Origin of the sequence: Streptococcus mitis (genome assembly GCF_946188695.1) — a bacterium.
GTDB classification, from domain to species: domain Bacteria; phylum Bacillota; class Bacilli; order Lactobacillales; family Streptococcaceae; genus Streptococcus; species Streptococcus mitis_DF.
On sequence record NZ_CAMHWI010000006.1, the window covers coordinates 1 to 57671 of the forward strand.

General features: G+C 39.1%; 52 protein-coding genes, 2 tRNA genes and 2 pseudogenes. 40 read left to right on the forward strand and 16 right to left on the reverse strand.

Going from position 1 to position 57671, the window contains the following annotated elements:
* Positions 1-297 precede the first annotated feature (297 nt).
* Positions 298-1215 (forward strand): bifunctional riboflavin kinase/FAD synthetase, encoded by a 918-nt coding sequence (locus N8L33_RS03835; protein ID WP_000587439.1) that lies wholly within the window; start codon positions 298-300, stop codon positions 1213-1215.
* A gap of 87 nt (positions 1216-1302) precedes the next feature.
* Here the strand turns inward: N8L33_RS03835 and N8L33_RS03840 are convergent, their stop codons facing one another.
* Positions 1303-2151, reverse strand: coding sequence for a YitT family protein (locus N8L33_RS03840; RefSeq protein ID WP_000592063.1), 849 nt, complete (start codon positions 2149-2151; stop codon positions 1303-1305).
* Between the two features lie 141 nt (positions 2152-2292).
* Between N8L33_RS03840 and N8L33_RS03845 the strand changes: the two genes are divergently transcribed.
* From N8L33_RS03845 to N8L33_RS03875, 7 genes are all read left to right on the forward strand, one after another.
* Positions 2293-3132: a DegV family protein gene (locus N8L33_RS03845; RefSeq protein WP_061088054.1), complete on the forward strand. Its 840-nt coding sequence runs from the start codon at positions 2293-2295 to the stop codon at positions 3130-3132.
* 107 nt (positions 3133-3239) lie between these two features.
* Positions 3240-3515 (forward strand): HU family DNA-binding protein, encoded by a 276-nt coding sequence (locus N8L33_RS03850; RefSeq protein ID WP_001284642.1) that lies wholly within the window; start codon positions 3240-3242, stop codon positions 3513-3515.
* A 547-nt stretch (positions 3516-4062) separates the two neighbouring features.
* Positions 4063-5238, forward strand: a complete 1176-nt coding sequence (mutY, locus tag N8L33_RS03855; RefSeq protein WP_101785038.1) for an A/G-specific adenine glycosylase — start codon at positions 4063-4065, stop codon at positions 5236-5238.
* Positions 5239-5293: 55 nt separating this feature from the next.
* A complete protein-coding gene (gene yycF / locus N8L33_RS03860; RefSeq protein ID WP_101785036.1) occupies positions 5294-6001 on the forward strand; it encodes a response regulator YycF in 708 nt (235 codons plus the stop codon).
* A complete protein-coding gene (vicK, locus tag N8L33_RS03865) occupies positions 5994-7343 on the forward strand; it encodes a cell wall metabolism sensor histidine kinase VicK (protein ID WP_033676971.1) in 1350 nt (449 codons plus the stop codon). Before yycF ends, vicK begins: the two co-directional genes overlap by 8 nt.
* Position 7344: 1 nt before the next feature.
* Positions 7345-8154, forward strand: coding sequence for an MBL fold metallo-hydrolase (locus N8L33_RS03870; RefSeq protein ID WP_000004962.1), 810 nt, complete (start codon positions 7345-7347; stop codon positions 8152-8154).
* Between the two features lie 81 nt (positions 8155-8235).
* On the forward strand, positions 8236-9009 hold the full coding sequence (locus N8L33_RS03875; protein WP_261029298.1) for a potassium channel family protein: 774 nt from the start codon (positions 8236-8238) through the stop codon (positions 9007-9009).
* A 109-nt stretch (positions 9010-9118) separates the two neighbouring features.
* Here the strand turns inward: N8L33_RS03875 and N8L33_RS03880 are convergent, their stop codons facing one another.
* Positions 9119-9418: a YbaB/EbfC family nucleoid-associated protein gene (locus N8L33_RS03880; RefSeq protein ID WP_261029297.1), complete on the reverse strand. Its 300-nt coding sequence runs from the start codon at positions 9416-9418 to the stop codon at positions 9119-9121.
* A gap of 186 nt (positions 9419-9604) precedes the next feature.
* Between N8L33_RS03880 and N8L33_RS03885 the strand changes: the two are divergent.
* Positions 9605-10049, forward strand: a pseudogene (locus N8L33_RS03885) (imelysin family protein); the annotation flags it as partial.
* A gap of 153 nt (positions 10050-10202) precedes the next feature.
* Here the strand turns inward: N8L33_RS03885 and N8L33_RS03890 are convergent.
* The 4 genes from N8L33_RS03890 to N8L33_RS03905 form a co-directional block, all read right to left on the reverse strand.
* Positions 10203-10562, reverse strand: coding sequence for a type II toxin-antitoxin system RelE/ParE family toxin (locus N8L33_RS03890; RefSeq protein ID WP_261058507.1), 360 nt, complete (start codon positions 10560-10562; stop codon positions 10203-10205).
* A complete protein-coding gene (relB, locus tag N8L33_RS03895) occupies positions 10552-10836 on the reverse strand; it encodes a type II toxin-antitoxin system RelB/ParD family antitoxin (protein WP_218774794.1) in 285 nt (94 codons plus the stop codon). Before relB ends, N8L33_RS03890 begins: the two co-directional genes overlap by 11 nt.
* 190 nt (positions 10837-11026) lie before the next feature.
* Complete coding sequence (locus N8L33_RS03900) at positions 11027-11269, reverse strand: type B 50S ribosomal protein L31 (RefSeq protein ID WP_000710764.1); 243 nt, start codon at positions 11267-11269, stop codon at positions 11027-11029.
* Between the two features lie 95 nt (positions 11270-11364).
* A complete protein-coding gene (locus N8L33_RS03905; protein ID WP_261058508.1) occupies positions 11365-12300 on the reverse strand; it encodes a DHH family phosphoesterase in 936 nt (311 codons plus the stop codon).
* A 103-nt stretch (positions 12301-12403) separates the two neighbouring features.
* On the opposite strand from N8L33_RS03905, the gene N8L33_RS03910 reads away from it, so the two are divergent.
* The 10 genes from N8L33_RS03910 (at position 12404) to N8L33_RS03955 (ending at position 18211) form a co-directional block, all read left to right on the forward strand.
* A complete protein-coding gene (locus N8L33_RS03910; protein ID WP_001162128.1) occupies positions 12404-12847 on the forward strand; it encodes a flavodoxin in 444 nt (147 codons plus the stop codon).
* 115 nt (positions 12848-12962) lie between these two features.
* Positions 12963-13229 carry a chorismate mutase gene (locus N8L33_RS03915; protein ID WP_261058509.1) on the forward strand — a complete coding sequence of 89 codons (267 nt, stop codon included), beginning with the start codon at positions 12963-12965 and terminating at the stop codon, positions 13227-13229.
* On the forward strand, positions 13226-13600 hold the full coding sequence (gene crcB, locus N8L33_RS03920) for a fluoride efflux transporter CrcB (RefSeq protein ID WP_261058511.1): 375 nt from the start codon (positions 13226-13228) through the stop codon (positions 13598-13600). Before N8L33_RS03915 ends, crcB (N8L33_RS03920) begins: the two co-directional genes overlap by 4 nt.
* On the forward strand, positions 13594-13923 hold the full coding sequence (gene crcB / locus N8L33_RS03925) for a fluoride efflux transporter CrcB (protein WP_033676994.1): 330 nt from the start codon (positions 13594-13596) through the stop codon (positions 13921-13923). The genes crcB (N8L33_RS03920) and crcB (N8L33_RS03925) overlap by 7 nt, the downstream gene beginning before the upstream one ends.
* Positions 13924-14041: 118 nt before the next feature.
* A complete protein-coding gene (rplS, locus tag N8L33_RS03930; protein ID WP_001068669.1) occupies positions 14042-14389 on the forward strand; it encodes a 50S ribosomal protein L19 in 348 nt (115 codons plus the stop codon).
* A 42-nt stretch (positions 14390-14431) separates the two neighbouring features.
* Positions 14432-14503 (forward strand) — tRNA-Arg (locus N8L33_RS03935).
* Positions 14504-14779: 276 nt separating this feature from the next.
* Positions 14780-14959 carry a type II toxin-antitoxin system RelB/DinJ family antitoxin gene (locus N8L33_RS03940; RefSeq protein ID WP_261058514.1) on the forward strand — a complete coding sequence of 60 codons (180 nt, stop codon included), beginning with the start codon at positions 14780-14782 and terminating at the stop codon, positions 14957-14959.
* Positions 14960-15646: 687 nt separating this feature from the next.
* Positions 15647-16633 carry an ABC transporter ATP-binding protein gene (locus N8L33_RS03945; RefSeq protein ID WP_084863178.1) on the forward strand — a complete coding sequence of 329 codons (987 nt, stop codon included), beginning with the start codon at positions 15647-15649 and terminating at the stop codon, positions 16631-16633.
* The gene (locus N8L33_RS03950; RefSeq protein WP_003013825.1) at positions 16630-17424 is read left to right on the forward strand and encodes an ABC transporter permease; all 795 of its coding nucleotides are present in this window, start codon (positions 16630-16632) and stop codon (positions 17422-17424) included. The genes N8L33_RS03945 and N8L33_RS03950 overlap by 4 nt, the downstream gene beginning before the upstream one ends.
* A 1-nt stretch (position 17425) precedes the next feature.
* Positions 17426-18211 carry an ABC transporter permease gene (locus tag N8L33_RS03955; protein ID WP_003013947.1) on the forward strand — a complete coding sequence of 262 codons (786 nt, stop codon included), beginning with the start codon at positions 17426-17428 and terminating at the stop codon, positions 18209-18211.
* 196 nt (positions 18212-18407) lie between these two features.
* Here N8L33_RS03955 and yidA read toward each other — a convergent pair whose 3' ends face one another.
* Both yidA and N8L33_RS03965 read right to left on the reverse strand, forming a co-directional pair.
* Positions 18408-19214, reverse strand: coding sequence for a sugar-phosphatase (gene yidA, locus N8L33_RS03960; RefSeq protein ID WP_261058517.1), 807 nt, complete (start codon positions 19212-19214; stop codon positions 18408-18410).
* 12 nt (positions 19215-19226) lie between these two features.
* On the reverse strand, positions 19227-20531 hold the full coding sequence (locus N8L33_RS03965) for an HD domain-containing protein (RefSeq protein WP_261058518.1): 1305 nt from the start codon (positions 20529-20531) through the stop codon (positions 19227-19229).
* 71 nt (positions 20532-20602) lie between these two features.
* Between N8L33_RS03965 and N8L33_RS03970 the strand changes: the two genes are divergently transcribed.
* The 3 genes from N8L33_RS03970 (at position 20603) to ffh (ending at position 22986) form a co-directional block, all read left to right on the forward strand.
* A complete protein-coding gene (locus N8L33_RS03970; RefSeq protein WP_261058519.1) occupies positions 20603-20980 on the forward strand; it encodes a YwiB family protein in 378 nt (125 codons plus the stop codon).
* A gap of 90 nt (positions 20981-21070) precedes the next feature.
* On the forward strand, positions 21071-21403 hold the full coding sequence (locus tag N8L33_RS03975; RefSeq protein ID WP_261058520.1) for a putative DNA-binding protein: 333 nt from the start codon (positions 21071-21073) through the stop codon (positions 21401-21403).
* Between the two features lie 11 nt (positions 21404-21414).
* A complete protein-coding gene (gene ffh / locus N8L33_RS03980) occupies positions 21415-22986 on the forward strand; it encodes a signal recognition particle protein (protein ID WP_261058522.1) in 1572 nt (523 codons plus the stop codon).
* 95 nt (positions 22987-23081) lie between these two features.
* Here ffh and N8L33_RS03985 read toward each other — a convergent pair.
* The 4 genes and pseudogenes from N8L33_RS03985 to N8L33_RS04000 form a co-directional block, all read right to left on the reverse strand.
* Positions 23082-23324: pseudogene (locus N8L33_RS03985) on the reverse strand (solute carrier family 23 protein); the annotation flags it as partial.
* Positions 23325-23376: 52 nt separating this feature from the next.
* Positions 23377-24615, reverse strand: coding sequence for an NAD(P)H-dependent oxidoreductase (locus N8L33_RS03990; RefSeq protein WP_261058523.1), 1239 nt, complete (start codon positions 24613-24615; stop codon positions 23377-23379).
* Positions 24616-24633: 18 nt separating this feature from the next.
* Positions 24634-25239: an NADPH-dependent FMN reductase gene (locus tag N8L33_RS03995; RefSeq protein ID WP_020900666.1), complete on the reverse strand. Its 606-nt coding sequence runs from the start codon at positions 25237-25239 to the stop codon at positions 24634-24636.
* A 59-nt stretch (positions 25240-25298) separates the two neighbouring features.
* Positions 25299-26222, reverse strand: coding sequence for an FAD:protein FMN transferase (locus N8L33_RS04000; protein WP_261058524.1), 924 nt, complete (start codon positions 26220-26222; stop codon positions 25299-25301).
* A gap of 306 nt (positions 26223-26528) precedes the next feature.
* Here N8L33_RS04000 and nox point away from each other — a divergent pair, with 306 nt between their 5' ends.
* The 4 genes from nox to N8L33_RS04020 all read left to right on the forward strand — a co-directional run bounded on the left by nox (position 26529) and on the right by N8L33_RS04020 (position 31752).
* The gene (gene nox, locus N8L33_RS04005) at positions 26529-27908 is read left to right on the forward strand and encodes a H2O-forming NADH oxidase (protein WP_261058526.1); all 1380 of its coding nucleotides are present in this window, start codon (positions 26529-26531) and stop codon (positions 27906-27908) included.
* Positions 27909-28059: 151 nt separating this feature from the next.
* Positions 28060-28935 (forward strand): pyridoxal 5'-phosphate synthase lyase subunit PdxS, encoded by an 876-nt coding sequence (pdxS, locus tag N8L33_RS04010; RefSeq protein WP_125416663.1) that lies wholly within the window; start codon positions 28060-28062, stop codon positions 28933-28935.
* The gene (gene pdxT, locus N8L33_RS04015; protein WP_261058528.1) at positions 28936-29523 is read left to right on the forward strand and encodes a pyridoxal 5'-phosphate synthase glutaminase subunit PdxT; all 588 of its coding nucleotides are present in this window, start codon (positions 28936-28938) and stop codon (positions 29521-29523) included. It abuts the gene before it with no gap.
* An 894-nt stretch (positions 29524-30417) separates the two neighbouring features.
* Entirely contained in the window at positions 30418-31752 is a 1335-nt protein-coding gene (locus tag N8L33_RS04020) for an Nramp family divalent metal transporter (RefSeq protein ID WP_084891632.1), read from the forward strand.
* Between the two features lie 78 nt (positions 31753-31830).
* Here N8L33_RS04020 and N8L33_RS04025 read toward each other — a convergent pair.
* A tRNA-Ser gene (locus N8L33_RS04025) sits at positions 31831-31918 on the reverse strand.
* 161 nt (positions 31919-32079) lie between these two features.
* Between N8L33_RS04025 and N8L33_RS04030 the strand changes: the two genes are divergently transcribed.
* The 4 genes from N8L33_RS04030 (at position 32080) to N8L33_RS04045 (ending at position 38069) form a co-directional block, all read left to right on the forward strand.
* On the forward strand, positions 32080-32820 hold the full coding sequence (locus N8L33_RS04030; RefSeq protein WP_115253499.1) for a DeoR/GlpR family DNA-binding transcription regulator: 741 nt from the start codon (positions 32080-32082) through the stop codon (positions 32818-32820).
* The gene (gene pfkB, locus N8L33_RS04035) at positions 32817-33728 is read left to right on the forward strand and encodes a 1-phosphofructokinase (protein ID WP_261058531.1); all 912 of its coding nucleotides are present in this window, start codon (positions 32817-32819) and stop codon (positions 33726-33728) included. The genes N8L33_RS04030 and pfkB overlap by 4 nt, the downstream gene beginning before the upstream one ends.
* Positions 33725-35677 carry a fructose-specific PTS transporter subunit EIIC gene (locus tag N8L33_RS04040; protein WP_261058533.1) on the forward strand — a complete coding sequence of 651 codons (1953 nt, stop codon included), beginning with the start codon at positions 33725-33727 and terminating at the stop codon, positions 35675-35677. Before pfkB ends, N8L33_RS04040 begins: the two co-directional genes overlap by 4 nt.
* Positions 35678-35765: 88 nt before the next feature.
* Complete coding sequence (locus tag N8L33_RS04045; protein ID WP_314725980.1) at positions 35766-38069, forward strand: DNA translocase FtsK; 2304 nt, start codon at positions 35766-35768, stop codon at positions 38067-38069.
* Positions 38070-38502: 433 nt separating this feature from the next.
* Here the strand turns inward: N8L33_RS04045 and N8L33_RS04050 are convergent, their stop codons facing one another.
* Positions 38503-38973: an arginine repressor gene (locus tag N8L33_RS04050; protein WP_033677026.1), complete on the reverse strand. Its 471-nt coding sequence runs from the start codon at positions 38971-38973 to the stop codon at positions 38503-38505.
* 18 nt (positions 38974-38991) lie between these two features.
* A complete protein-coding gene (locus tag N8L33_RS04055) occupies positions 38992-41265 on the reverse strand; it encodes a Xaa-Pro dipeptidyl-peptidase (protein WP_261058535.1) in 2274 nt (757 codons plus the stop codon).
* Positions 41266-41644: 379 nt separating this feature from the next.
* Here N8L33_RS04055 and N8L33_RS04060 point away from each other — a divergent pair, with 379 nt between their 5' ends.
* From N8L33_RS04060 to pyk, 3 genes are all read left to right on the forward strand, one after another.
* Positions 41645-44746: a DNA polymerase III subunit alpha gene (locus N8L33_RS04060; protein ID WP_261058537.1), complete on the forward strand. Its 3102-nt coding sequence runs from the start codon at positions 41645-41647 to the stop codon at positions 44744-44746.
* A gap of 81 nt (positions 44747-44827) precedes the next feature.
* The gene (gene pfkA / locus N8L33_RS04065) at positions 44828-45835 is read left to right on the forward strand and encodes a 6-phosphofructokinase (RefSeq protein WP_000820862.1); all 1008 of its coding nucleotides are present in this window, start codon (positions 44828-44830) and stop codon (positions 45833-45835) included.
* Between the two features lie 58 nt (positions 45836-45893).
* Entirely contained in the window at positions 45894-47399 is a 1506-nt protein-coding gene (gene pyk, locus N8L33_RS04070; RefSeq protein ID WP_261012427.1) for a pyruvate kinase, read from the forward strand.
* 392 nt (positions 47400-47791) lie between these two features.
* Here pyk and N8L33_RS04075 read toward each other — a convergent pair whose 3' ends face one another.
* Positions 47792-48778: an L-lactate dehydrogenase gene (locus N8L33_RS04075; protein ID WP_000204728.1), complete on the reverse strand. Its 987-nt coding sequence runs from the start codon at positions 48776-48778 to the stop codon at positions 47792-47794.
* 194 nt (positions 48779-48972) lie between these two features.
* Here N8L33_RS04075 and gyrA point away from each other — a divergent pair, with 194 nt between their 5' ends.
* The 7 genes from gyrA to udk all read left to right on the forward strand — a co-directional run bounded on the left by gyrA (position 48973) and on the right by udk (position 57555).
* On the forward strand, positions 48973-51441 hold the full coding sequence (gyrA, locus tag N8L33_RS04080; protein WP_261058539.1) for a DNA gyrase subunit A: 2469 nt from the start codon (positions 48973-48975) through the stop codon (positions 51439-51441).
* Positions 51441-52184 carry a sortase SrtA gene (srtA, locus tag N8L33_RS04085; protein WP_023942619.1) on the forward strand — a complete coding sequence of 248 codons (744 nt, stop codon included), beginning with the start codon at positions 51441-51443 and terminating at the stop codon, positions 52182-52184. The genes gyrA and srtA overlap by 1 nt, the downstream gene beginning before the upstream one ends.
* Before the next feature lie 139 nt (positions 52185-52323).
* Entirely contained in the window at positions 52324-53121 is a 798-nt protein-coding gene (locus tag N8L33_RS04090) for a formate/nitrite transporter family protein (RefSeq protein WP_000254781.1), read from the forward strand.
* Positions 53122-53268: 147 nt separating this feature from the next.
* A complete protein-coding gene (locus tag N8L33_RS04095; protein ID WP_060805569.1) occupies positions 53269-54549 on the forward strand; it encodes an O-acetylhomoserine aminocarboxypropyltransferase/cysteine synthase family protein in 1281 nt (426 codons plus the stop codon).
* Positions 54550-54644: 95 nt separating this feature from the next.
* Complete coding sequence (locus tag N8L33_RS04100) at positions 54645-55919, forward strand: DUF2130 domain-containing protein (protein ID WP_060805568.1); 1275 nt, start codon at positions 54645-54647, stop codon at positions 55917-55919.
* A gap of 9 nt (positions 55920-55928) precedes the next feature.
* The gene (gene truB / locus N8L33_RS04105; protein WP_261058541.1) at positions 55929-56807 is read left to right on the forward strand and encodes a tRNA pseudouridine(55) synthase TruB; all 879 of its coding nucleotides are present in this window, start codon (positions 55929-55931) and stop codon (positions 56805-56807) included.
* Positions 56808-56916: 109 nt separating this feature from the next.
* Positions 56917-57555, forward strand: a complete 639-nt coding sequence (udk, locus tag N8L33_RS04110) for a uridine kinase (protein WP_078352222.1) — start codon at positions 56917-56919, stop codon at positions 57553-57555.
* The last annotated feature ends 116 nt before the right edge of the window (positions 57556-57671 follow it).

Genomic DNA, 57671 nt, shown 5'->3' on the forward strand with positions numbered 1-57671 from the left:
TGGGACTTTTTTTCTACACAAAAATAGGCTCCATAAGATTCATAGGGGATTTACCCACTACAAATATTATAGAGCCTCAGTTCTTCACTCAAGGATGATGATGAATTGTGATACGATAAGAATAAATTGGGAATGGCTTATGATGTTAATCGTTCACCTTTTTTGTAATTCTAGTATATCAGAGTCAATATATATTTGCATGCTACTCCTTTTGCAAAAATGGCTATTTCAGGTGAAAAAAACGACATTTCAGATTTTCTGTTCCAGAAATAGCTATCGCTATGATATAATTATTTTATGATTATTACTATTCCTATAAAAAACCAAAAAGATATTGGTACACCATCTGATTCAGTCGTTGTTCTCGGCTATTTTGATGGTATACACAAGGGGCATCAAGAATTATTTCGTGTTGCCAATAAGGCTGCGAGAAAGGATTTATTGCCTATCGTCGTTATGACCTTTAATGAATCTCCAAAGATCGCTTTAGAGCCTTATCATCCTGATCTGTTTTTACATATTTTGAACCCTGCTGAACGTGAGAGGAAATTAAAGCGTGAAGGCGTAGAAGAATTATATCTCCTTGATTTTAGTAGTCAATTCGCTAGTCTCACGGCAGAAGAATTTTTTGCAACTTATATCAAGGCTATGAATGCCAAAATTATTGTTGCAGGTTTTGATTATACATTTGGTTCTGACCAAAAAACGGCAGAAGACTTAAAGGATTACTTTGATGGAGAAGTCATTATCGTTCCACCTGTAGAAGATGAGAAAGGAAAGATTAGTTCAACTCGTATCCGTCAAGCTATTTTAGATGGAAATGTGAAAGAAGCAGGAGAACTTTTGGGAGCACCGCTTCCATCAAGAGGTATGGTGGTTCATGGCAATGCTCGTGGTCGTACGATTGGTTATCCAACAGCTAATTTGGTGCTTTTAGATCGTACTTATATGCCAGCAGATGGCGTTTATGTCGTTGATGTTGAGATTCAAAGACAGAAGTATCGTGCTATGGCTAGTGTCGGGAAAAATGTGACCTTTGATGGAGAAGAAGCACGTTTTGAAGTCAATATTTTTGATTTTAATCAAGATATTTATGGAGAAACCGTCATGGTTTATTGGCTTGATCGCATTCGAGATATGACCAAATTTGACTCAGTCGACCAATTAGTGGATCAGTTAAAGGCTGATGAAGAAGTAGCTCGGAATTGGTCTTAAGAGTTTGAGTAATTAAAAAAGAGGTTGTCTGTAACCCAAAAGATAGATGAATAAGTCTAACTTTTGAGGTTACTACACTACCTCTTTTTATTCTTTTTCAAAGGTGAATCCTTCTCCAAGGATTTCATGGGCTTCTGTAATGGTTATAAAGGCTTGAGGATCGATTCGATGAATCATTTCCTTCATTTTCACAATCTCATTTCTACCGACAATACAGTAAATGATTTTCAAATTTTCTTTACTATAGTAGCCTTGACCAGAAATAAAAGTAACTCCTCTTCCTAGGTCATCATTAATCGCTTTAGCAAGTTGGTCAGGACGTTTTGTGATAATCATAAAGCCTTTACCAGCATAGCCACCTTCGCCAATCAAATCAATGACACGAGAAACGATAAAATCAAATAAGAGTGTGTAGGAAACCAATCTCAAATCTTTGAAGATTAGGAGAATAAGCATGAGAATACAAAAATCTAAGATAAAGAGCAGTTTCCCCATGGATATATGAGTGTATTTATTGAGAATACGAGCTAAAATATCAGTTCCGCCCGTCGTACCTCCAGCATTAAAGATAATTCCAAGACCAATTCCCAATAGAATTCCCGCTATAAGTGCAGTAATCAGTAAATCACCTTGAAGATCAATATGAAGGGGAATACGCTCAAAAAAAGCTAACCAGGCGGACAAGGCTAAGGTTCCTAGCAAACTAGAATAGAGGGATTTTGCTCCAAATATTTTCCAAGCTAGGATGAAAAGGGGAATGTTAATCAGCAAGTTCATGAGCGAAACAGGGATTTTAAAAAGATAAAAGGTGATGAGGGTAATACCTGTCGCCCCTCCTTCAAAGAGATGATGGGGAACTACAAAATAAGTCAGGCCAAAAGCATAAATAGCAGCACCTAGTAAAATGGTTAAAATGGGGTAAATTTTTTTAATCATAGGACACCTCTTTTCTTATAAGTTGATTATATCAAATTTTTACGGAAAATTTGATTGACTCCATTAGGATTTTTAATCTTTTTTTGATATAATTAAAAGTAAGAAAACCAATCTGAATCCTAAAATAGAAAGATTGATACTATGACAAAAATTAAGATTGTAACCGATTCATCTGTTACTATTGAACCAGAACTAGTAAAACAATTAGATATTACAATTGTTCCATTATCTGTAATGATTGATAATGTTGTTTATTCTGATGCGGATTTGAAAGAAGAAGGTAAATTTCTTCAGTTGATGCAAGCAAGTAAGAATCTTCCTAAAACAAGTCAACCACCTGTAGGTGTCTTCGCTGAAGTTTTTGAGGACCTATGCAAAGATGGTAGCCAGATTCTTGCTATTCATATGTCCCATGCTCTTTCGGGGACTGTAGAAGCAGCACGCCAAGGTGCCAGCCTATCTACTGCCGACGTGACAGTTATCGATAGTTCCTTTACTGACCAAGCCTTGAAATTCCAAGTTGTTGAGGCTGCGAAATTAGCACAAGAAGGCAAAGATATGGCGGAAATTTTATCTCACGTTGAAGAGGTAAAAAACCATACGGAGCTCTATATTGGTGTTTCAACTTTGGAAAATCTTGTTAAAGGTGGACGAATTGGCCGTGTAACTGGATTGTTGAGCTCACTTCTCAATATCCGTGTTGTCATGCAAATGAAAGACCATGAATTGCAGCCAATTGTTAAAGGTCGTGGAGCTAAAACCTTTAAAAAATGGTTAGATGAGTTGACAACGTCTCTCTCTGAACGTTCTGTAGCAGAGATTGGAATTTCATATTCTGGTAATGCTGACTGGGCAAAAGAGATGAAAGAAAGTTTACAAGCCTATGTTGAAAAACCAATTTCTGTTTTAGAAACCGGTTCTATTATTCAGACTCATACAGGTGAGAATGCGTGGGCTATTTTGGTACGTTACCATTCCTAAAAAAATAAAGAAAATGCGAATAAACAGTGTTTTTAACTTGACCTATAAGGGATTTTAGGATATGATTATATTTGTTAATTAGAAATTAATTTGGAGGAATCATTAACATGGCAAACAAACAAGATTTGATCGCTAAAGTAGCAGAAGCTACAGAATTGACTAAGAAAGACTCAGCAGCAGCAGTTGAAGCTGTATTTTCAGCAGTAGCTGACTACCTTGCAGCTGGTGAAAAAGTTCAATTGATCGGTTTTGGTAACTTTGAAGTTCGTGAGCGTGCTGCACGTAAAGGTCGCAACCCACAAACTGGTAAAGAAATCACAATTGCAGCTTCTAAAGTTCCAGCATTCAAAGCTGGTAAAGCTCTTAAAGACGCTGTTAAATAATTAGTCTTTAAAAAGCCTGTCATATCAAGCATTTGAGCTTGTGTGACAGGCTTTTTTGTTTGTTTTGGGGCATTTTTGGGGCAAAACACTATTTTTCCCTTTGTTACTTGTTTTAGGATGATATCAATCTGCGTTTTCATTGTTTTATAAGAGAGATGAGTCTTTATTGTTTATCCGTAGGATGATCGACTATTTTAAATAATACTGTATTTCTAGCTTATACTCTTTTAAAATCTCTTCAAACCACGTCAGCTTCACCTTAGATTATATATGTGACTGACTTCGTTAGTCTTATCTACAATCTCAAAGCAGTGCTTTGAGCAACCTGTGGCTAGCTTCCTAGTTTTCTCTTTGATTTTCATTGAGTATTATTTGTCTCAAAATCAAACCATGAAGATGGATAATTGCATTCTATGATATTATATCGATTTTCAGCTGAAGTCATATTAAAAATATTTAAGTAGAAAGAAAAGTCATATACTGTCTATTGAAAATATTATAAATCAGATACAAAGACAGGTGAAACCTTCTGTGTTATACTAGAGATATGTTAGATTTGAAAGAATATGGTATCGTCATGTGGCCGGAGGAGAAGATCCTTTCTTTTCGTGAGAAACTCCTCAACTGGTATGATGGAAACAAGCGAGATTTACCGTGGCGTAGAAGTAAAAATCCTTATCATATCTGGGTGTCTGAAATTATGCTCCAGCAGACCAGGGTGGATACGGTTATTCCTTACTATGAACGGTTCTTGGACTGGTTTCCAACAGTGGAAAGTTTGGCGAATGCGTCTGAAGAGCGTTTGTTAAAGGCTTGGGAGGGACTGGGATATTATTCTCGAGTTCGTAATATGCAGGCTGCAGCCCAGCAGATTATGACTGACTTTGGTGGTCAATTTCCAAACACCTATGAAGGAATTTCCAGTTTGAAAGGAATTGGCCCTTACACGGCCGGAGCCATATCCAGTATTGCTTTTAACTTGCCTGAGCCAGCTGTAGATGGTAATGTTATGCGTGTTTTGGCCCGCCTGTTCGAAGTCAACCATGATATTGGGATTCCAAGTAATCGCAAAATTTTTCAGGCAATGATGGAAATCCTGATTGACCCAGAAAGGCCTGGTGACTTTAATCAAGCCTTGATGGACTTGGGCTCAGATATTGAGGCGCCTGTAAATCCAAGACCAGAAGAAAGCCCAGTTAAGGACTTCAGTGCGGCATATCAGAATGGCACAATGGACTGTTATCCAATTAAGGCTCCCAAGAAAAAGCCTGTCCCAATTTATCTTAAAGCCTTGGTGGTCAAAAATACTCAAGGACAATTTTTACTTGAAAAAAATGAGAGTGAAAAGTTGTTGGCAGGATTTTGGCATTTTCCCTTGATAGAAGTAGATGAGTTTTTGCAAGAGGAGCAGTTTGACCTCTTTCATCAGGTTGCAGAAGAAAGTGTAAACTTTGGCCCCAGTCCAGAAGAGAGTTTCCAGCAGGACTATGACCTAGAAGTTGATTGGCTTGATGTTTGTTTTGAGACTGTCAAGCATGTCTTTAGCCATCGAAAGTGGCATGTTCAAATTGTAGCAGGTCAGGTGAGTGACTTTCATGATTTTTCAGATAGGGAAGTTCGCTGGCTTTCACCAGAAGAGTTCAAGGATGTTCCACTTGCCAAACCCCAACAAAAAATCTGGCAGGCTTATGCACAAGCCAACTTAGACAGTAGCAAAGACTAGCTATTGTGTCTTCTTGCTATTTTTTTGGTATAATAGTAGAGAAAAAGGTGAACATATGAAAAAAATATTAATTGTAGATGATGAAAAACCAATCTCAGATATTATCAAGTTTAATATGACCAAGGAAGGTTACGAAGTTGTAACTGCTTTTAACGGTCGTGAAGCGCTAGAGCAATTTGAAGCAGAGCAGCCAGATATTATTATTTTGGATTTGATGCTTCCAGAAATTGATGGTTTAGAAGTTGCGAAGACTATTCGCAAGACTAGTAGTGTGCCTATTATCATGCTGTCAGCTAAAGACAGTGAATTTGATAAGGTTATCGGTTTGGAGCTTGGAGCGGATGACTATGTGACAAAACCCTTCTCAAATCGTGAGTTGCAGGCGCGTGTTAAAGCTCTTCTTCGTCGCACGGACTTGGTTTCTGTAGATAATCAAGAATCAGATGAAAATAAAACTCAACCCTTGCAAATTGGGGACTTGGAGATTGTTCCAGATGCCTATGTTGCTAAGAAATACGGTGAAGAACTAGATTTAACCCACCGTGAATTTGAACTCTTGTACCATTTGGCTTCTCATATCGGTCAAGTGATTACACGTGAACACTTGCTTGAAACGGTCTGGGGTTACGATTATTTCGGAGATGTTCGGACTGTTGATGTAACTATCAGACGTTTGCGTGAGAAGATTGAAGACACACCAAGTCGTCCTGAGTATATCCTAACACGTCGCGGTGTTGGTTATTATATGAGAAATAATGATTAAACTAATTAAAGATACAGTTTTAACCAGTGATTTTATCTTTATCCTCATTCTACTTGGCTTTATTTTAGTGGTGACCTTGCTCTTACTAGAAAATCGTCGGGATAATATTCGGTTGAAGCAAATCAATCAAAAGGTAAAAGACCTGATTGCAGGAGATTATTCTCAGGTATTGGATATGCAGGGAAGCTCTGAAATCACCAATATTACTAATAATCTCAATGATTTATCAGAAGTAATTCGTTTAACCCAAGAAAATCTGGAACAAGAGAGTAAACGATTACATAGTATCCTATCTTACATGACCGACGGAGTCCTTGCGACCAATCGTCGTGGTAAGATTACTATGATTAATGACATGGCTAAGAAACAGTTAGGTGTTCAGAAAGAAGATGTTCTTAACAAGAGTATTCTGGAATTGCTTAAGATTGAAGATGAGTATGAACTTCGTGATTTGATTACCCAAATTCCTGAGCTCATCATTGATTCTCAGGATGCTAATGGTGAGTATCTAAGCCTCCGTGTTCGCTTTGCCTTGATTCGTCGAGAGTCTGGCTTTATTTCGGGTCTGGTTGCTGTTTTGCATGATACGACGGAGCAGGAGAAGGAAGAACGCGAACGGAGGCTCTTTGTTTCCAACGTTAGTCATGAGCTACGTACTCCTCTAACTAGTGTGAAATCTTATCTTGAAGCCTTGGATGAGGGGGCTTTGTGTGAAACTGTAGCACCAGACTTTATCAAGGTATCTCTAGACGAAACCAATCGTATGATGCGCATGGTAACTGACCTCCTTCATCTCTCTCGGATTGATAATGAGACCAGTCATCTGGATGTGGAACTGATTAACTTTACTGCCTTTATTACTTTTATCCTCAACCGTTTTGATCAGATAAGAGGGCAGGATGAAGAGAAGAAATACGAACTGGTGAGAGATTACCCAATTACCTCGGTATGGATTGAAATTGATACAGACAAGATGACACAGGTGATTGATAATATTCTCAACAATGCTATTAAGTATTCGCCAGATGGTGGGAAAATTACAGTGACCATGAAGACGACTGATGATCAGATGATTTTGTCTATCTCTGACCAAGGTTTGGGTATTCCTAAGCAGGATTTACCACGTATTTTTGACCGTTTTTATCGTGTGGATCGTGCTAGAAGTCGTGCCCAGGGTGGAACAGGTCTGGGACTGTCTATTGCCAAGGAAATTATCAAACAACATAAGGGCTTTATTTGGGCCAAGAGTGAATACGGTAAGGGATCAACTTTCACAATTGTGCTCCCTTATGATAAGGATGCAGTGAAAGAAGAAGTATGGGAGGATGAAGTAGAAGACTAGAATGAGTGAAACAGGCTTTAAATACAGTATTTTAGCGTCGGGTTCCAGTGGGAATTCCTTTTATCTGGAAACTCCAAAAAAGAAACTTTTAGTGGATGCAGGCTTATCGGGCAAAAAAATCACTAGTCTACTTGCTGAAATTAATCGCAAACCAGAAGACTTGGATGCCATCTTGATTACGCATGAGCATTCAGACCATATTCATGGAGTGGGTGTTTTGGCTCGCAAGTATGGTATGGATCTTTATGCCAATGAAAAGACCTGGCAGGCTATGGAAAATAGCAAGTATCTTGGTAAGGTGGATTCTTCGCAAAAGCATATCTTTGAGATGGGCAAAACCAAAACCTTTGGAGATATCGACATAGAGAGTTTTGGTGTTAGCCATGATGCAGTCGCACCGCAATTCTATCGCTTTATGAAGGATGATAAGAGTTTTGTCCTTTTGACAGATACAGGCTATGTTAGTGACCGTATGGCAGGGATTGTCGAAAATGCGGACGGCTATCTTATCGAGTCCAACCATGATGTAGAGATTTTGCGAGCAGGTTCTTACGCTTGGCGACTCAAACAACGAATCCTATCGGATCTGGGTCACCTTTCTAACGAAGATGGTGCCGAAGCTATGATTCGTACCTTGGGAAATCGCACTAAGAAAATCTATCTTGGTCACTTGTCTAAGGAAAACAATATCAAGGAGCTGGCTCACATGACCATGGTCAACCAGCTAGCACAAGCTGATCTGGGAGTTGGAGTAGACTTTAAGGTTTATGATACCTCACCAGATACCGCAACACCATTGACAGAGATATAAAAAAGAAGGCGAGTGCCTTCTTTTATATATTGTAGAGATTTGGTGTGGTATAATGTTTACAAATGATATGGGAGAAATGATGTGAAAAGAAAATGGTTATTCAAGGATTATTATGACACAACGATTATCATACTTGCGTTGATATCCGTTGTTCTTGTCTTGCTTGGATTTGCTGAGATGATTGATTTAGACAGTCCTCCATACAGTATTATTGACTTACAACTTTGGTTTGTGTTTGTGGTAGATTATGGTTGGCGGTTCTTTTCAAGTAAAGCAAAATGGAGGTTTATACTTGAAAATATCTTTGATTTATTGGCTATTCTCCCTTTAAATGCTATTTTTACAGTATTTCGGTTAGGGCGTATCTTTCGCTTAGCAAGGCTGACAAAATTACTGAAACTGACTCGTTTACTTAGAATAATTGGACTTACAGGTAAATTAGAAAGAAAAATTAGTAGATTTTTACGGACAAATGGCCTGATTTATATCTTATATGTTAATATCTTTATCGTTCTAGTAGGAAGTTCAATTTTATCTGTTGTTGAAGAAAAATCTTTTTCAGAGAGTCTTTGGTGGGCTCTTGTTACTGTAACGACAGTTGGTTATGGGGATATTGTTCCGACTTCGTTCTTTGGTAAATGGTTAGCTGTTTTATTAATGCTTGTCGGTATTGGAACAATAGGAATGTTAACAAGTGCCTTGACGAACTTTTTTGTAAAAGATAATCCAGATGAGCAGATAAAACTTGATAAACTCCAAGACGAATTATCGAGCCAAAGAATATTAATAAAGAAACAATCTGAAAAGATAGAAGAACTACATCGAATGATAAAAGACTTAGTTGAAAAAATATAATAAAGGTGAGACAAAACTTGATTCGAGGAGAAATCAAGTAAGTCTTGACACAATAAAACGCATAATATCAAGGTCTGGCACCTTACATTATGCGTTTTTGTGATTTTTATTAGAATGGCAATTTCCCTGCGAAAGCACCTAATTTTTTCTTAGTCGTTTCATCGATTTGTTCAAGAGCTGAGTTGATGGCTTGAACAGTCATATCAGAAAGGGTTTCGAGGTCTTCTGGGTCAACGACAGTTGGATTGAAGTCAATGCTGATAACTTTCTTATCTCCAGTTAAGGTCGCTTGAACAAGATCTTGAGCAGATTTGCCAACAAATTGCATAGCAGCAAGTTCAGCTTGGCTTTGTTCCATTTGTTTTTGAAGTTTTTGTGCTTGGCGCATCATGTTTTGCATGTTCATCATGTTGATTTACAGTTTCCTTTTACAATTATTTTCTTTCTTATTTTATCAATTTTGAGGTTAAAAGTCTATTGTTAGTATAAATCCCCCAACATTAAATTTTCTGAAAATCTATTAAAAAATGAGTGGAAACGTGGTATAATGAGACGTAAAATTAATTCAGGTTTCCTGAACCGATAGGAGTAAACAATGAAAAAACTAGGTTTTGTCCTTTTATCTTCAGCCTTGCTATTGACAAGCTTGTGCTGTTAGGTTTGAAAAATCAGCAGATACAACCGATTCGTCCAAGGTGACAGCCTTGTCTGAAGACAAGCAAAAAATGCTTGATAAGGCCACTGCTGACTATAAGACTTTTGTTCAAGAGCAAATCGATAAACTCTTGACAGATACGGAAGGCTTTGTCAAACTTTTGAAAGAAGGTAAGTTAGAAGAAGCCAAGAAGGTCTATTCATTGATTCGTATGTCTTAGGAGCGTTCAGAACCAATCGCTGAGAGTTTTGGTGAGTCAGATGTCAAGATTGACTTCCGTTTGGCAGACTATATGGACGAAAACAAGACCGAGAAAGGTTGGTCAGGTTTCCATCGTATCGAGCGTATCCTTTGGGAAGACAATACAACAAAAGGATCTGAAAATCTAGATAAGGAAGAGTAAATCTGCTCTAATAAAAAAACTTTGTTCTCTAGAAACCATCGTTTGGCTAGCTAGAGTGCAAAGTTTTTTTATTTTCTAGTTAAAATGAAGACTGTATTCTTTATAATCACAAGGCTATTAAGGGAGCAGTGGACATTAAAATGATGATTTTGAGTTTTTGTTATTTTTGCTTTGTAGCAAGGTAACATAGTCACTTTTGGTGTGGAATAAGTGGGAAAGAAAAACAGTTCTGTGAGTTTGGTCGATAAAGTAAAGCAAGATATACTGACCGATAATTTTTCCTCGCGTAGGGTACTTACTGTTGATTTTTAGTCCGATTTTTTCATCTGCATCAAAGCCAGCTTCAGGAAAGGTTTCTAAACTTTTTAAGCCGTCTAAAATTTTGGCCACAGTATTTTTAGCAGACTGGGGTGATAAAAGAACAGTGCTGATATAGTTATGGATACTATCAATTGCCTGACTCACTTCAGTAGATAGAATCACTTTATAAGCCATATCGTAGCCTCATATCATCTAGGGAAGTTCCTTGTCCGGATTCATATTCTCTTAAGGCGCGTTCAGATTGGGCTTGTAGCTCTTGAATCAATCGTTCACGGTGTAAATCTTCTGCAGTTTTTATTGGCAAATCCTGTTCGAGAACAATCTGCTCGATAAAAAGACTAATAGCATCAGTCATGGTCATTCCTTTTTCCCTGATGATAGCTCTAGCTTGTTCCATTGATGACTCATTGATTTTAAAATTGTACTGCTTAGTAAGTGATGTAGTCATGGTATATCTCCGATCTATACTATATATAGCTAGTATATATCTTTTATATTTTTGAGGCAAGAAAAAACTTTGTAGTCTAGAAAGTATCGCGTGGCTAGCTAGAGTGCAAAGTTTTTTTGAGTTTGGAACATGAAAACAGCGGTTGATTTCAAGAAACAAAAAAGAACAGTCGAAACTGTTCTTTTTATCATTATTTGAGACCGTATTTTTTGTTGAAACGATCCACGCGTCCATCTGCTTGAGTGAACTTTTGACGTCCAGTGTAGAATGGGTGTGAGTCTGATGAAATTTCCACACGGATCAATGGGTAAGTTTCACCTTCGAACTCAACTGTTTCGTTAGAGCGTTTTGTTGAACCGCTAAGGAATTGGTAACCAGTAGTTGTGTCCATGAAGACAACTGGGCGATATTCTGGATGGATATCTTTTTTCATTTTGCAATATTTCCTTTCTGCCATGGTCTCTTTGCGAGCCATAGATTGTTACCATACTAGTCTATCAGATTCTGAAAAGTTTGGCAAGTATTTTATCAGTTTTTAAGCAAGTTTTTTAACTTTTGGTAGATGATTTCGTTTTCTTCTAGGCTATAGGAATTAGCACCACTTGCTAGAGGATGGCCTCCACCATCATGCTCTTTGGCAATTTCATTGATAGGATGGATTTTACTGCGTAAGCGAACACGGTAGTGACCATCAGCCTGTTCTACAAAAATTCCCCAGAGACTCACACTGTCAATACGTCCAGGTGCACCGACAATGGCTGCAGTTTCAGCATCGGTAACATTGAATCGTTTTAAGATTTCCTGACTCAGGATAACGCGAGCAGCACCATTTTCATCCACTTCCAGATGGTCGTAGATGTAGCCTTGAAGTTTAGCAATTTTGTAGCTCATAGTGTCCATTTTTCGAGTGAGAGCCGCAAAATCAAAGTTATGTTCTCTCAAATAAGCAGCAAGGCGGAGGGTCCGTGCAGTCGTAGAAGGGTAGAGGAAACGACCTGTATCACCAACGATTCCTGCAAAGAGCAACTCAGCAGCGCGATCTGACAAGGCCAGCTGGGTTGTTTCTGCAAATAGGGTAATCATCTCGCTAGCGCTACTTGAACTAGTATCGACCCAAGACAGGTCACCGTATACATCATCATTTGGATGGTGGTCAATCTTAATGAGAAAATCACCTTGACTATAGCGCTTATCATCAATACGAGCAGTATTCGCCGTATCACAGACGATGACAAGGGCACCTTGGTAGGCACTATCTTCAACAAGATCCATCTCAGCCATCCAAGTAAGAGTTGGTTCATCAAAACCAACGGCTTTGATAGTTTTTTCTGGGAAATGATGTTTGAGAAGAGCTTTCAATCCCACCTGACTTCCCAAGGCATCAGGGTCTGGTTTCATATGACGATGAATGATAATCGTGTCGTATTCTTTAATTTTTTCTAAAATTTGATGGCAAATGTCCATAAATAACCTCAATTCTTTCTCATTTCATTGTAGCACAAGAATTTTTATTTTTAAAATGAAAAAGATGTGATATAATGGAGAAAGATAAATTGAGGAGGACGATATGGCATTAGCAAAAATTGTATTTGCCAGTATGACCGGTAATACCGAAGAAATTGCAGATATTGTAGCAGACAAATTACGTGACTTGGGCTTGGATGTCGATGTTGATGAATGTACAACTGTTGACGCTTCAGACTTCTTGGAAGCAGACATCGCTATCGTTGCGACTTATACTTACGGTGATGGAGAATTGCCAGATGAGATGATGGACTTCTACGAAGACCTAGCAGATCTCAACTTGAATGGTAAAATCTACGGAGTGGTTGGTTCAGGTGACACCTTCTACGATGAATTTTGTAAGGCTGTTGATGACTTTGATCGTGTTTTTGTTTCGACAGGAGCAGAAAAAGGCTCAGAATGCGTCAAAGTTGATCTCTCTGCTGAGGAAGAAGACATTGAACGCTTGGAACAATTCGCAGAAGAATTGGCTGCTAAAGTAGGATAAGCATAAAAGTGCGCTGATCTAATCAATCAGTGCATTTTTCTTATCGAGAGTTGGGATTTTACTAGCCTATTTGGTGCCTTTTTGATACAATAATTCAAATAAAGGAGGAGACTGTATGGATTTAGATATTATTCGTCAAGAAATTGATCAAATCGACGACCAAATTGTTAAATTTCTAGAAGAACGAATGCATTTGGTTGAGGGGGTAGTTGCTTATAAGAAAGCATCAGGTAAACCGATTTTAGATACCAAGAGAGAATCAATTATCTTTGAAAAGGTTAGAAGTCGTGTAGGAGATAAGCGCTATCAGGAGACTATTGTAGCGACTTTTTCGGACATACTCAAACGTTCGCGTGATTATCAGGATCAAAACATCAAATGAAAAAAGAACAATTTTATCCGCTAGGAATTTTTCTAGCTGCCATGGTGGGCGGACTTGTGCGCTATCGAGTTTCCACTTGGTTACCAGCCAGTCCAGACTTTCCTTGGGGCACTCTCTTTGTAAACTATCTGGGAATTTTCTGCCTGGTTTATCTTGTCAAGGGATATCTGGTCTATAAAGGAACCAGTAAAGGCGTTATTTTAGCACTGGGGACGGGCTTTTGTGGCGGTTTAACAACCTTTTCCAGTCTCATGCTTGATGCTGTGAAACTGCTGGATACAGAGCGTTATCTTAGTTTAGTTATGTATTTGCTTTTGAGCATCGGTGGAGGCCTACTCTTGGCTTATTTTCTAGGGAGGAAGAAATGGTAATCGTCTATCTTGCAATTGCTTGTGGTTTCGGAGCTTTAGTGCGCTATTTCTTTTCCCGCTATAATCAATCTTCTAAATTGCCACTTGGAACGCTTATAGCAAATCTTTTAGGGTGTTTTTTGATTGGATTATTCTACAATCATGTAGAGTCTAAGGAAGTCTATGCTATTTTAGTGACGGGTTTTTGTGGAGGTTTAACAACTTTTTCTACCTTGAATGATGAACTTCAAAGACTGTTAAGCGATAAGAAGGTTTTTTACGTTTACCTGACTTTGACCTACCTAGGTGGTTTGGTTGCGATTTTTTTAGGAATTCTGCTATAAATTTCTTTACTTTTTTGTGGAAATTTGGTAAACTGTATCTTGTGTGTAATGGACGCACAAAAATACAGTTTATCCGCTGAGGAAGATTCCTCAAGATTGACAAAGATAGGAGAATAAAATGAATCCATTAATCCAAAGCTTGACTGAAGGTCAACTTCGTACAGATATCCCATCATTCCGTCCTGGTGACACTGTTCGTGTACACGCGAAAGTTGTCGAAGGTAACCGTGAACGTATCCAGATTTTTGAAGGTGTTGTTATCGCACGTAAAGGTGCTGGCATCTCAGAAAACTACACAGTTCGTAAAATCTCTAACGGTGTAGGTGTTGAGCGTATCTTCCCAATCCACACTCCACGTGTTGAAAAGATCGAAGTTGTTCGTTACGGTAAAGTACGTCGTGCGAAATTGTACTACTTGCGTGCTCTTCAAGGTAAAGCAGCTCGTATCAAAGAAATCCGTCGTTAATTCGACTAAAAAACTCTGCTTTTTCAGCAGAGTTTTTATCTAGCTCCCTTAGTTCAATGGATATAACAACTCCCTCCTAAGGAGTAGTTGCAGGTTCGATTCCTGCAGGGGGCATTTTAAGAAGCGTAAAGAAACATAAAGGATATTCAAAGTCTTTATTTATAGGCAATCATCACAATTTAGTTTTTTAAAATAGTATAGTATATTTTGTTTTTTTGACCAAACGTTGACCAAAATTTGACCAAAAATTTGTTTTGATTTTTATGAATATAGAATAAAGTAGATCAGGAAGCTGGTCTATTTTATTTTGTATTTAATATGTATAAAAATTTGAATTTGTCTGTCTGGAAGTGATACAATAGACATACAGAATAAAAAGGAGAAAATACTATGCCACAAATTGCTGTTAGAGTTGATGATGATTTAAAAAAAGAAGCAACTGCAATTTTTAATGAATTAGGTTTAGATATGACAACTGCTGTAAAGTTATTTTTGAAGCAATGTGTTTTAACTAGAAGTATTCCTTTTGAAGTGAAACTAGGTATTGAAGATGATGTAAAAGAGGATTGAAGCTATGGTTTTATATTCTGATAAGGCTGTTGCTGTTTTGGAAAAAAGTAAGAAGATATAATTTACCTTTATATGCTGAAACTGGTGAAATTTTAACAAAAAAGGAGAATATTTAAAATAACTTAGTATTTTTGGAATTTTTGACCAAAGTGTGACCAAAATTTGACTAAATATTTGTTTTGATTTTGATGATTATGAGGTTAAGTAGATCATAGGAGTAAGTCTTTATAGGTATAAGTTATTTATGCTCGCTATGTTAGTTAAATAATTAATTTTTGACTGATTTATCTCTGTTTAATGTAAATTAGTTATGAGGAATATTGTCTTATTTATATACGAATATATAAAATAATGATACAATAATATTATATAGAAAATTGTAGATATTAGACTGACTATAAAAAATGGAGGTAATTTATGAATAGCAAGGAATGGATTATGGAATTTGAATCTTTAAATGTATGATTACTATAACCGTTATAAAATCAATAAGAAACGTTGTGGTCGGAATTTTTGATATCTTCTAAGAGTAGTCAGAGGATTATTGATTTAATAACAGAAGTACACGAAGACATATATTTAACATCTATTATTTTACCCATCCCGAAGATTTTAGCTCAATCTTTAGCATTTTGGTAAAGTATGGAAAAAGTACAAGTAAATATATTTTATCGAAAGGAGAGATATATGAGTGAAATAGTTATTAATGCTCAGAATTTATCTAAAAATTTTTATAATTTTGATTCAAGACTCCCATTTATCAAGAGATTTTTGAAACGTAATCAAATAACGATTCGAGCTGTTCAAGATATTAGTTTTACGATTAAGAGAGGGAGTATAGTTGGCTTTATTGGGAGTAATGGAGCTGGTAAATCCACAACGATTAAAATGTTGACTGGGACTCTTTATCCTAGTTCCGGAAAATTAGAAGTGAATGGAGAAATTCCATTTAAAAGAAGTATAAATTTTAGAAAAAAAATTTCAATAGTAGTAGGAAATAAATTACAGTTATTTCAAGATGTTTCGGCTATGGATTATTTTCAATTGATTGGTACTTTATATGAGGTAGAACCGGCGATTTTACAAGAACGAATTCAGGAATTAAGCAATTTGTTGAATGTAAAAGATCAGCTTTACCAGCAGGTCCGGACCCTCTCTCTTGGACAAAAAATGAAAATGGAGTTTATCGCGGCATCTTTAACAAGTCCGGAAATATTATTTTTAGACGAGCCTACTATAGGGTTAGATATACAGTCTAAAAAAGATATCAGAACATTTTTAAAGAAAATGAATGAAGAATGTCATACTACTATTATTTTAACGAGTCATGATATGGATGATATTTCGTCTGTTTGTGACGAATTAATCGTCATTGACAAAGGAAAAATTATTTTGCAGGAGTCAATGGATGTTATTTTATCTAAATTTTCTGATTTTAAATATTTAAAGATAAAAATGACATTAGATTTTGTACCAGAGTTATGCTCTGTTAAAGGAGTAGTAGTCATTTCTCAAACAAAATCGGAATGTATACTAAAAATACCTAGAGATTTTGTCTTTGAGACATTAGAATCAATCAATAAGCTTGTAGATATAGAAGATTTTGAAATATCAAATCTTTCTTTAGAAGAAATTATTTTACAAAACTATTTTACAAAAAAGGAGCACAATTGAAAAAAGAAATGTCTATTATTCTGATATCATTTCGATCTATTTTGAACTATAAATCAAGTGTACTATTGTTAATGTTACAGGCAAGTATACAAATTATGATATCAGTATTTTTATGGACGTATATATATCAGAGTAACCAGATAAATATAGCAGGATATGATTTTACCTCAATGGTTCAATACTATTTGGGGACTATAATTTTTTCATATTTTGTTTTTTATCCAGTTGATTGGGAAATCAATGACGATGTTCATTCAGGAAATTTTTTTAGCATATTAATAAAACCTGTTACTTTTTATAAGTATTATTTTTGTAAAATGCTTGGAGATAGGCTTGCTCATTTATTATTTATCATCATTCCTGTCATTTTATTCTCCAGTGTTTATTACAAGAATGAGTTATTAACCATTGAAATTCTTATTTTAGGAAGTATTGCAATTATTCTATCTATGGTTCTATGGTTTTTAATATCATGTTGTGTAGGTATGCTTTCTTTTTGGTTAGAAAATATATTTTTTGTCCTTACTGTTAAAGAAATAGTAATTCAGTTTTTATCAGGAATATTATTGCCTTTAAGTTTTTTTTCAAATAATTTTCGTCTGTTTTTAGATGTATTACCTTTTAAATACTTAGTATATGAACCGCTTCAGATGTTTAGTAATGATACATATAAATTAATAGACTATTTGAGAATTATTTGTATTCAATTGATTTGGTGCATCATTTTTTATATTATATCAAGATTCATATTGAGAAAAGGAGTGGAGCACTTCTCAAATGTGGGAGGATAAAATGTTTAGAATAAAAGTAATTTTTAGACTACTTCATTTTGGTTTTAAATCTGATATGAATTTTCATTTTGACTTCTTTTGTGGTCTATTTTCGTCGATACTGTGGATTGGTTTACCTATTGTATTTTTTAGATTGATTTTCTTAAACATAGACTCTTTTAATGGTTGGGACTATTATCAAATTTTATTTTTGGTAGGTTCCTACACTATTGTAGATGGAGTTATGATGGGATTGTTAATTAGAAGTATGGGAATTTTAGAATCAGATATTTTGAGTGGTAACTTGGATCAAATTTTATTGAGGCCGTTTGATACTCAGTTGTTCTATATTTTTAGATCATTTAATTTAGTTCAATTCGTGAATACTTTTTTTGGTCTTGCGATCATTTTTATAAGTTATGGAAATTTAAATGTACATTTAAATTCATTAAAAATATTATTTTATATCCTTTCTTTAATGTGTGGTTGTATTATATATTATTCAATTTGGTTTCTAATAACGATTAGTTCATTTTGGTTCCCAACTAAATTTTCAAAAGTAGATGTATTTTTGAATTATATTGGAATTTCTAAGTATCCATATAATATTTTTACAGGTATTAACAGATTGATCACTATGTTATTTGTTCCCAATTTATTAATTGCCAATCCTGCAGTATTAATATTTTTAGGGAAAGATACATTGAACCTATTTTTCTATCAAATAGTTTTTACAGTTTTTTTGATTATTATCAGTCGTACAATTTTTAGAAAAGGATTGAAAAAATATGAAAGTGCAGGAAGATAAACAATGTTGTTCAGTTATATGTTTGACTAAAGGAAGTGATTCGCTGTACTTTCGGATATGAGCTTGGAGGTAGAATTACCAGAGTGATAAAGTCTCCATTTGATATAACAGCCATTCAATTTATTGATTAACTCTTATTGTGATATGTTCATACTAAAAACCGCTCAACTGAGCGGTTTTCATCTATTCTTTCCTTTTACAATACCCATGTGCGGATGGCATGGGCAACACCAGATTCATCATTAGATTTAGTGATGTATTTGGCGATTTTTTTGATTTCTGGATTTCCATTTTCCATGACAACTGGGTTACCAATGACTTCCAGCATAGCACGGTCATTTTCTTCGTCACCGATAGCCATGGTTTGATCTTTGGTCAATCCTAGTTTTTCAGCTAAGTGAGTGATAGCTGAACCTTTGTCCACATTCTTTTTAAGGAGTTCGAGGTAGAAAGGAGCAGATTTGTTGATAGAGTAGCGTTTGTAAAATTCGGCTGGTATCTTTTCAATCGCAGCATCGAGGATTTCTGGTTCATCAATGAACATACATTTGACAATTTCCTTGTCAGCCATTTCTTCAGGTGTACGGTAGAAGATAGGCATGCTGACGAGGGTTGATTCGTGCACCGTGTATTTTCCGATATTGCGATTTGCAGTATAGATACCGTCCTTGGTAATGGCATGCATGTGGACACCGAGCTTGCGACTGAGGAATTCCATATCCAGATAATCCTCATAGGTTAAGGATTCGCTGATAATCTCATGTCCAGTAGCAGTTTCTTGGACAAGGGCACCGTTGAAGGTCACCACATAGTCACCCTCGTCTCTCAACTGCAAGTCGTCCAGAAGTTTGGCAACACCTGCGATAGGGCGGCCAGTTGCAATGACGACTTTGACACCAGCTTCTTTGGCATCTTGGATGGCAGAAAAGACTTCAGGAGTGATCTCCTTTTGGCTGTTGACTAGGGTTCCGTCGATATCGACGGCGATTAGTTTAATACTCATAAATTTCCTCTTTTAGTTTTTATTTGGGGTAAAATGATCGTTCTCAATCAAGTGTAAAAATTGCTGGGTGATACTTGCGAAGATACTGTTTTGGTCCAACATTTCTTTTGGAAAATAGAAACGATTATCTCCGTGGCGACTACCTGCAAGGGATTGGACGATAGGAGACAGGCTAGAGAGTTCTGCCAGTTCTCCATTTTTTTGTAAAATCTCAATCTGTGTCCGTGGGTTTTCAGATTCGGGACGATAGATATCATAAGGGAGGTCAAAGTTCTTATGAATGGCAGTATAGTAGTCGGGATCAAAGCCGATGTCCTCAACCAATTTTCTCATGCTGGCGAGTTGGTTTTGGTCTTCTTGTGAAAAGGTAATGGATTTAAAGACCTTGCGGTTAACAAATCGCTGGGATAGGTCAGCTAATATCTTGTCAGGACTGGTCATCCAGAGCTGGAAGTAGGTATTCATCACACCATCATCCAGAGCCAGATAGTCAGATAAGGTCACATTTTTTTCAAAGAAAGGTAGGAGGTGTGGGGAAGTTCGTGCAAAGAAGTCTTTGTCTTCAGGATAGAGTTCCTTGGCGCGTTTGAGGAGATTCTGTAGGAGGACTTCCATGGCCCGTGTTGCTGGGTGGAAATAAACCTGCATATACATCTGGTAGCGACTGAGGACGTAGTCTTCGATGGCATGCATGCCATTTCGCTGAAAGGCAATCCCATTTTCGATAGGACGAATGACTCGGAGAATGCGAGTCAGGTCAAATTCCCCATAAGATGCTCCTGTAAAATAGGAGTCGCGCAAGAGATAGTCCATGCGGTCTGCATCTATTTGACTGGAAATGAGCTGCACGACCTGCTTGTTAGGATAGGTGTGGTCGATGACACTGGCAACCTTTTCTGGAAAATCTGGCGCTACTTGTAGCAGGACTTGGTGGATCTCCGTCTCAGGGCTTTGAATAATCTCCTGAGTGATGGCTTCATGATCGGTATCAAAGAGATGTTCAAAAGTATGGGAGTAGGCACCATGTCCAAGGTCATGGAGGAGAGCAGCGGTCATGGTTAAGAGGGACTCGGCAGGATTCCATTCCTCAGGATATTTTTCTTCAAAAATCTCCGTGATACGTCGAGCAATCTCATAGACTCCAAGACAGTGAGAGAAGCGGCTGTGCTCCCCACCGTGGAAGGTATAACTGGAAGTTCCCAGTTGCTTGATGCGACGTAAGCGTTGAAATTCTTTTGTATTAATCAAGTCATAGATGATTTGATTATTGACATGGATGTAGTTGTGAACTGGGTCACGGAATACTTTTTCGTTCATATGACCATTATAGCAAAATCCTGCTCTTTTTGGTAAAATAGTAGGACAAGAGAGAAGAAAGAGGACCTGATGTGAAGATTCGGATGCGAAATACGATTCAGTTTGATGAGCAGTTGGAAGTGATTGACCAGCTCTATGACGTTGAAGTGCATGAAAAGGGAGATTATCGCTATTTGCTTTTCTACAATGAGGAAAAAGAAAAAGTAGTCATTAAATTTCATGGTCAAGAACTGGTGATGACCCGTTTTTCCAATCCTAAGACCATTATGCGCTTTCTAAAGGATAGTGATAGTTTAGCCTATATCCCCACACCTATGGGCATGCAGGAGTTTATCATCCAAACGAGCCATTATCAAGTTGATGGACAAAGGATTCATTTAGACTATCAACTACAAAATCAAGAGGGACAAACCTTTGCAAGCTATCAATTGGAAATTACTTGGGGCTAGTCTCTTGCCTTTTTCAAATTTAGCTTGCTATCTTCTCGGATTGGCTTTCTAGTGTGGTAGATTAGGCTATTTTTTGGTATAATAAAAGTTATGGAAATCGAAAAAACCAATCGTATGAATGCGCTCTTTGAATTTTATGCAGCGCTTTTGACAGATAAGCAAATGAATTATATCGAGCTCTACTACGCTGATGATTATAGTCTTGCTGAGATTGCCGAGGAATTTGGTGTCAGTCGTCAGGCTGTCTATGACAATATCAAGCGGACAGAAAAGATTCTGGAAGATTATGAGATGAAATTGCACATGTACTCGGACTACATTGTCCGCAGTCAGATTTTTGACCAGATTTTGGAGCACTATCCCAAGGATGACTTTCTGCAAGAGCAGATAGAAATTTTAACAAGCATTGATAATAGAGAATAAGAGGAAGAAACATGGCATTTGAAAGTTTAACAGAACGTTTGCAGAACGTCTTTAAAAATCTACGTAAAAAAGGAAAAATCTCTGAATCTGATGTCCAAGAGGCAACCAAAGAAATTCGCTTGGCCTTGCTTGAGGCCGACGTTGCCTTGCCTGTTGTAAAGGACTTTATCAAGAAAGTTCGTGAGCGTGCAGTCGGGCATGAGGTCATTGATACCCTTAATCCTGCGCAACAAATTATTAAAATCGTTGATGAAGAATTGACAGCTGTTTTAGGTTCTGATACGACTGAGATTATCAAGTCTCCTAAGATTCCAACCATCATCATGATGGTCGGTTTGCAGGGGGCTGGTAAAACAACCTTTGCTGGTAAATTGGCCAACAAACTCAAGAAGGAAGAAAATGCCCGTCCTTTGATGATTGCGGCGGATATTTATCGTCCTGCTGCTATTGATCAGCTTAAGACCTTGGGACAACAGATTGATGTGCCTGTCTTCGCTCTTGGGACAGAGGTTCCAGCTGTGGAGATTGTTCGTCAAGGTTTGGAACAAGCCCAAGCTAATCATAATGACTATGTCTTGATTGATACGGCAGGTCGTTTGCAGATTGATGAGCTTCTGATGAATGAGCTTCGTGACGTGAAAGCACTAGCTCAACCAAATGAAATTCTGCTCGTCGTTGATGCCATGATTGGTCAAGAAGCGGCCAATGTTGCGCGTGAGTTTAATGCTCAGTTGGAAGTGACTGGGGTCATCCTTACCAAGATTGATGGCGATACTCGTGGTGGTGCGGCCCTATCTGTTCGTCACATTACTGGAAAACCAATCAAGTTCACTGGTACAGGTGAAAAGATTACGGACATTGAAACCTTCCACCCAGACCGTATGTCTAGTCGTATCCTTGGCATGGGGGATATGCTCACTCTGATTGAGAAAGCTTCTCAAGAATACGATGAGCAAAAAGCCCTTGAAATGGCTGAGAAGATGCGTGAAAACACCTTTGATTTCAATGATTTCATTGATCAGTTGGATCAGGTGCAAAATATGGGGCCGATGGAAGACTTGCTCAAGATGATTCCAGGTATGGCCAACAATCCAGCACTTCAAAACATGAAGGTAGATGAACGCCAGATTGCTCGCAAACGTGCCATTGTTTCTTCTATGACGCCTGAAGAGCGTGAAAATCCAGATTTGTTAAATCCAAGCCGTCGCCGTCGTATCGCTGCTGGTTCTGGAAATACCTTTGTCGAAGTTAATAAATTCATTAAAGACTTTAACCAGGCTAAACAACTCATGCAGGGTGTCATGTCTGGGGATATGAACAAAATGATGAAGCAAATGGGAATCAATCCAAACAACCTTCCTAAAAATATGCCAAATATGGGAGGAATGGATATGTCTGCCCTTGAAGGAATGATGGGACAAGGCGGTATGCCTGACCTGTCAGCTCTCGGAGGAGCAGGAATGCCAGATATGAGTCAGATGTTTGGTGGCGGACTCAAAGGTAAAATTGGTGAATTTGCTATGAAACAGTCCATGAAACGCATGGCTAACAAAATGAAAAAAGCGAAGAAGAAACGTAAGTAAGACAAAGGAAGGCCGCAGGGCTTTCCTTTTTTAGAAAGAAGAAAAATGAGCACTTCCGTAATTGGAAATGCTCGTTTTTTGATGTGTTTAGACGTTTAGTCTTTATTTTCGTATGGCAAGATCAAGTTCAAGATGATTCCTGTCATGGCTGATAGGGCAGTACCTGAAAGGGTAACTGGACCAAGTTTAAGGATAGCTCCTCCAAGTCCAAGTACCAACATAACACTTGCGATGATTAGGTTACGCATCTGGCTAAAGTCAACACGTTCTTTGATCAAGACTTTCAAACCGTTGCTTGCGATAATACCATAGAGAAGGATAGACATACCACCAAATACAGTTGATAAAGAGTCACTTAAAAAGGAACCAAAATGGTTCCTAAAACTATTATTAGTTACTTGCTCCAGATGTAGCGTCTGCGCCACCACCGTGGCCTCCAGCATCACCTGCATCAGAAGCTCCAGATGTAGCATCTGCTCCACCATGTCCTCCAGCAGGAGCTGCAGCATTTCCACCAACTAGACGTTGACCAGTTGTATTGAGGTACCAGTCAAGCCATGGTTGGAAATTAAAGATAATCTCATTGATTCCAGCATATGAACCATCTGGATAGTACATTGCTTGGTAATTATGGGTATTAATAACGCCTTCTGGTGTTCCTGGTACAATTGTACGGACATATTCTTGGTCCCCATTACGCAATACGCCGACAACCCATTCAACGTTTTTCATTCGAGAATCTGGCAATGAACCGTGTACAGTTCCTAAACGGTTTCCTGATTGAGCACGTACACGTTTACCAAACATTGTATTTGGATCTTGGTGTGCGTTATTAAAGTACAAGAATTGGTTATTATCGTCTGCAAATGTCAATTCAAATGGCATTGCTTTCAAGAACATGTCAATTTGGTTAACTGTCAAGATACCGTGGTCTAATTTAACGTAAGTATCTCCTGAAACAGCTCCAACAAGTTCAGCTGCTTTTTCTACCCATTCAGGATCATCAGGGTCAACACCTTGAATGGTAGTTGCAATTGAATTTGTACAATATAAATCTTCTGGTTCAATTGGTTTTGGTTTTTTCAATTTTGAAACGACTCCCACATATTTTACAAAGTTGTCCAAGCATGTTTCAAGGAAATTAATAGTTCCTTCATTTGTGATATTACCCTCATCGTCGAAAGCTTCCTTGGCTTTACCAAGGAGGAATTCGTTTCCTGGAAGCGTATAGGCATTAACACCTGGAGCGTCAAGAATCTTACGAAGGTGAACTTGGGCACGAGAAGTACCTTGGTCGTAGTAAGAAGCTCCCACAATCATGACTGGTTTGTTTTCAAATGGATGAACTTCGTATGAAAGCCATTCAAGAACAGATTTAAGAGAAGCTGAGATTGTGTGGTTGTGCTCAGGAGTTGCGATAATGACACCATCAGCACGAGTAATTCTGTTATACAAGAGACGCAATTGGAAACTTTCATCCCATTTTTCGTCTTGGTTAAACATTGGAACTTCGTCAATTTCGAGGACTTCTAATTCAAATTTGAGTTTGAAGTGACGACGGATAAATTCCAAGAGTTTACGGTTATATGATTGATCGTAGTTTGATCCTACAAGTCCAACAAATTTCATTCTTTTTGGTCTCCTATCTTACAAATTTTCCCAGTCAAATTCTTCAGCATCTTTGCGAAGCAGGGCTTGTGCGTTGCGCAATTTTTCTGTAATTTTTACAAAGATACGGAAGTCGTCAAAAGTGGCATCCAGTTTTTTAATAACATCAAGATCTACTAGATCTCCACTTGGATTAAAGGCTTGAAGAGAGTGTGAAAGCAAGAATTCATCAGGAAGGACACTTGCTTTGATTTCTGGTGCGTTTAAGATTTGACGAAGTTGTAATTGGGCGCGTGATGAACCAAGTGTACCGTAAGAAGCACCTGTAATCATGATTGGTTTGTTCAATAGTGGGTAAATACCATAAGACAACCAAGCAAGAGCGCTCATCAAAACAGCTGGGATAGAGTGGTCATACTCAGGAGTACCGATAATAACGCCATCTGCCTCTTCGATTTTAGCAGCAATTTCCAGAATTTCAGCAGGTACTTGCTTGTCAGCTGGTTTGTTGAAGACAGGAATGTCCTTGATTTCAACAAGTTCAATTTCAGCTTTGTCAGCAAAGTGTTTTTGCATGTATTGAAGCAATTGACGGTTTGTAGAACGTTTTGAATTTGTTCCAACAATAGCAATAAGTTTTAACATGAGATTTCCTTTCTCTTTTTACATAATACGATTTTAAAACTCCATTGAAACAGTTGTTTCTATAGAGTAGGAATTCCTGAAGAACAACTTAGGTGACCTTCCTTATCAATCAGAATCGCTTCGATTCCCTCCAAACTTTCGACTTGCCAGAGGATAGAAGCAGGTCTTTCTCCAAAGAGTCGAGTTGTCCAGATTTCGCCATCGACTGACTTATCAGAGATGATTGTCAGACTAGCGAGTTCTGTTTCAACAGGATATCCTGTCTGACTGTCAAAAATGTGATGGTAATCTTTTCCATCGACTGTCAGGTGACGTTCATAAATGCCTGAAGTCACGACAGATTGATTGACAACGGGAATGGTCATTAAGTGATTTCCCCGAGGATTGGTTGGGTCTTGAATCCCGATTTGCCAAGGTTGATTTTCTCTTGCCTGATTTTTTCCAATGGTCAGGATATTTCCTCCCAGATTTATCAAGGCAGAACTCACTCCCTCTTCTCTCAGAAATTGGGCAACCTTATCCGCACTATAACCCTTGGCTAAACAACCTAAATCAATCTTCATTCCTTTCTGTTTTAGAAACACAGTCGAAGTAGAAGAATCTAACTCGATAAAATGAGGATTGATTAAAGGGAGAACCTCTTCAATTTCTCGAGGTTGGGCAACTTTGGCATCTGAAAAACCGATACGCCAGGTTTGAATCAAGGGACCAATACTGATGTTGAGATGACTAGAGGGCGCTAGGCTATGCTCTAAACCAAGTGAAATCAGTTCAAACAGGTCTGGATGAACCTTGACGGGAGCTATTCCGGCTTGATGATTGATTTCCATCAACTCAGATTCTTGACTATTGGCATTGAAGCGGTATTCTAGCTCTCTAAGTAAATCAAAGGATTTTTGGAGCAAGCTATCTGCTCGCTCATCCACTAATGAAATCGTGATAGTGGTTCCCATTAGGCGTTCAGAATGTGAACTAAGAGGCAAGCTACCAACTCCTTTCTCTTATGAAAAGAAGGTTGAAATATAGTAAATTTATGAAAAATGAACCCCTTACATTTTCTTTCCATGATACTAGCATACCATAAAGTCAGCGTTTTCACAAATAAAATTTGTAAAGATGTCAAGAAATATGCTCAGTAAATGAAGAAAATTTGCAAGAATCCGTGTTAAGATACAGATTATTTACAATTTTTTACAAAAAAATAGGAAAAATCAGCCAAACTCTTGTAAACGCTAACAGTAAATGTTATACTAGTAGGGTAAATTTAGAATGAAGGTAGGAAATTTTTTATGAGTAAGATCGTTGTAGTCGGTGCTAACCACGCTGGTACAGCATGTATTAATACTATGTTGGATAATTTTGGGAATGAGAACGAAATCGTTGTATTTGACCAAAACTCTAACATCTCTTTCCTAGGATGTGGAATGGCTCTTTGGATTGGTGAACAAATTGACGGTGCTGAAGGCTTGTTCTATTCTGATAAAGAAAAATTGGAAGCTAAAGGTGCTAAGGTGTACATGAACTCACCAGTTCTTTCAATTGACTATGATAACAAAGTAGTTACAGCAGAAGTTGAAGGAAAAGAGCACAAAGAATCATACGAGAAATTGATTTTCGCTACAGGTTCTACACCAATCTTGCCACCAATCGAAGGTGTTGAAATTGTTAAAGGAAACCGCGAATTTAAAGCAACTCTTGAAAACGTACAATTCGTTAAATTGTACCAAAACGCTGAAGAAGTGATTCATAAATTGGCTGATAAGAGCCAACACCTTGACCGTATCGCCGTTGTTGGTGGTGGTTACATTGGTGTTGAACTTGCTGAAGCCTTTGAACGTCTTGGAAAAGAAGTTGTCCTTGTTGATATCGTTGATACTGTCTTGAACGGTTACTATGACAAAGACTTCACTCAAATGATGGCGAAGAACTTGGAAGATCACAATATCCGTTTGGCTCTTGGTCAAACTGTTAAAGCAATCGAAGGTGACGGTAAAGTTGAACGCTTGATTACTGACAAAGAAAGTTTCGACGTGGATATGGTTGTTCTTGCTGTTGGTTTCCGTCCAAATACAGCTCTTGCTGAGGGTAAGATTGAACTCTTCCGCAATGGTGCCTTCCTTGTAGATAAAAAACAAGAAACATCTATCCCAGGAGTTTATGCTGTAGGTGACTGTGCAACTGTTTATGACAATGCTCGTAAAGATACTAGCTACATCGCTCTTGCTTCAAACGCTGTACGTACTGGTATTGTTGGTGCCTACAATGCTTGTGGCCATGAATTGGAAGGAATCGGTGTGCAAGGATCAAACGGTATTTCAATCTACGGTCTTCACATGGTTTCAACTGGTTTGACACTTGAAAAAGCAAAAGCTGCAGGTTACAATGCAACTGAAACAGGCTTTAACGATCTTCAAAAACCAGAATTCATGAAACATGACAACCATGAAGTAGCAATTAAGATTGTCTTTGATAAAGATAGCCGTGAGATTCTTGGTGCCCAAATGGTTTCACACGATTCTGCAATCAGCATGGGAATCCACATGTTCTCACTTGCTATCCAAGAGCATGTGACAATCGATAAATTGGCATTGACAGACCTATTCTTCTTGCCACACTTTAACAAACCATACAACTACATCACAATGGCTGCACTTACAGCTGAAAAATAAAAATGATGAACTATCTGGCCTTAAGTTAAGGTCAGATAGTTTTTTAGCCAATCTGTACCCATACAATTATATTTTTTTTATCTTGTGATTCATTCTAATCTAACTTAAAATGAAATGGTAGCTACCAATATAAATAATGAGGATAAAATAAATGACTGAAAATCGTTATGAACTAAATAAAAACTTGGCACAGATGCTCAAAGGTGGGGTTATCATGGACGTTCAGAACCCTGAACAAGCCCGTATTGCAGAGGCTGCTGGTGCGGCTGCTGTTATGGCTTTGGAGCGGATTCCAGCTGATATTCGTGCAGCTGGTGGTGTTTCCCGTATGAGTGATCCAAAGATGATTAAGGAAATCCAAGAAGCAGTTAGTATTCCAGTAATGGCCAAGGTCAGAATCGGGCATTTTGTTGAGGCTCAGATTTTAGAGGCTATTGAGATTGACTATATCGATGAGAGTGAAGTTTTATCTCCAGCAGACGACCGTTTCCATGTGGATAAGAAAGAATTCCAAGTTCCTTTTGTCTGTGGGGCTAAGGATTTGGGTGAAGCCTTGCGTCGTATCGCTGAAGGTGCTTCTATGATTCGTACCAAAGGAGAACCGGGTACAGGAGATATTGTCCAAGCTGTTCGTCATATGCGTATGATGAATCAGGAAATTCGCCGTATTCAAAACTTACGTGAAGACGAACTTTATGTTGCTGCTAAGGACTTGCAAGTCCCTGTAGAATTGGTCCAATATGTTCATGAACATGGGAAATTGCCAGTTGTAAACTTTGCGGCTGGAGGTGTTGCAACGCCAGCTGATGCTGCGTTGATGATGCAATTAGGGGCAGAGGGTGTCTTTGTTGGTTCAGGTATTTTCAAGTCAGGAGATCCTGTTAAACGAGCGAGTGCTATTGTTAAGGCTGTGACTAACTTCCGTAATCCTCAAGTCTTAGCTCAAATCTCTGAAGATTTAGGAGAAGCCATGGTTGGTATCAATGAAAATGAAATTCAAATTCTCATGGCAGAGCGAGGAAAATAGATGAAAATCGGAATATTGGCCTTGCAAGGTGCCTTTGCAGAACATGCAAAAGTGCTAGATCAATTAGGTGTTGAGAGTGTTGAAATCAGAAATCTAGATGATTTTCAGAAACATCAGAGTGACTTGTCAGGTTTGATTTTACCTGGAGGAGAGTCTACAACCATGGGCAAACTCTTACGCGACCAAAACATGCTGATTCCCATTCGAGAAGCCATTCTATCTGGCTTACCAGCCTTTGGAACCTGTGCAGGCTTAATTTTACTGGCTAAGGAAATCACTTCTCAGGAAGAAAGTCATCTAGGAACTATGGATATGGTGGTTGAGCGCAATGCTTATGGGCGCCAACTAGGGAGTTTCTACACGGAAGCAGAATGTAAGGGAGTCGGTCAGATTCCAATGACCTTTATCCGTGGTCCAATTATCAGCAGTGTTGGAGAAGATGTAGAAATTCTAGCAAGAGTTGATAATCAAATCGTTGCAGCTCAAGAAAAAAATATGCTGGTAACTTCTTTTCATCCAGAATTGACTGATGATGTGCGCTTACATCAGTATTTTATTAATATGTGTAACGAGAAGATAGTGGAATAAAAAGTGATAAATCAAGTTTTGATTCGCTCTTTCCAAAGAATCATTGTTTAAGTCATCTGACAGTATTCTGTGATTTTAGATTTATTTACGATAAATTAGAAAAGAATGATTGTTTTGACTTAGCGCATACAGCTTATATGCTGAATATGGTGTTCAAGTATCTTTTATTGAAAGCACTTTAGAGGATGGAGTTAAAATACTATTCTATACTCCTTAATACTCTTAGAAAATCTCTTCAAACCACGTCAGCTTCCATCTGCAACCTCAAAGCTGTACTTTGAGCAACCTGCGGTTAGCTTCCTATTTTTCTCTTTGATTTTCGTTGAGTATAAAAATGATGTATAGGACTGGTCAAAAAGATCACTTCAAAAATAGCAAAAAACGAGTATCTCTACAGATGGAGATACTCGTTCTATTATGTGTGAAGCTATGAGTCTGTCTTGCTCCATAGGATGCGCGTAGAAGTTTATACCAAAAAAATTCCAAAAGCGACACAATAAAGGAGATTAAGACAATTTTAAATTTTTTTTGAGATGTAGGTAATGAGTTAAAATCAATGGCGGTTAAACAGGGTGAAAAGGATCAAGCAAAAAGTCTTTAAAATCAAAAAAACGCATAATATCAGGTGTTTTACAACGTTTTTTATTTTATTCTTTGGTATTCTTTTGCAAAAAAAGAATACAACATTTTGTTGTATCCTAAATATTAAATCAAGTCCTGAATTTTCTTAAGTTTTTATCATATTTTCTGTTATAATTAAGGTGCCTTAAGAAAAATAATGAAAAAACTAAATGTTTTTCATATAGTTTTCATTGTTTTAATAGTTTAAAGTCAATCTTATTTTTCTCTAATAGAAAATAATGAAAAAGTAGGTTTAGAAAGAGGTAAGTATCTATGTCTTCTCATAAAAAAGTGTCACTCTCTGAGATTAATCAATCTATCGATACTCCAAATAACAATCATTTCTGGCAAAATTTAAAGGCCTTCTTGGGTCCAGGTGCCCTTGTCGCAGTTGGTTATATGGATCCAGGAAACTGGATAACCAGTGTGGTTGGAGGTGCATCCTATAAGTACAGTCTCTTATTTGTCATCTTGATTTCATCACTCATTGCTATGCAACTTCAGCAGATGGCAGGAAAGCTTGGAATTGTAACTCAAATGGACTTGGCTCAAGCAACGGGTCATCATTCACCCAAATGGCTTCGTTATAGCTTATGGGTGATTTTGGAGTTGGCCTTGATGGCGACAGACCTGGCAGAAGTTCTAGGTTCAGCGATTGCTCTCAATCTTCTTTTTAAGATTCCGATTATGATAGCCATCCTTTTGACGGTTCTAGATGTCTTTCTCTTATTGCTTTTGATGAAATTTGGCTTTAAGAAGATAGAAGCTATTGTGACAACACTGATTTTAACGATTTTAGCAATCTTTACTTATCTGGTAGCTTTATCAAATCCAAGTTTCCAAGGAATCGCTGAGGGTTATTTACCCAATTCGACCTTATTTGAGAGTCCTTTGCCAGGTCATGAAAGTCAATTAACTTTAGCTCTGGGGATTGTAGGTGCGACGGTTATGCCTCATAACCTCTATTTGCATTCTTCCTTGTCTCAAACTCGGAAAATCAATCACAAGGACAAGGATGATGTTCGAAAAGCGGTGCGCTTTATGACCTGGGATTCAAATCTCCAATTATCCTTGGCCTTTGTGGTTAACTCCCTTCTATTAATTCTCGGGGCGGCTCTCTTTTTCGGCCATGCATCTGAGATTTCTGCCTTCTCTCAAATGTATAATGCCTTGCAGGATTCTACTATTGCAGGAGCTATAGCTAGCTCGACCTTATCAACCTTGTTTGCCTTGGCTTTATTAGCCAGTGGTCAAAATTCGACAATTACGGGTACCTTGACTGGACAAATCGTTATGGAAGGTTTCTTGCATATGAGATTACCTCAATGGTTCATTCGTTTGGCAACTCGTCTCTTTGCCTTGTTGCCTGTCATGATTGTAGCGGTTCTGTTTGGTCATCAGGAAAAAACATTAGATCAGTTATTGGTTTATTCACAAGTCTTTCTTTCGATTGCTCTTCCATTTTCAATCTTCCCACTGATTTATCTAACTTCTAAGAAATCACTGATGGGAGAATTTACCAATGCCAAATGGAATACCATCCTTGGCTATATCGTTTCCATTATCTTAACAATTCTCAATGTGAAATTGTTATTTGATATTTTCTAAGAAATTCACCCGAGTTATAAAACAAGCATATAAGAAAAAAGATACCCAAGATTTCTTGGGTATCTTTTTTAAAATAAACGGAAGACATGGGATTCGAACCCACGCACGCTGTTACACGCCTACCGCGTTTCCAACACGGCCTCTTAAGCCTCTTGAGTAATCTTCCAATACTTACTCAAATAGTCTACCATAAAGGCTCTCATCTTGCAATAAAAATTCTAGAAATAAGAAAAATGATAGATTCTGAAAGAAAATGATAAAAAATGCTTGACTTTGAAAGAAAGTATGATAGAATGAATAGTGTAAACGATAACAGGAGGTGATTCAGTGTTAAAAACAGAGCGGAAGCAACTGATTCTAGAGGAGTTAAATCAACATCATGTAGTTTCTCTAGAAAAATTAGTTAGTTTGCTAGAAACGTCAGAATCAACGGTTCGAAGAGATTTGGATGAGTTGGAAGCGGAAAACAAGCTTCGTCGCGTGCATGGTGGAGCAGAATTGCCTCATTCCTTGCAGGAAGAAGAAACCATTCAAGAAAAATCTATCAAAAACCTTCAAGAAAAGAAGTTGTTAGCTCAGAAAGCAGCCTCTCTCATCAAGGAACAAGATGTCATCTTTATCGATGCAGGAACAACAACTGCTTTTTTGATTCATGAATTGGTCAATAAGAATGTTACAGTCGTGACCAACTCGATTCACCATGCTGCTCAGTTGGTTGAAAAGCAGATTCCAACTGTCATGGTTGGAGGAAGTGTCAAGATGGCGACAGATGCGAGCATCGGGGGAGTTGCTCTTAACCAGATTAACCAATTGCACTTTGACCGTGCCTTTATCGGGATGAATGGTGTAGATGATGGCTATTATACGACTCCTGATATGGAGGAGGGAGCTGTGAAGCGTGCTATTTTGGAGAATGCCAAACAGACTTATGTCTTGGTGGATTCGTCTAAAATTGGACAAACTTGCTTTGCCAAGGTAGCACCACTCAAACGCGCTATCGTTATCACAAGTCAAGGGCATGAACTCTTGCAGGCTATTAAGGAGAAAACGGAGGTAATAGAAGTATGATTTATACAGTCACACTCAATCCATCCATTGACTATATCGTTCGTTTGGACCAAGTCCAAGTCGGTAGTGTCAATCGAATGGATAGTGATGATAAGTTTGCTGGTGGGAAAGGAATCAATGTCAGTCGTGTCTTGAAACGCTTGGGTATTCCAAATACAGCGACTGGATTTATCGGTGGCTTTACTGGTAAATTTATCACAGATACTTTGGCAAAGGAAGAAATCGAGACACGTTTTGTCCAAGTGGCAGAAGATACTCGTATCAATGTTAAAATCAAAGCAGACCAAGAGACAGAAATCAACGGAACGGGTCCAAATGTCGAACCAGCCCAGTTAGAAGAGTTGAAAGCTATTTTGTCTAGTTTAACAGCAGAAGATACAGTTGTCTTTGCGGGTTCGAGTGCTAAAAACCTAGGAAATGTTATCTACAAGGATTTGATTGCCTTGACGCGTCAGACGGGTGCGCAAGTGGTTTGCGATTTTGAAGGACAGACCTTAATTGATAGTTTGGATAACCAGCCACTTTTGGTCAAACCAAACAATCATGAACTGGGAGCTATCTTTGGAGTTGAACTCGAAAGTTTAGAGCAAATTGAGAAATATGCTCGTGAGTTACTGGCTAAAGGTGCTCAAAACGTCATTATCTCTATGGCTGGGGATGGTGCCCTTCTGGTAACATCTGAGGGATCATATTTTGCTAAACCAATCAAGGGAACAGTGAAAAATTCAGTTGGGGCTGGTGATTCTATGGTCGCTGGATTTACAGGTGAATTTGTCAAATCCAAAGACGCAGTAGAAGCCTTCAAATGGGGAGTAGCTTGTGGAACGGCAAGCACCTTCTCAGACGACTTGGCAACGGCGGAATTTATTAAAGAAACATATGAAAAAGTTGAGGTAGAAAAACGATGAAAATTCAAGACCTATTGAGAAAAGATGTTATGTTGCTGGATTTGCAGGCAACTGAAAAAACAGCTGTCATCGAAGAGATGATTAAAAGCTTGACAGACCACGGTTATGTGACAGATTTTGAAACCTTTAAAGAAGGGATCTTAGCGCGTGAAGCTCTCACTTCTACTGGTTTGGGTGACGGAATCGCAATGCCTCACAGTAAGAACTCTGCGGTCAAAGAGGCGACTGTTCTCTTTGCTAAGTCAAATAAGGGTGTTGACTATGAGAGCTTAGATGGACAAGCAACTGATCTATTCTTCATGATTGCAGCTCCAGAAGGTGCAAATGACACTCACTTGGCAGCCTTGGCAGAGTTGTCTCAATACTTGATGAAAGACGGTTTTGCTGACAAACTTCGTCAAGCAACATCAGCTGACCAAGTCATTGAACTCTTTGACCAAGCTTCAGAAAAAACTGAGAAGCCAGTTCAAGCACCTACCAATGACTCTAGTGACTTTATCGTTGCTGTTACAGCTTGTACAACAGGTATTGCCCACACTTACATGGCTCAAGAAGCTCTTCAAAAAGTGGCTGCTGAAATGGGTGTTGGGATCAAGGTTGAAACCAACGGAGCTAGTGGTGTTGGAAACCAACTCACTGCTGAAGACATTCGTAAGGCTAAAGCTGTTATCATCGCAGCAGACAAGGCAGTTGAAATGGATCGTTTCGATGGCAAACCATTGATCAATCGTCCGGTTGCTGACGGTATCCGCAAGACAGAAGAGTTGATCAACTTGGCTCTTTCTGGAGATGCTGAAGTCTACCGTGCTGCTAATGGAGCCAAAGCCGCAACAACCTCTAACGAAAAACAAAGTCTTGGTGGTGCCTTCTACAAACACTTGATGAGTGGTGTCTCTCAAATGTTGCCATTCGTTATCGGTGGTGGTATCATGATTGCCCTTGCCTTCTTGATTGACGGTGCTTTGGGTGTTCCGAATGAAAACCTTGGTAATCTTGGTTCTTACCATGAGTTAGCTTCTATGTTCATGAAAATTGGTGGTGCAGCCTTTGGATTGATGCTCCCAGTCTTTGCAGGTTATGTTGCCTACTCTATCGCTGAAAAACCAGGTTTGGTAGCAGGTTTCGTGGCTGGTGCTATTGCCAAAGAAGGTTTTGCATTTGGTAAAATTTCTTATGCTGCAGGTGGTGAAGCAACTTCAACTCTTGCAGGTGTCTCATCTGGTTTCCTAGGTGCCCTTGTTGGTGGATTTATTGCAGGTGCTTTGGTTCTTGCTATCAAGAAATACGTTAAAGTTCCTCGTTCACTTGAAGGTGCTAAATCAATCCTTCTCTTACCACTTCTTGGAACAATCTTGACTGGATTTGTCATGCTAGCTGTTAACATTCCAATGGCAGCAATCAACACTGCTATGAATGACTTCCTAGGCGGTCTTGGAGGAGGTTCAGCTGTCCTTCTTGGTATCGTCCTTGGTGGAATGATGGCTGTTGACATGGGTGGACCAGTTAACAAAGCGGCTTATGTCTTTGGTACAGGTACGCTTGCAGCGACTGTTTCTTCAGGAGGATCTGTAGCCATGGCAGCAGTTATGGCTGGAGGAATGGTACCACCACTTGCAATCTTTGTCGCAACTCTTCTTTTCAAAGATAAATTTACCAAAGAAGAGCGCAACTCTGGTTTGACAAACATCATCATGGGCTTGTCATTTATCACCGAGGGAGCGATTCCATTTGGTGCAGCTGACCCAGCTCGTGCGATTCCAAGCTTCATCCTTGGTTCAGCAGTAGCAGGTGGCCTCGTTGGTCTTACTGGTATCAAACTCATGGCGCCACACGGAGGAATCTTCGTTATCGCCCTTACTTCAAATGCTCTCCTTTACCTCGTTTCTGTCTTGGTAGGAGCAATCGTAAGTGGTGTGGTCTATGGTTATCTACGCAAACCTCAAGCATAAAAATTAGATAGAAAATGAAAAGATTGGACCGTTTGGTGCAGTCTTTTTCTCTTTCCGAAATACCTGTGAAATATGGTATAATAGAAGAATGGCAAACAAGAATACAAGTAAAACAAGACGGAGACCGTCTAAAGCAGAACTCGAAAGAAAAGAAGCGATTCAACGAATGTTGATTTCGTTGGGAATCGCGCTTTTATTGATTTTCGCAGCCTTCAAATTAGGGGCTGTAGGTATAACCCTTTACAATTTAATTCGCTTGTTGGTGGGTAGCCTAGCTTATCTGGCAATATTTGGTATCCTGCTCTACCTCTTCTTTTTCAAGTGGATACGAAAACAGGAAGGCCTCCTATCTGGCTTTTTCATTATATTTGCAGGCTTGCTCTTGATTTTTGAGGCCTACTTAGTTTGGAAATATGGTTTGGGCAAGTCTGTTCTAAAGGGAACCATGGCTCAGGTTGTGACTGATTTGACTGGTTTTCGAACGACCAGTTTTGCTGGAGGTGGCTTGATTGGGGTTGCTCTTTATATTCCAACTGCCTTTCTCTTTTCAAATATCGGCACTTACTTTATTGGTTCTATCTTGATTTTAGCAGGCGCTCTCCTAATCAGTCCTTGGTCTATTTACGATATTGCTGAATTTTTCAGTAGAGGATTTGCCAAATGGCGAGAAGGGCATGAGCGTCGAAAAGAGGAACGTTTTGTCAAACAAGAAGAAAAAGCTCGCCAAAAGGCTGAGGAAGAGGCTAGATTAGAACAAGAAGAGGCTGAAAAAACCTTACTCGATTTGCCTCCTATTGATATGGAAACGGGTGAAATTCTGACAGCAGATGTTGTGCTTGACGTTCCACCTGTTCCAGAAGAAGAGTGGGTAGAACCAGAAATCATCCTGCCTCAAGCTGAACTTGAATTCCCTGAACAGGGAGATAACTCTGATGACGAAGATGTTCAGGTCGATTTTTCAGCCAAGGAGGCTCTTGAATACAAACTTCCAAGCTTACAACTCTTTGCCCCTGATAAACCCAAAGACCAGTCTAAAGAGAAGAAAATCGTTCGTGAAAATATCAAAATCCTTGAAGAAACCTTTGTTAGTTTTGGTATCAAGGTAACGGTTGAACGGGCCGAAATTGGGCCATCAGTGACCAAGTATGAAGTCAAGCCAGCAGTAGGTGTAAGGGTCAACCGCATTTCCAATCTAGCAGATGACCTCGCTCTAGCCTTGGCAGCCAAGGATGTTCGAATTGAAGCACCAATTCCTGGGAAATCCTTAGTTGGAATCGAAGTACCCAACTCTGAGATTGCGACTGTATCCTTCCGAGAACTATGGGAACAATCTCAAACAAAAGCAGAAAATCTCTTGGAAATTCCTCTAGGAAAGGCGGTTAATGGCACTGCAAGAGCTTTTGACCTTTCCAAAATGCCCCACTTGCTCGTCGCAGGTTCAACGGGTTCAGGGAAGTCAGTAGCCGTTAACGGCATTATCGCTAGCATCCTCATGAAGGCGAGACCAGACCAGGTCAAGTTTATGATGGTGGACCCTAAGATGGTTGAGTTGTCTGTTTACAATGACATTCCTCATCTCTTGATTCCAGTTGTGACCAATCCACGCAAAGCCAGCAAGGCCCTGCAAAAGGTTGTGGATGAAATGGAAAACCGTTATGAACTCTTTGCCAAGGTAGGAGTCCGTAATATTGCAGGCTTTAATGCCAAGGTAGAAGAGTTTAATACTCAATCTGAGTATAAGCAGATTCCGCTACCGCTCATTGTTGTGATTGTAGATGAGTTGGCTGACCTCATGATGGTGGCCAGCAAGGAAGTGGAAGACGCTATCATTCGTCTTGGACAGAAGGCGCGTGCTGCAGGTATCCACATGATTCTTGCAACCCAGCGTCCATCCGTTGATGTCATCTCTGGTCTAATCAAAGCCAATGTCCCATCTCGAGTGGCTTTTGCGGTATCATCAGGGACAGATTCCCGTACTATCTTGGATGAAAATGGAGCAGAAAAACTGCTTGGCCGAGGTGACATGCTCTTTAAACCGATTGATGAAAATCATCCAGTTCGTCTCCAAGGATCCTTTATCTCGGATGATGATGTTGAACGCATCGTAAACTTCATCAAGGCTCAGGCTGATGCGGACTACGATGAGAGTTTTGATCCAGGTGAGGTTTCTGAAAATGAAGGAGAATTTTCAGATGGTGAATCTGGTGGAGACCCGCTTTTTGAAGAAGCCAAGGCTTTGGTAATCGAAACCCAGAAAGCCAGCGCATCTATGATTCAGCGTCGTTTATCAGTTGGATTTAACCGTGCGACCCGTCTCATGGAAGAGCTTGAGATGGCAGGTGTCATTGGTCCAGCTGAAGGTACCAAGCCAAGAAAAGTATTGCAACAATAAATTTCTCTCTTATACGGAAATGTGAACCTGACGTGATTTGAAGAGGTTTTTGAAGCGGATTATCTATGATGTATAATTAATTGAATCTAAAATAGTACGAAACGACTTTTAAAGCATGAAATTGATTTGAATTCCCTAATAAATTTGTTCACATTTTATTCAAACACTATATCAAGCTGAAACAGGTTTAGAATTTCTTTTAGATATATGAAGACTCCCCTTATAGTTTCTAGTGAAAAACAAATATTCACTAGAAACTATAAGGGGAGCTTTTGTACTCATGTATGAGATAGATTTCTTTTTTTGTTTTATTAAGCTGCATAGCTCACTTTTCAGTAGGAATCAGCTATTGTATTCGCTAGATGTTAGCTGACATCAATTTACTACTGTTTAAAATTTTGAGAGTTCTGCAGTTTTTGAGTTCAGTTTCTATTTATTCACCAAAGAAAAATGGTGGGGCGAACCGTTTCAGCTCTTCAAAGCAATGTTGGGCTGCCTCTGCATCTTCACAGATGACAAGGCAGACATCATCGCCACAGAGGGTAGCTATAGCGTCAGGGAAACTCAAAGCATCAATGATAGAACCAAAGGATTGAGCCAGTCCGGGAAGGGTTTTTAGTAGGACTTGGTGTTGAACTGGGCGCATCAAGACAAGGGCATCTTCCATGTAGAGTTCGAGACGTTTTTCCCATTTTGAGATAGAACCTGTATTGAGCACGTAGTAAGAGTTATCTTCTTCTCGTACTTTTGAGAGGTTCATACTTTTAATATCCCTCGAAAGTGTAGCTTGTGTAACTTGAATATCATTATCAGCAAGAAGAGCTTGTAGCTCAGCTTGAGTATGAATCTTGTTTTTCGTTACAAGAGCTCGTATGAGTTGGTGTCGGTGTTCGGATTTATTCATAATAATTTAACTCCTTTTTTAGTGAGGTATGGTAAGCGTGGACTGAGAGAGGTCGATAGTCAAGTGGTAGTCGGTATTGTCACGGATTGTGATTTCAAAGTCAGTAGTATAGAGGACTAAACGAAGAGTATCTCCTTCTTTTAACTTGTAAATAGTTGGTTGCAGTTCAAATTGCACCTCCATCCATTCATCTGCAGTAATATCCTCTACTAACAGTAAATCATTTCTATTTTGTAAATTAAGGTAACCTTTTGTCACGACTCGTTGTGCATCTGGTCTAAATGGTAATTCACAGAGATTTTCCAACATATGGTAGCGTCCATTATCAATGGTTTTAGCACTTAAAATAGCTGGATAAGGTTGCAGGTATTTCTTTTGTCCAAGTTCCAGTAGTTGAGCAGATAAAAGCCCCTTGTTTGTGCTGGATTTGATGCGAAGATTGAGTTGAGCTCGACCGTTCAAGTGAAGATCCTTAGTCACAGGAAGGTCAATAGTAATCTGATTGGTTTTTCCTTGATAGAGTTCTGTATTGAAGGTCTGGTATGTCTTACCATAACGCTCAAAATCCTTATCTGAGTATTGGTTTTGAATGACTTTCTCTTCTTGACCAAGTGAGAAGGTTTCAAAGTTTTCTTGCCCACCGAACTTATCAAGTGATAACCAAGTCTGAGGGGTTGTATTGTCCTGCCAGATAACAGTAGGAAGTTGGAAATCTGTATCTTGTCCAAGTAATTTCTTTGTCAACAAAGTATTCATGGACTCACGGAAGTCAATGGACTGCCAGTTGTTCATGTAAACATGGGCGCCATTATGGAAAAAGAGGTGCTTATTTATATAAGTAGGAAGAGTATGGAACATCTGGTAAACATGAAGTGGTTTGACATTCCAATCCTGTGAACCGTGGGTAAAGACAACCTCTGCTTTTACATTATGGGCATTGAGCAGATAGTTGCGATCATGCCAAAACTGGTTATAGTCGCCAGTCTTGCGATCCAGTTGTTCTTTTACTTTTTCTAAGTCAGCTTGGTGAGCTTCATTGCCACGGATATAGTCGCCAGCCAAGAGATTACGAGAATAGGTTAACTCAGCAAGGGAGTCAAAGTCCTCACCTGGATAACCGCCTGGACTAGTTACAAGACCGTTTTCACGATAGTAGTTGTACCAAGATGAAATGCCAGCCTCAGCAATGATAACCTCTAAACCATCGACGCCTGTAGTCGCAAGCCCATTTGACATGGTTCCAAGATAGGAAAGTCCAGTTGTGGCTACTTTTCCATTTGACCAGTCAGCCTTGACTTGACGTTGGCGCGTATGGTCGGTAAAGGCACGACAACGACCATTAAGCCAATCAATGACATTTTTATAAGCTTCGATTTGCTGGTAGTCGCCATTAGTCATGAAACCAGTAGAGTCTTTGGTACCAACACCTGAGACATAGAGATTGGCAAAGCCTCTCGGAAGGAAGTAGTCGTTGAGTGTATAGCTAGAGTTGATGTGACTTAGCTTTTCCTCAGTTTCAGCCACAAGCTCAGCTTGGCCTTGGGGTTGGACGAGATTGAGTTGAGGTTCCTCTAACTCGATCTTGTGAGCAGGTTTAACCTCAAGCTCGCCCTCCATCTTGTAGAGAGCTTTGTCACTGGCCTTGTCATTGGTTCCCTGATGATAAGGACTGGCTGTCATGATGGCAGGGATTTGCCCCTCATAATGTGGACGAATAATGCTAACCTTGACTAAGTCTGGTAGCCCTTTTTGGTCAGTATCGACACGAGACTCAACGTAAACGACTTCACGAATGACATCATGGCTAGAAAAAGTAGCCAAACTCTTGCCGTTAAAGTAGTGGTAGTCATTATCCTCCGGAATAAGACCATCACTAACAAGTTGGTCGATAAGAGTATTTCCCTTTTTGGTGCGAGTATTGAGTAACTGATAGAGATTTTCAATCAGGTCACCATATATAATGGGAAATCCAGTTTCTTTACGAAAAACGTCACTATCTTCGAAGTCAACCAAATAAGAAAAGCCTAAAAGTTGAAAAGCAACAGTATAAAAAATATCTGCTGTCAGTTCATCTTCTGATTGAAAAAATGTTAGCAGGTCTGTTTTTTTATCAGCTGCTAGGATGGAAAGTGGATAGTTGGTGTCTTGATAAGTGAAAAAGAAACGACTTAGAAAAGACTCCAACATCTTTTTATTTGTTGACTCAGATGGAAAATCAAATCCATACTTTTTTAATTCATATAAAATAGTATCTCTTGGAAGTGATAAATAGCTGAATTGATTAAAGCGCATAAAACCTCCTTGTAAAATAATAATTAAGGTTATTATATCAAAAAAATAGGAGAAAGGGAATTATTAAGTGAGAAAGAAATTAATTAAAGAATAATGAATATTATTTATATGAAAAACAGGTACAACTCTATAGTCCAAAGCAAGGTATCATAGTAAATAGATTAACTGGATGTGTCTTTCTATTTTAAAAGATATATTCACTTCTTGGGATAAAAAAGTAAAAAAATTACCGGATCATTTGATTCTTTAAATGTATTTTTGCTTTTTTCGTTCAAAAAATTTTACTTTAAGGATAAAATAGAGATAGGAGTCATTGCTTTTGTCTTTCTCTTTTTGAAAATGGTATAATATAGTGAGAAGGATAGAGGAGAAGTGTAAATTGATCGCACAACTAGATACAAAAACAGTCTATAGTTTTATGGAGAGTGTCATTTCAATCGACAAGTATGTGAGAGTAGCAAAAGACTATGGATACACTCATCTGGCTATGATGGATATTGACAATCTTTATGGGGCTTTCGACTTTCTAGAGGTTACAAAAAAATACGGCATTCATCCTTTGCTTGGGCTTGAAATGAATGTGCTTGTAGATGATAAGGAAGTGAATCTGCGCTTTTTAGCTTTATCTAGTGTGGGCTATCAGCAGTTGATGAAACTATCAACAGCCAAGATGCAGGGGGAGAAAAGTTGGTCAGTTCTATCTCAGTATCTAGAGGATATCGCGGTAATTGTGCCTTATTTTGAAGAGCTTGAATCACTAAATCTAGGCTGTGATTACTATATAGGGGTTTACCCAGAAACACTGGCAAGCGAATTTCATCATCCAATCTTGCCCCTCTATCGGGTAAATGCCTTTGAAAGCAGGGATAGAGAAGTTCTGCAAGTCTTAACAGCAATTAAAGAAAACCTACCGCTTAGAGAAGTTCCATTGCGCTCGCGACAAGATGTCTTTATATCAGCAAGTTCTTTAGAAAAATTATTCCTAGAACGTTTTCCGCAAGCCTTGGACAATTTAGAAAAGCTTATTTCAGGTATTTCTTACGACTTGGATACTAGTCTAAAATTGCCTCGTTTTAATCCAGCAAGGCCAGCAGTAGAAGAGTTGAGAGAACGCGCTGAGCTTGGGCTTGCTCAGAAGGGGTTGACTAGTAAAGAATATCAAGACCGTCTAGACCAAGAATTGGCTGTTATTCATGATATGGGCTTTGATGATTATTTCTTGGTTGTCTGGGATTTGCTGCGTTTTGGACGTTCGAATGGCTATTATATGGGAATGGGGCGAGGTTCCGCAGTTGGTAGCTTGGTTTCCTATGCTTTAGACATTACAGGGATTGACCCAGTAGAGAAAAATCTGATTTTTGAACGCTTTCTCAATCGTGAACGCTATACCATGCCTGATATTGATATTGATATTCCTGATATTTATCGTCCAGATTTTATCAGGTATGTTGGCAATAAATATGGCAGTAAACATGCGGCTCAAATCGTTACTTTTTCAACCTTTGGAGCCAAGCAAGCTCTACGAGATGTCTTGAAACGCTTTGGTGTGCCAGAGTATGAATTATCTGCAATTACCAAGAAAATCAGTTTTCGTGATAATCTTAAGTCAGCCTATGAAGGGAACCTACAGTTTCGTCAGCAAATCAATAGTAAGTTAGAATACCAAAAAGCCTTTGAAATTGCCTGCAAGATCGAGGGCTATCCAAGACAAACCTCTGTCCATGCAGCTGGTGTTGTGATTAGCGACCAAGATTTGACCAACTACATACCTCTGAAGCATGGTGATGAAATTCCACTGACTCAATATGATGCTCATGGAGTTGAAGCTAGTGGGCTTTTGAAAATGGACTTTCTGGGACTACGAAATTTGACCTTTGTCCAGAAGATGCAAGAGTTGCTTGCTGAATCAGAAGGTATTCATCTGAAAATAGAAGAAATTGATTTGGAAGACAAAGAAACGCTAGCTCTTTTTGCTTCTGGCAATACAAAAGGTATCTTTCAATTTGAGCAACCTGGTGCCATTCGCTTGCTCAAACGTGTTCAACCAGTCTGTTTTGAAGATGTCGTAGCGACTACTTCCCTAAATAGGCCAGGTGCTAGTGACTACATCAATAATTTTGTGGCAAGAAAACATGGGCAGGAAGAAGTGACTGTTCTGGATCCAGTACTGGAGGATATTTTGGCTCCAACCTATGGCATTATGCTCTATCAGGAGCAGGTTATGCAGGTTGCTCAGCGATTTGCTGGATTTAGTCTTGGGAAAGCCGATATTTTGCGCCGAGCTATGGGGAAAAAGGATGCCTCTGCCATGCATGAGATGAGGGCTTCTTTTATTCAAGGTTCATTAGAAGCTGGACATACTGCGGAAAAGGCAGAGCAGGTCTTTGATGTCATGGAGAAGTTTGCAGGTTATGGTTTTAACAGGTCACATGCCTATGCCTACTCAGCCTTGGCCTTTCAGTTGGCTTATTTCAAAACGCATTATCCAGCCATTTTTTATCAGGTCATGTTGAATTCCGCCAACAGTGATTACTTAACAGATGCCTTAGAAGCAGGCTTTGAAGTAGCGCCTCTGTCCATCAACACCATTCCCTATCACGATAAAATTGCCAACAAGGCCATCTATCTAGGATTGAAATCGATTAAGGGAGTCAGCAATGATCTGGCACTTTGGCTTCTTGAAAACAGACCCTATTCTAACATTGAAGATTTTATAGCTAAATTACCTGAAAATTATTTGAAACTTCCTCTGCTAGAACCTTTGGTAAAAGTTGGTCTTTTCGATTTATTTGAAAAAAATCGTCAAAAAGTATTCAATAATTTAGTTAATCTATTTGAATTTGTAAAAGAGTTAGGAAGCTTGTTTGGTGATACCATTTATAGTTGGCAGGAATCGGAAGATTGGACAGATCAAGAAAAATTCTATATGGAACAAGAGCTCTTAGGGATAGGTGTCAGCAAACACCCACTGCAAGCTATTGCAAGTAAGGCTATTTACCCAATTACACCAATCGGAAATTTGTCAGAAAATAGTCACTCAATTATATTGGTTGAAGTTCAGAAAATAAAAGTAATTCGTACCAAAAAGGGCGAAAACATGGCTTTCTTACAGGTAGATGATAGTAAGAAAAAATTGGATGTCACTCTCTTTTCAGACTTATATCGACAGGTTGGACAGGAAGTAAAAGAGGGAGCCTTCTACTATATAAAAGGAAAAATCCAGTCACGTGATGGTCGTCTGCAAATGATTGCACAAGAAATAAGAGAAGCAGTTGCTGAACGCTTTTGGATACAGGTGAAGAATCATGATTCGGATCAAGAAATTTCACGTATTTTAGACCAATATAAAGGCCAAATCCCAGTCATCATCAGGTATGAAGAGGAACAGAAAACAATCGTTTCTCCCCATCATTTTGTAGCTAAATCCAATGAATTAGAAGCGAAGTTGAATGAAATCGTTATGAAAACGATTTATCGCTAAAAATACGGAAAATAGAAGAATTTTAAAATCAAATGTGGTATAATCAATAAGAATGTTAAAAGAAAAAGGAGCATAACCAATATGAAACGTATTGCTGTTTTGACTAGTGGTGGAGACGCCCCTGGTATGAACGCTGCTATCCGTGCAGTTGTTCGTCAAGCAATTTCAGAAGGAATGGAAGTTTTTGGTATCTATGATGGATATGCTGGTATGGTTGCTGGTGAAATTCATCCCCTAGATGCAGCTTCAGTAGGAGACATCATTTCTCGTGGTGGTACTTTCCTTCACTCAGCTCGCTATCCAGAGTTCGCTCAACTTGAAGGGCAACTTAAAGGGATTGAGCAATTGAAAAAACACGGGATTGAAGGTGTAGTTGTTATCGGTGGTGACGGTTCTTACCACGGCGCTATGCGTTTGACTGAACATGGCTTCCCAGCTATCGGTCTTCCAGGTACAATCGATAACGATATCGTTGGTACTGACTTTACAATCGGTTTTGACACAGCGGTTACAACTGCTATGGATGCTATCGATAAGATTCGTGATACATCATCAAGTCACCGTCGTACTTTTGTAATCGAAGTTATGGGACGTAACGCTGGTGATATCGCTCTTTGGGCTGGTATTGCAACTGGTGCTGATGAAATCATCATTCCTGAAGAAGGATTCAAGATTGAAGATATCGTAGAAAGCATTAAATGTGGTTATGAGTGTGGTAAAAAACACAATATCATCGTCTTGGCAGAAGGTGTTATGTCAGCAGCTGAATTTGGTAAAAAACTAAAAGAAGCTGGTGATACAAGCGACCTTCGTGTAACAGAACTTGGACATATTCAACGTGGTGGTTCTCCAACTGCGCGTGACCGTGTATTGGCGTCACGTATGGGTGCGCATGCTGTTAAACTTCTTAAAGAAGGTATCGGTGGTGTTGCGGTTGGTATCCGTAATGAAAAAATGGTTGAAAATCCAATTCTTGGTACTGCAGAAGAAGGAGCATTGTTTAGCCTTACTGCAGAAGGTAAGATTGTGGTTAACAACCCACACAAAGCCGATATTGAGCTATCTAGCTTGAATAAGAGCTTGTCATAATTTACAATTTAGTTAATAAGACCAAAAAGGTCATATATATAAAGGAGTCACAAAAATCATGAACAAACGTGTAAAAATCGTTGCAACTTTGGGTCCTGCGGTAGAAATCCGTGGTGGTAAAAAATTCGGTGAGGACGGATACTGGGGTGAAAAACTTGATGTTGAAGCTTCAGCTAAAAACATTGCTAAATTGATTGAAGCTGGTGCTAACACATTCCGTTTCAACTTCTCACACGGTGACCACCAAGAACAAGGTGAGCGTATGGCAACTGTTAAACTTGCTGAAAAACTTGCAGGTAAAAAAGTTGGTTTCCTTCTTGATACAAAAGGACCAGAAATCCGTACAGAATTGTTTGAAGGTGAAGCTAAAGAGTATTCATACAAAACAGGTGAAAAAATCCGTGTTGCAACTAAACAAGGAATCAAATCAACTCGTGAAGTGATTGCATTGAACGTTGCTGGTGCTCTTGATATCTATGATGATGTTGAAGTTGGTCGTCAAGTTTTGGTTGACGATGGTAAACTTGGTCTTCGTGTGGTCGCTAAAGATGACGCAACTCGTGAATTTGAAGTTGAAGTTGAAAATGATGGTATCATCGCTAAACAAAAAGGTGTGAACATTCCTAACACTAAAATTCCTTTCCCAGCTCTTGCTGAACGCGATAACGACGATATCCGTTTCGGTCTTGAACAAGGTATCAACTTCATCGCTATTTCATTCGTACGTACTGCAAAAGACGTGAACGAAGTTCGTGCAATCTGTGAAGAAACTGGAAACGGACACGTTCAATTGTTCGCTAAAATCGAAAACCAACAAGGTATCGATAACTTGGATGAAATCATTGAAGCAGCTGATGGTATCATGATCGCTCGTGGTGACATGGGTATCGAAGTACCATTCGAAATGGTTCCAGTTTACCAAAAAATGATTATCACTAAAGTCAATGCTGCAGGTAAAGTTGTTATCACTGCAACAAACATGCTTGAAACAATGACTGAAAAACCACGTGCAACTCGTTCAGAAGTATCAGACGTATTTAACGCTGTTATCGATGGAACTGATGCTACAATGCTTTCAGGTGAGTCTGCAAACGGTAAATACCCACTTGAGTCAGTAACTACAATGGCTACAATCGATAAGAACGCTCAAACTCTTCTTAACGAATACGGACGTTTGAACTCAGATTTATTCGAACGTAACTCTAAGACAGAAGTAATGGCTTCAGCTGTCAAAGATGCTACTAACTCAATGGACATTAAATTGGTTGTAACTCTTACTAAGACAGGTCACACTGCACGTTTGATCTCTAAATACCGTCCAAATGCTGATATCTTGGCATTGACATTCGACGAATTGACAGAACGTGGTTTGATGTTGAACTGGGGTGTTATCCCAATGTTGACAGATGCTCCATCATCAACTGATGATATGTTTGAAATTGCTGAACGTAAAGCAGTTGAAGCAGGTCTAGTAGAATCTGGTGACGATATCGTTATTGTTGCTGGTGTACCAGTTGGAGAAGCTGTACGTACAAACACAATGCGTATCCGTACAGTACGTTAATTAATAGAAAAATAGCCTATCATATCAAGCTTTCTAGCCTGTATGATGGGCTTTTTTTGTATATGAGCAAAGTTTTTACTTTTGATTTAATGCAACTGTAGCTAAAGAGTAAATCGTTGCTTGTTCCATACTTTTTGTGATGTGAGTATAAATCTGATTGGTAGTCTTTTTGTCTTCATGCCCAAGCTATGACATGATAGCTTTTAAAGGGATGTTGTTTTTTGAACGAAAATTTCATAAAATGTTTAGTTCTTATAGTGAATTACAGCTAGAATAGTACGCCGTGGCTGCTAAAATATTTCTAGAAATTAATTTGTTCATATCTTATTTCAATCTACTATAATACAGAAAAAAACAACTCCCTGATGATCAAGGAGTTGTCTATGGCTAAATTAGTTTTTTGAAGCTGCTTGGAATTCTGGATTTTTCCATGCTTCGTCAATGATAGCTTGCAATTCTTTAGCAGATGCTTGCATTTTTTGAGTTTCTGCGTCGTTCAATGGGATATTTACTGGACGAACAATACCATGTGCACCTACAACAGCTGGTTGACCGATAAAGACGTTTTTAACTCCGTATTGACCTTCTTGGAATACTGAAAGTGGAAGTACTGCGTTTTCGTCGTCAAGGATTGCTTTAGTGATACGAGCAAGGGCTACTGCGATACCGTAGTATGTTGCACCTTTTTTGTTGATGATTGTGTAGGCTGCATCACGAACACCTTCGAACAATTCAATCAATTCAGCTTCTTGAACATTTTGAGTGTCTTTAAGGAATTCTTCAAGGTTTACACCAGCGATGTTTGCGTGTGACCAAACGGCGAACTCAGAGTCACCGTGTTCACCCATGATGTAAGCGTGAACTGAACGAGCATCTACATCCAATTTTTCAGCAAGTGCTTGACGGAAACGAGCTGAGTCAAGTGAAGTACCTGAACCGATAACGCGTTCTTTAGGGAAACCAGAGAATTTCCAAGTTGAGTAAGTCAAAACGTCAACTGGGTTAGCAGCAACAAGGAAGATACCTTTGAAACCTGATTCAACAACTTGAGTTACGATTGATTTGTTGATAGCAAGGTTTTTACCTACAAGGTCAAGACGAGTTTCACCTGGTTTTTGAGGCGCACCTGCAGTGATCACAACAAGGTCAGCGTCTGCACAGTCAGAGTATTGAGCTGCATAGATTTTTTTAGGTGAAGTGAAGGCAAGGGCGTGACTAAGGTCAAGCGCGTCACCAACAGCTTTTTCATGCAATTGTGGAATTTCGATAATTCCAAGCTCTTGTGCAATTCCTTGGTTAACAAGTGCAAAAGCGTAAGATGAACCTACAGCACCATCTCCGACAAGGATAACTTTTTTGTGTTGTTTAGTTGAAGTCATTGTTCTAAACATCTCCTTAATTTTATTCAGGGATTTCCCCAGTTATTTTAATTCTATCACTTTTAAAAAGCTTTGTCACGGATATACCTTTCAGTTCTTGATGTAAACGTTTTAGCTAATTTGGATACCTGAAATATGGCGGACATTATGGTATAATATTATTAATTACTAATAGTGAAATGAGGCATTTATTAATGCAGGATAGAAATTTAGTGAATGTCAATCTGACAAAGGAGATGAAGACGAGCTTTATCGATTACGCCATGAGTGTTATCGTAGCGCGGGCTCTTCCTGATGTTCGAGATGGCTTGAAACCTGTTCACCGTCGGATTCTCTATGGAATGAATGAATTGGGTGTTACTCCAGACAAACCCCATAAAAAATCTGCTCGTATTACAGGGGACGTCATGGGTAAATACCACCCACACGGGGATTCCTCTATCTATGAAGCAATGGTTCGCATGGCTCAATGGTGGAGTTACCGTTACATGCTTGTAGATGGGCATGGAAACTTTGGTTCCATGGACGGTGATGGTGCTGCCGCCCAGCGTTACACTGAGGCACGTATGAGCAAGATTGCTCTAGAAATGCTTCGAGATATCAATAAGAATACGGTTGATTTCGTTGATAACTATGATGCTAATGAACGTGAACCCTTGGTCTTGCCAGCTCGTTTTCCAAACCTCTTGGTCAATGGAGCAACTGGTATTGCTGTTGGGATGGCTACCAACATTCCTCCTCACAATTTAGGTGAAACCATTGATGCAGTGAAGTTAGTTATGGACAATCCTGAAGTGACCACTAAGGACTTGATGGAAGTCTTGCCTGGGCCAGATTTTCCAACTGGTGCTCTTGTTATGGGGAAATCAGGTATTCATAAGGCTTATGAAACAGGTAAAGGTTCTATTGTCCTTCGTTCACGTACTGAAATTGAAGAAACTAAGACTGGCCGTGAGCGCATCGTTGTAACGGAATTTCCTTATATGGTCAATAAAACAAAGGTGCATGAGCATATTGTTCGTTTGGTTCAGGAAAAACGTATTGAGGGCATCACAGCAGTTCGTGATGAATCAAACCGTGAAGGTGTTCGATTTGTTATTGAAGTTAAGCGCGATGCCTCAGCCAATGTTATCCTCAATAACCTCTTCAAGATGACCCAGATGCAAACCAACTTTGGTTTCAATATGCTTGCTATCCAAAATGGTGTACCGAAGATTTTGTCCCTTCGTCAGATTTTGGATGCTTATATCGAGCACCAAAAAGAAGTGGTCGTTCGTCGTACTCGTTTTGATAAGGAAAAAGCGGAAGCACGTGCTCATATCTTAGAAGGTCTCTTGATTGCGCTAGACCATATCGACGAAGTGATCCGTATCATCCGTGCTAGTGAAACAGATGCGGAAGCACAAGCTGAGTTGATGAGTAAGTTTAAGCTTTCTGAACGTCAAAGTCAGGCTATACTAGACATGCGTCTTCGTCGTTTGACAGGTTTGGAACGCGATAAGATTCAGTCTGAATATGATGACCTCTTGGCTCTGATTGCAGATTTGGCGGATATTCTTGCTAAGCCAGAACGTGTTTCTCAAATCATCAAAGACGAATTGGACGAAGTTAAGCGTAAGTTTGGCGACCAACGTCGTACAGAGTTGATGGTCGGTGAAGTCTTGAGTCTTGAAGATGAGGACTTGATTGAAGAATCGGATGTCTTGATTACGCTTTCTAACAAGGGATACATTAAACGTCTGGACCAAGCTGAGTTTACTGCTCAAAAACGTGGTGGCCGCGGTGTTCAAGGAACAGGTGTCAAAGATGACGATTTTGTTCGTGAGTTAGTGTCAACTAGCACCCATGATCACCTGCTCTTCTTTACAAATAAAGGACGTGTCTATCGTCTTAAAGGTTATGAAATTCCTGAGTATGGTCGGACGGCCAAAGGGCTACCAGTAGTTAATCTCTTGAAATTGGATGAAGGCGAAAGTATTCAGACTATTATCAATGTTGAGTCTGAACGCAGTGATGATGCTTATCTCTTCTTTACAACCCGTCACGGTATTGTGAAGAGAACGAGCGTTAAGGAATTTGCTAATATTCGTCAAAATGGACTTAAAGCACTGAATCTTAAAGATGAAGATGAGTTAATTAATGTCTTGTTGACGGAAGAAGAGACGGATATTATTATTGGTACCAAGTTTGGTTATGCAGTTCGCTTTAATCAATCAGCCGTTCGCGGCATGAGTCGTATCGCCACAGGTGTGAAAGGTGTGAATCTCCGTGAGGGAGACACAGTTGTTGGTGCTAGTGTGATTACAGACCAGGATGAGGTTCTTATCATTACTGAAAAAGGATATGGTAAGCGTACAGTCGCTACTGATTATCCAACAAAAGGTCGTGGTGGTAAAGGGATGAAGACGGCTAATGTAGCTGAGAAAAATGGTCCTCTATCAGGTCTCTTGACTGTAAAAGGTGATGAAGACTTGATGATTATCACTGATACAGGTGTCATGATTCGAACCAATGTTGCCGATATTTCACAAACAGGACGCTCAACTATGGGAGTTAAAGTAATGCGTCTGGATCAAGATGCTAAAATTGTGACCTTTACAACGGTTGCAGCGGCAGAAAAAGAAGAAGTTGGGACAGAAAACGAAACAGAAGGTGAAGCATAATGTCTCAAAAAAATAATAAAAAGAAAAACAAACGAAAAAATCTACTGACCAATATCCTGGCAGGATTTCTGATACTACTATCAATTGCTTTGATTTTTAATGCTAAAATTCGTGATATTTTCATAGTTTGGAATACCAATAAGTACCAAGTTAGTCAGGTATCAAAAGAAAAAATAGAAGAAAATCAGGATACAGAAGGAAATTTTGATTTTGATTCTGTCAATGCTATCTCTTCTGAAGCGGTTCTAGCTTCTCAATGGGATGCTCAAAAATTACCAGTTATCGGCGGAATTGCAGTTCCTGAATTAGAAATGAATCTGCCAATTTTTAAAGGTCTTGATAATGTCAATCTCTTCTATGGTGCTGGTACGATGAAACGCGATCAAGTGATGGGGAAAGGAAATTATAGTCTAGCTAGTCATCATATTTTTGGTGTCAATAATGCTAATAAAATGTTATTTTCTCCTTTGGATAACGCTAAAAATGGTATGAAGATTTATCTAACCGATAAGGATAAAGTTTATACTTATGAAATACGTGAAGTCAAACGTGTTACACCGGATCGTGTTGATGAAGTTGATGATAGAGATGGGGTAAATGAGATTACATTAGTAACCTGTGAAGACCTTGCTGCTACAGAACGTATTATTGTAAAAGGCGATTTGAAAGAAACAAAAGATTATTCACAAACATCTGATGAAATCCTAACAGCTTTCAATCAACCATATAAACAATTTTATTAATACAAATCAGTGAAATCCTGGATTTCACTGATTTTTTAAGCTTTTCATAAGAATAAACTTTTATGAAATACAGAAAACGCTTCCTTAATTTTAACGTTTGTGATATAATTATCAGGTAAAAAATTTTTAGGAGTTTATTATGGTTTCTTCAGAATTTATCTCAAAGATTGAATTTGCTTGCAAGAAGAAAGAAAGTCTTTATAGTCAAAGCAAATTTAAGTATGCGATTCGTTCTATGTTCGCAGGTGCATTTTTAACCTTCAGTACAGCTGCTGGTGCAGTTGGGGCTGATTTGATTAATAAAATTGCGCCAGGTAGTGGACGATTCCTCTTCCCATTTGTCTTTGCTTGGGGATTGGCCTACATTGTTTTCTTGAATGCCGAGTTGGTAACATCAAACATGATGTTCTTGACTGCTGGTAGTTTCTTGAAAAAAATCTCTTGGAGAAAAACAGCTGAGATTTTACTTTACTGTACCTTGTTTAACCTTATCGGGGCTTTGATAGCAGGTTGGGGCTTTGCTCATTCGGCAGCCTATGCAAATCTGACTCATGATAGTTTTATCTCTGGGGTTGTAGAGATGAAGTTAGGCCGTTCAAATGAATTAATCTTGCTTGAGGCGATTTTGGCAAATATTTTCGTAAATATTGCGATTCTTTCATTTGTTTTGGTCAAAGATGGTGGTGCCAAACTTTGGCTTGTGTTGTCAGCGATTTACATGTTTGTATTTTTAACAAACGAGCACATTGCGGCGAACTTTGCTTCTTTCGCGATTGTGAAATTCAGTGTTGCTGCTGACTCAATTGCTAACTTCGGTGTTGGAAATATGCTTCGTCACTGGGGTGTAACCTTCATCGGAAACTTTATCGGAGGAGGCCTCTTGATGGGTCTTCCATATGCCTTCCTCAATAAAAATGAAGATACTTATGTAGATTAAGAAAATGAGCACGATTGAGTCGTGCTTTTTTCATTTTCAAAATAAGGTAATAGCTATTTCTTATATCAAAATATAGAAAACTGATATTTGTAAACTATAACTTAAGGTGCTACAATATCTTTAATGAAACTATATGGAGGTCGCCTTATGACTCGTGATTTTAAATTTGAAACCTTACAATTGCATGCTGGGCAAGTAGTTGATCCAGCAACTAAGTCTCGTGCAGTGCCGATTTATCAGACAACATCCTTTGTTTTTGATGACACGCAGGAAGGTGCCGATTTATTTGCCTTGAGAAAACCAGGGAACATTTATACTCGTATCACCAACCCTACAACAGCTGCCTTTGAAGAAAGAATTGCTGCTCTTGAAGGTGGTGTTGGAGCTCTTGCAACAGCATCAGGTATGGCTGCAGTGACTTATACGATTTTGGCGCTTGCCCATGCTGGTGATCATGTAGTAGCGGCATCAACTATTTACGGCGGGACCTTCAATCTTTTGAAAGAAACCCTTCCTCGTTATGGGATCACAACAACCTTTGTGGACGTGGATAATTTGGAGGAAGTAGAAGCAGCTATCAATGACAATACTAAGCTTGTCTTGATTGAAACCTTGGGGAATCCTCTGATTAACATTCCTGACTTGGAAAAATTGGCTGAGATTGCTCATAAACACCAGATTCCACTCGTTTCAGATAATACCTTTGCTACACCTTACTTGATTAATGTCTTTTCTCACGGTGTAGATATTGCCATTCACTCTGCGACTAAGTTTATCGGTGGGCATGGTACGACTATTGGAGGAGTGATTGTCGATAGTGGGCGTTTTGACTGGGCGGCTTCAGGTAAATTTCCTCAATTTGTTGAGGAAGATCCAAGTTACCATAACTTGAGCTATACTCGTGATGTGGGTGCAGCAGCCTTTATTATCGCTGTTCGTGTTCAATTGCTTCGTGATACAGGTGCGGCCTTGTCACCATTTAATGCCTTTCTCTTACTTCAAGGACTTGAAACCCTTTCACTTCGTGTGGAACGTCATGTACAAAATGCAGAGAAAATTGTTGATTTCCTTGTCAACCATCCTAAGGTAGAAAAAGTTAACTATCCAAAATTAGCAGATAGTCCTTATCATGCCTTGGCTGAGAAATATTTACCAAAAGGTGTGGGCTCAATCTTTACCTTCCATGTCAAAGGTGGGGAAGCAGAAGCACGCAAGGTAATTGATCATTTAGAAATTTTTTCTGACCTAGCAAACGTGGCAGATGCTAAATCGCTTGTTGTCCATCCAGCAACAACCACTCATGGTCAATTGTCAGAAAAAGACCTAGAAGCAGCTGGTGTCACACCAAACCAAATCCGCTTGTCAATCGGTCTTGAAAATGTAGATGATTTGATTGAAGACTTGCGCTTAGCCTTGGAAAAAATTTAAAGAAAAAGAAGATAAACAGTGGGTTTCGACTCGCTGTTTTTGATTTTCCTTCAGGCATGATATAATGGTTACAGAAGTCTAGAAAGAGGAACGATATGAACGAAATCAAATGCCCCAACTGTGGGGAAGTCTTTACAGTAAATGAAAGTCAGTATGTCGAACTTCTGTCTCAAGTGAGAACAGCAGAGTTTGATAAGGAACTACATGAGCGGATGAAGCAGGAACTGGCCTTGGTTGAGCAAAAGGCCATGAATGAACAACAGTCTAAACTAGCTCAAAAAGACCAAGAAATTGCACAATTGCAGAGTCAAATCCAAAACTTTGATACAGAAAAAGAATTGGCCAAGAAAGAGGTTGAACAGACAAGCCATCAGGCCTTATTGGCTAAGGACAAGGAAGTACAGGCCTTGGAAAACCAATTGGCTACCTTGCGTTTGGAGCATGAAAATCAACTGCAAAAGACCCTTTCTGACCTAGAAAAAGAACGTGATCAGGTTAAAAACCAGCTTCTTTTACAAGAAAAAGAAAACGAGCTTTCTCTTGCTTCTGTTAAACAAAACTATGAAGCCCAGCTTAAAGCAGCCAGTGAACAGGTCGAGTTCTATAAGAATTTCAAAGCCCAGCAATCTACAAAAGCCATCGGGGAAAGTCTGGAACAGTATGCAGAGAGTGAGTTTAACAAGGTCCGTAGTTTCGCCTTTCCAAATGCCTACTTTGAGAAGGATAACAAGGTTTCTGCGCGTGGGTCTAAGGGGGACTTTATCTTCTGTGAGAGTGATGAAAATGGGGTCGAAATTATTTCCATCATGTTTGAAATGAAAAATGAAGCAGATGGAACAGAGAAGAAGCACAAGAATGCAGATTTTTACAAGGAATTGGACAAGGACCGTCGGGAGAAGAACTGTGAGTATGCCGTTTTGGTGACCATGCTTGAGGCCGATAATGACTACTTTAACACAGGGATTGTTGACGTCAGCCACGAGTATGAAAAGATGTATGTGGTCCGTCCTCAGTTCTTTATTCAGTTGATTGGGCTTTTGCGTAATGCGGCGCTTAATTCTCTAAAATATAAGCAGGAGTTGGCCTTTGTTCGCGAACAAAATATTGACATCACTCATTTTGAGGAAGACTTGGATGCCTTTAAACTAGCCTTTGCTAAGAACTATAACTCAGCTTCGACTAATTTTGGCAAAGCTATCGATGAAATTGACAAGGCCATCAAACGCATGGAAGAAGTCAAGAAATTCCTGACAACTTCTGAAAACCAACTCCGTCTAGCTAACAACAAATTAGAAGATGTTTCTGTTAAAAAATTGACCCGTAAAAATCCAACTATGAAAGCAAAGTTTGAAGCGCTGAAGGGGGAGTAGAAAGCAAAAATGAACGGTATTATTAACTTAAAAAAAGAAGCAGGGATGACCTCGCATGATGCGGTTTTTAAACTGCGTAAGATTTTGGGAACTAAGAAGATTGGTCATGGTGGGACCTTGGATCCGGATGTGGTGGGTGTTTTGCCGATTGCAGTTGGTAAGGCGACACGAATGGTCGAGTTTATGCAGGATGAGGGCAAGGTCTATGAGGGTGAAATCACTCTTGGTTATTCAACGACGACTGAGGATGCCAGTGGGGAAGTGGTCGAAGAGACACCCGTTCTGTCGCCCTTGGATGAAAAGCTTGTCGATGAAGCGATTGCTAGCTTGACTGGACCTATTACTCAGATTCCACCTATGTATTCAGCTGTTAAGGTTAATGGTCGTAAGCTTTATGAGTATGCGCGTGCTGGTCAGGAAGTGGAGCGTCCAGAACGTCAGGTGACTATTTATAGCTTTGAGCGGACAAGTCCGATTTCTTATGATGGCCAACTTGCAAGATTCACTTTTCGTGTGAAATGTAGTAAGGGGACTTATATCCGTACCTTGTCTGTTGACTTGGGAGAAAAATTGGGTTATGCGGCTCATATGTCGCACTTGACACGAACAAGTGCTGCAGGCTTACAATTAGAAGATGCTCTTACCTTGGAAGAAATTGCTGAAAAAGTGGAGGCTGGTCAATTAGACTTTCTCCATCCTCTAGAGATTGGGACAGGCGACCTTGTCAAAGTTTTCCTAAGTCCAGATGAGGCTACAGAAGTGCGCTTTGGTCGTTTTATCGAACTCGAACAAACAGAACAAGAATTGGCTGCTTTTGAAGATGATAAATTGCTAGCCATTCTAGAGAAGCGAGACCATCTCTACAAGCCAAGGAAGGTTTTTAGCTAGTCTAACTGAGGTGTAGGTAGTGTTATTTCCCCTAGACTATCCAAATCAGACTATAAATTTTGCAAAAAATGTGATAGAATAGACGACGGATAAAAAAACGGAGGATAGCATGCAAAATAGACCAATCATTATCGGAGTGACAGGTGGTTCTGGTGGTGGTAAGACCAGTGTTTCAAGAGCCATTTTATCGCATTTCCCTGATGAAAAGATTTCCATGATTGAGCATGATTCATACTACAAGGATCAGTCTCATTTGACCTTTGAAGAGCGTGTCAAAACCAACTACGACCATCCTTTTGCCTTTGATACAGACTTGATGATTGAGCAGATTAAGGAATTGTTGGCAGGGCGTCCGGTGGACATTCCGACTTATGACTATACAGAGCATACACGAAGCAACAAGACTTATCGTCAGGAGCCTCAAGATGTCTTTATCGTTGAGGGCATTTTGGTCTTGGAGGACAAGCGCCTGCGCGATTTGATGGATATCAAGATTTTTGTGGATACAGATGATGATGTGCGCATTATTCGTCGTATCAAGCGCGATATGGAGGAGCGAGGTCGTAGCCTTGATAGCGTTATTGACCAGTACTTAGGTGTGGTTAAACCTATGTATCATCAGTTTATCGAGCCAACCAAGCGTTATGCTGATATCGTCATTCCTGAAGGGGTCAGCAATACGGTGGCTATCGACCTGTTGACGACCAAGATTGAAAAGATTTTGGAAGAAGCTCGAAACAGCAAATAATCAGATGTGGAGGCCTTGCCTCCTTTTTTTATTTTTCCCTCATAATGGTACATAAATGGAGATTTTTAGGCATATTTTTGGTATAATAATACCCATGAAAGAGCAAGAAAATGAAT

Excerpts from the sequence above, each read along its gene's own strand:
- N8L33_RS04055 (WP_261058535.1), bottom strand. The coding sequence starts at position 41,265 with ATGCGCTTTAATCAATTCAGCTATTTATCACTTCCAAGAGATACTATT.
- yycF (WP_101785036.1), top strand. The coding sequence starts at position 5,294 with ATGAAAAAAATATTAATTGTAGATGATGAAAAACCAATCTCAGATATT.
- N8L33_RS04020 (WP_084891632.1), top strand. The coding sequence starts at position 30,418 with ATGTCTTCTCATAAAAAAGTGTCACTCTCTGAGATTAATCAATCTATC.
- N8L33_RS03955 (WP_003013947.1), top strand. The coding sequence starts at position 17,426 with ATGTTTAGAATAAAAGTAATTTTTAGACTACTTCATTTTGGTTTTAAA.
- N8L33_RS03945 (WP_084863178.1), top strand. The coding sequence starts at position 15,647 with ATGAGTGAAATAGTTATTAATGCTCAGAATTTATCTAAAAATTTTTAT.
- pdxT (WP_261058528.1), top strand. The coding sequence starts at position 28,936 with ATGAAAATCGGAATATTGGCCTTGCAAGGTGCCTTTGCAGAACATGCA.
- N8L33_RS03845 (WP_061088054.1), top strand. The coding sequence starts at position 2,293 with ATGACAAAAATTAAGATTGTAACCGATTCATCTGTTACTATTGAACCA.
- N8L33_RS03835 (WP_000587439.1), top strand. The coding sequence starts at position 298 with ATGATTATTACTATTCCTATAAAAAACCAAAAAGATATTGGTACACCA.
- N8L33_RS03915 (WP_261058509.1), top strand. The coding sequence starts at position 12,963 with ATGGATTTAGATATTATTCGTCAAGAAATTGATCAAATCGACGACCAA.
- N8L33_RS04075 (WP_000204728.1), bottom strand. The coding sequence starts at position 48,778 with ATGACTTCAACTAAACAACACAAAAAAGTTATCCTTGTCGGAGATGGT.
- N8L33_RS03910 (WP_001162128.1), top strand. The coding sequence starts at position 12,404 with ATGGCATTAGCAAAAATTGTATTTGCCAGTATGACCGGTAATACCGAA.
- N8L33_RS03870 (WP_000004962.1), top strand. The coding sequence starts at position 7,345 with ATGAGTGAAACAGGCTTTAAATACAGTATTTTAGCGTCGGGTTCCAGT.
- gyrA (WP_261058539.1), top strand. The coding sequence starts at position 48,973 with ATGCAGGATAGAAATTTAGTGAATGTCAATCTGACAAAGGAGATGAAG.
- N8L33_RS04095 (WP_060805569.1), top strand. The coding sequence starts at position 53,269 with ATGACTCGTGATTTTAAATTTGAAACCTTACAATTGCATGCTGGGCAA.
- N8L33_RS04040 (WP_261058533.1), top strand. The coding sequence starts at position 33,725 with ATGAAAATTCAAGACCTATTGAGAAAAGATGTTATGTTGCTGGATTTG.
- pfkB (WP_261058531.1), top strand. The coding sequence starts at position 32,817 with ATGATTTATACAGTCACACTCAATCCATCCATTGACTATATCGTTCGT.
- yidA (WP_261058517.1), bottom strand. The coding sequence starts at position 19,214 with ATGAGTATTAAACTAATCGCCGTCGATATCGACGGAACCCTAGTCAAC.
- N8L33_RS03905 (WP_261058508.1), bottom strand. The coding sequence starts at position 12,300 with ATGGACATTTGCCATCAAATTTTAGAAAAAATTAAAGAATACGACACG.
- N8L33_RS03880 (WP_261029297.1), bottom strand. The coding sequence starts at position 9,418 with ATGATGAACATGCAAAACATGATGCGCCAAGCACAAAAACTTCAAAAA.
- mutY (WP_101785038.1), top strand. The coding sequence starts at position 4,063 with ATGTTAGATTTGAAAGAATATGGTATCGTCATGTGGCCGGAGGAGAAG.
- N8L33_RS03900 (WP_000710764.1), bottom strand. The coding sequence starts at position 11,269 with ATGAAAAAAGATATCCATCCAGAATATCGCCCAGTTGTCTTCATGGAC.
- N8L33_RS04050 (WP_033677026.1), bottom strand. The coding sequence starts at position 38,973 with ATGAATAAATCCGAACACCGACACCAACTCATACGAGCTCTTGTAACG.
- rplS (WP_001068669.1), top strand. The coding sequence starts at position 14,042 with ATGAATCCATTAATCCAAAGCTTGACTGAAGGTCAACTTCGTACAGAT.
- N8L33_RS03990 (WP_261058523.1), bottom strand. The coding sequence starts at position 24,615 with ATGAAATTTGTTGGACTTGTAGGATCAAACTACGATCAATCATATAAC.
- nox (WP_261058526.1), top strand. The coding sequence starts at position 26,529 with ATGAGTAAGATCGTTGTAGTCGGTGCTAACCACGCTGGTACAGCATGT.
- N8L33_RS03850 (WP_001284642.1), top strand. The coding sequence starts at position 3,240 with ATGGCAAACAAACAAGATTTGATCGCTAAAGTAGCAGAAGCTACAGAA.
- pfkA (WP_000820862.1), top strand. The coding sequence starts at position 44,828 with ATGAAACGTATTGCTGTTTTGACTAGTGGTGGAGACGCCCCTGGTATG.
- crcB (WP_261058511.1), top strand. The coding sequence starts at position 13,226 with ATGAAAAAAGAACAATTTTATCCGCTAGGAATTTTTCTAGCTGCCATG.
- vicK (WP_033676971.1), top strand. The coding sequence starts at position 5,994 with ATGATTAAACTAATTAAAGATACAGTTTTAACCAGTGATTTTATCTTT.
- N8L33_RS04100 (WP_060805568.1), top strand. The coding sequence starts at position 54,645 with ATGAACGAAATCAAATGCCCCAACTGTGGGGAAGTCTTTACAGTAAAT.
- N8L33_RS03840 (WP_000592063.1), bottom strand. The coding sequence starts at position 2,151 with ATGATTAAAAAAATTTACCCCATTTTAACCATTTTACTAGGTGCTGCT.
- pyk (WP_261012427.1), top strand. The coding sequence starts at position 45,894 with ATGAACAAACGTGTAAAAATCGTTGCAACTTTGGGTCCTGCGGTAGAA.
- udk (WP_078352222.1), top strand. The coding sequence starts at position 56,917 with ATGCAAAATAGACCAATCATTATCGGAGTGACAGGTGGTTCTGGTGGT.
- N8L33_RS04045 (WP_314725980.1), top strand. The coding sequence starts at position 35,766 with ATGGCAAACAAGAATACAAGTAAAACAAGACGGAGACCGTCTAAAGCA.
- N8L33_RS03965 (WP_261058518.1), bottom strand. The coding sequence starts at position 20,531 with ATGAACGAAAAAGTATTCCGTGACCCAGTTCACAACTACATCCATGTC.
- truB (WP_261058541.1), top strand. The coding sequence starts at position 55,929 with ATGAACGGTATTATTAACTTAAAAAAAGAAGCAGGGATGACCTCGCAT.
- N8L33_RS04090 (WP_000254781.1), top strand. The coding sequence starts at position 52,324 with ATGGTTTCTTCAGAATTTATCTCAAAGATTGAATTTGCTTGCAAGAAG.
- N8L33_RS03975 (WP_261058520.1), top strand. The coding sequence starts at position 21,071 with ATGGAAATCGAAAAAACCAATCGTATGAATGCGCTCTTTGAATTTTAT.
- N8L33_RS03940 (WP_261058514.1), top strand. The coding sequence starts at position 14,780 with ATGCCACAAATTGCTGTTAGAGTTGATGATGATTTAAAAAAAGAAGCA.
- relB (WP_218774794.1), bottom strand. The coding sequence starts at position 10,836 with ATGACTACATCACTTACTAAGCAGTACAATTTTAAAATCAATGAGTCA.
- crcB (WP_033676994.1), top strand. The coding sequence starts at position 13,594 with ATGGTAATCGTCTATCTTGCAATTGCTTGTGGTTTCGGAGCTTTAGTG.
- ffh (WP_261058522.1), top strand. The coding sequence starts at position 21,415 with ATGGCATTTGAAAGTTTAACAGAACGTTTGCAGAACGTCTTTAAAAAT.
- pdxS (WP_125416663.1), top strand. The coding sequence starts at position 28,060 with ATGACTGAAAATCGTTATGAACTAAATAAAAACTTGGCACAGATGCTC.
- srtA (WP_023942619.1), top strand. The coding sequence starts at position 51,441 with ATGTCTCAAAAAAATAATAAAAAGAAAAACAAACGAAAAAATCTACTG.
- N8L33_RS03890 (WP_261058507.1), bottom strand. The coding sequence starts at position 10,562 with ATGGCTTATAAAGTGATTCTATCTACTGAAGTGAGTCAGGCAATTGAT.
- N8L33_RS03995 (WP_020900666.1), bottom strand. The coding sequence starts at position 25,239 with ATGTTAAAACTTATTGCTATTGTTGGAACAAATTCAAAACGTTCTACA.